The following is a 57,671-nucleotide window of genomic DNA, read 5'->3' on the forward strand; positions in this document are numbered from 1 at the left end:
GCATGAGTGACGGAAGCTTAATTATTGCAGGTCAGAAATCGAATACAATTGGTGCAGAAACGGTACAATTACTATCTTTCGATAAAAATGGCAAGCAGAAAGCAAGTAAGGTGGTATCCGGAAAGTTAACTACTGTGTCGAAGAACCAAATCGCCATAGAGCTGTTAACAAAGCAGGGTAATGCTCAAAAAGTTGAAGTATACAACTCTTCCTTACAGCGCTCATTCCAATACACATTCCCAAAAGGAGCAGGAGTCAGCTTTTATACTGCTTTTGCACTCGATGATGGTACTTTTGTGTTTTCAGTATATCAAGCAAATACACAAAAACTTATAGCTTTATCTTCACAAGGTTCCGCTATCTGGGGAAGAACAATCGATCAACTTGGATTTGCTTTCCAAGCTGGGGATCACTATGTGGTATTTAATCCCAAAACCAAAAAATTAAGTTTGTTCAACCAGAAGGGTTTAGTAAAGGTTAGGGTACTATCGAATTTTAATATGCCTGAGGGAGACGGCCTGCCAACAGCAAAGAAAACGGTAGAAGGAAACCTCTATGTCGATTTGCTTACCTCCCAGTATATTTTAGATGCAAAAACGTTGGCCTCTATTCACGAATTTAATGGAATACAAGGGTCTATATTGGACTTTCGTGAGAATAGTGTCTTAGTATACGACTGGAATGAGGATAGGATCTCAAAGCATATATTGAAATAAGGTTTTAATAAATTGGATATGATTTTAAAGCCGCTTTCAGAATATTAATCTGTTAGCGGCTTTTTTGGTGGATTGAATAGCATTGTATATTTAACAAAGGCTTATACAATATAGACACTTGAAGACAGGTAACATTAGGCATGGAGAGAGCTTTGACTATGCTTAAACTGCCACTTGAAGGTACTCAAACTATAAACATTCGATAACAACACTGTAGATTGATATTTGAATAAATTGTGAAATTCTGCATAGGGTGAAATAACAACAAATTTACGGAGGAGGAAAATATGAAAGCGCTATTATATTCGCTACGATGAAGTAAGCTGTTGAAGCCTTGGTGTATACGATATGGGTAAGCCGTGGGCGCACGGATCGAAAAAAAGGAGGATTTTCAATGATGTCAAAACGATTTGGCAGAGTGCTCGCGTTCCTCTGTTGCTTGCTAATGGTGGCGTCACTAATGCCTACCAGCTTTGCCGCCGCCACTGACAACAACGAGTATACAGAAGCACTTAATGGCGACAGCAGTTCTACAGCTCTTACAAGCTTGCAGACAAATGAAACGCCGACCGCCATTTTTGGAACTCCCGAACTCGGGTCAGACGACCCACTGTGGGCCCTGACAATGGAGCATCTCATCAACAAAAGCACTGTGCCCGGCGACCCCAGGCCCCATTCCACAGGCACAGCCAGGATCCTTTGGGACCAAGATTACCTATATGCTCGCGTAGTCGTGGAGGATAGCAATCTATATCAGGGACCCGGCAATGATTATCAGTACGACGGCCTGGAGTTTTATGCCGGCGCTGGAACCCAAGGTGCGAATCAATGGCGCATCAGCGCAACGGGCGTGTTTTCAGGGCAAAACGCTACGGGCAGAGCTGCGTGGACTGAGATCACGGACACAGGATATATCGTGGAGATGAGAATACCTAAAAGAACCTTGAACTTGCAGGCAGGCTCGTTTACCTTTGAAGTTTATATCAATAACTCGTCGGAAAAGGGCGGTGACCGCTATGAAGTCGTTTCCTGTTTCGGAATTCCGGACGCGGCTTACAACAATGCTGCTTCTTATACAAACAGCCTGAATCTCATTGCCGCCAATGAAGCGGACGACAGATTCTCAATCACCGCCACGGCGGAATCGGGCGGCCGAATAACGCCGAACGCAGCCGGCAATGTTCTGAGAATAGCCAGCGGCTCAGACAAAACGTTTACGGTTACCTCCGATTACGGCAAAATTGTAAATACCGTAAAGGTAGACGGAGAGGACGCAGTTCTATCCGATGATGGCACTTATACCTTCTCAAATGTTGTCGCTAACCGTACCCTTCAAGTGACATTCAAAAATGATTCGACCGCGGAGTTGCTCCCCTTTATTGTATGGAATGACAACTTCGCCCGTGGCGAGTACACGACGGCTGTCATCGTTGACTTAGGCGAAGGGAAGGCGGCGGAAGGCTCCAAGCTTAATCCGGACTTGTTTACCGTCTCGGCCAGAAACACGACCCTGAACGGCGACTCGGTAACCTTTGAAGGGACGCGCAAGATCACTAGGGTATACGCCAATGACGAACCGAAGGTACGCGGCTATCTGGGGACGGTAAGCCGTTCACCGGATTATCAGGAGGGACTGGAACGCGGCCGTTACATCGTAGTTGAGTTTGAGTTCTATTCAGAGAGCGGCGGCAATATAACACTGGATGGCAACATGAACTCAACAAAACAGGTTTACAGCGTCGTCCAAAACGGCGAGATCCCACTGACAGAAGGGGATCCGCTTAACTACGCGGTTTTTGAACAGGAAAAAGTTGTGAATCCGATCCTTGACCAATTTACAACACCTACGGGCAATTCGGTCAATCGCGCGCTCTACCTTCACAAGGATGGAAACGGTGAAGTAACGCGGGGCTTGCCGCTGTATGTCTATACCCACGGCAGGGGACGCGGCGGCACAAGCGCTGCGACTGACCCAAAAGCGGCGATGAAATCCGCGAACGGCTCGGTCGCTCTGATGAAAAAAATAGAAAAAGATCCCGATAAATACGCCAGCCATATACTGAATATTTCCTATAATGGCACGAGTACTCCCTCCACAGCCAATGTTAAGAAGGTTATAGACGACCTGGTTGCCAGCGGTGCAGTGGACCCTAACCGTATTTACGCGGCGGGCTTCTCATGGGGCGGTCAGTATACGAACAGCTTAGTTAACGCATATCCCGGCTTCTTCGCGTCCGCCGCACCTATGTCTCCGGTAAGCGGCTCACCGAACGCGAACGCCAACTACGTTCACACCAACCTGGCCTATTGGATGTTTATCAATGAGTATAACGTTGGAGTATACCAGACTAACCTCGCTAACTTCATAAACACCAATATGCCGAAAATGATCAACGCGAGAGCTTCGCGCTTTGAGAGCAATGAGGCTCTTATATGGCCTTACAATCAATTTGATCAGCCGAATCAGAAGCCGAATCCGAACCATTCACCTGCCCTGAGTGATTCGGTGGCGCACGAAGTTGAAACGGCTGTTCTTTACAACGACATAACGATGGGGACGTGGAGCATAGCGCCAACAGCGCAGTCCTCTAACTTGCCGGCTTGGAACAATGACTACACTGACGTCTTTGATTGGATGTTCGCGCAGACCGCAGCAAACAATCGGCCTGTTGCCGGATACGGTTCACCAGTATTGGGCACAAACGACAAACTGTGGGAACAAGCTGTGGAGTTTGACATCAACAACAGTAGCGCACCCGACCAGAAGATAGGCCCCAAGGCCACCGGCAAAGCCAAAGTATTTTGGGACGAAGACTTTCTGTATGCACGCGTTGTGGTTACAGACCCGAATGTCTGCGTCGGTCACACGCCTGGCACTGAGTACATGACCGACAGCGTGGAATTTTATGTCGGTGACGGAAGAAGTGGCTCAAACCAGTGGCGTATTGGCGCAAGCGGTATTTTCTCAGGTCAAGCCGCTGCGGGCCGCGACGGTTCGGTTAAACGAACTGACACCGGGTATATCGCAGAAGTGAAGATACCTAGAAGAACCATTGAATTCACGAGCAATTCCCCGATTACGTTTGATGTGTACATCAATAACTCAACTGGTGCAGGGAATGACCGTTATGAGGTTGTATCCGGTTTAGGCCAACCCGACGCGGGTTATGGCAGTTCTGACAGTTTCAAGAATAGCTTGCTGCTGCTTGGGAGCTCCACGGTAACCAGACACCCCGTTAACGCCACGGCAGGATTAAACGGCACCATCTCGCCATCCGGCTTGATTCGGGTAGCTGACGGCGGAAGCCAATCCTTTACATTCACTCCTATCAGCGGTTATGTCGTGGATACCGTAACTGTAAATGGTGCGTCTGTAGAGATTGCAAACAATACCTATACCTTGAATAACGTGAACACCGATGACAAGGTAATCCATGTTACATTCAAACCCGATCCGGCCGCAACGTTACTTAACTTTATCGTATACAACGATAACTTTGCCACCGGAGAATTTACCACAGCTGTTATCATTGATCTGGGTGCGGGAAATGAAGCTGTGGGTGCCGACCTTAGTTCAAATCTGTTTACAGTATCGGCGAGGAATACTCTGCTGAATGGTAACCTGGCATATCAAGGCACACGCACCGTCAATAGAGTATACGTCAATGACGAACCTAGACCCAGAGGGTATAAGGGTGTGAACCAGAACTCCCCTAATTATCAAGCTGGACTTACTAAAGGCCGCTACATCGTTGTAGAATTGGAATTTTGGACATTAACCGGCGGACAGTCCACTTTGGAAGCATCCAAATCCACCGTCCAGAATTACAACATTGTATCTAGTGGCGATATCAAGCTTGATGGCAAGGCTGCCATTGTTAAGTCGTCTTTCGCACAGTCAGGTACCGTTAATGAAATCATCGACAAATTTGAAGTTGGTCCCAAAATTGACAAAGCGGAAGCGATGCAGTATGGACTCTATATTCATAAGGACGGCAACGGCGTTCCGGTAGAAGGGCTTCCCCTTTACATCTACGCTCACGGTTCTACCCGCGGCGGTACACAGGACGGGGATACCTTTGCGCCCATCAGGTCCGCCAACGGAGCCACCGCGCTTATGAAAAAAATGGAGAAGAACGCTAAATACGCTAGTCATATAATCGCTCTGCGGGCTCAAAACAACGTTCAGGCAACACCCGCTACCTTAAAGGCTTATATCGATGATCTGGTAAGTAAGGGACTTGTTGACCCCAACCGTATTTACATGGCAGGCTTCTCTATGGGATCCGCTTATACGAATACTTTCTTGACGACATATCCCGATTTGCTCGCTGCCGCGGCGCCTATGTCTTATCCACCATCAATCAACGCGAAACAAGCCGAAACTCTTAAAAACTTTGCATACTGGTCATTCGTTAACACAACTGATTCTTCAACAATAAAAACAGGGGCGGAAACTTATATAGCGAATATAATGCCCCTATTGGAAAACGCTAGGCACACGTTCATCGACAGAAATGAAATATTCGTTTGGCCTTATGACCAATGGACAAAGGCGGAAGCACCTGTTAATGGAACCAATTGGATTCCTTCCGGCCATGAGATGGAAGCTTCCGTTCTGTGGAACAATATTTCAGGCTACACGGATACTTTGTCCAATGTAGGTTCCAACAAGGAGTGGAGCCTTAAACCTACGGCGCAGTCCTCTAAGTTGCCGACTTGGAACAATGACTACACTGATGTCTTTGATTGGATGTTCGCGCAGAGAAAAATGAGCGTACCCGGTGCTCCGGGCAGCTTCAAGGCGACGGCGGGCGTCGGACAGGTCACATTGAGTTGGACTGCTCCGGCTGACGATGGCGGCAGCACGATATTGGGTTACAAGGTCTGGTATGGCAACGTGACGCCGGTCACTCTAGACGCGAAGGCGACCCAATATACCTTCAAGAGCCTGAAAAATGGCCAAAGCTATACCTTCAAGATCGTTGCGGTGAGCGCGAAGGGCGACAGTGCGGAGATGAGTGCAACGGCGACGCCGACAGCTTCCAATGTGCCCAATCCTTCGGGTGGCAATACCAGCAATACGGGCAATACCAGCACCGGGATAGTCACTGGATCGTTGAAGCCGACCTACACAGTGATCACACCGAAGGATAAGCCCGCGGTCACGGACAAGAACGGCAATACCACCCTGCCCGGCGGCGGCGAGATTGCGACCAAGGGCGGGACGAAGATTAAGGTACCCGAAGGCACGACTATAGACTCAAAAGGTAAGGTGACCCTTCCGGCGGGCAAGAGCGCCGAAGTGACACTACACGGCGGTGCGAGTGCCGGCTTAGACAAAGGCATGTCGCTGAACATCCATGAGGGTACGGAATTTGTATTCGATGACGACACCCCGCTGGGCTTCCTCGTGGTGTCTGGCAATCCTTTCAGGGATGTCAACATGGACGACTGGTTCTACAGCTACGTAAACTCCGCCTACACATACGGTCTTTTCAACGGCACGACGTCCACGACGTTCTCACCGGGCACCTCAATGACGCGTGCGATGTACGTGCAGGTACTGGCCAATCTTGAGAACGTCAACCTCTCCGGCTACACGAATTCCCGTTTTAGCGACGTGACGGATGGGCAGTGGTACACGGCGGCAGTCGAGTGGGCGGCCGAAAGTGGCATCGTCAACGGTATAAACGCAGACCTGTTTGAACCCAATTCACCGATTACACGCGAGCAGATGCTGGTGATGCTGTACAATTACATGAAGTACAAGGGCTATGAGATACCTGAAAGTCAATCTAAGTCCTTCGCGGACGAGAGTCAGATCAGCTCATGGGCGTTGAAGGCCGTTCAGGCACAGCAGGGCATCGGAATTGTATCAGGTAAGCCGGGCAACTTCTTTGCCCCTCAAGCCACCGCCACCCGCGCTGAAGTAGCTACTATCTTTATAAAGTTCATCGAATATCTCGCTAAGTAAAAGCGTAAACAGAAACATGCAGACCCTTTCGGCTGAGCAAGATCCAGCCGGAAGGGTCTCTTTTCAGCAATCCTGATTTCTGGAATCTGCTCCGCAGCACCATGAAATCACTTTCACAGTTCATTGGGAGATTGTATTAATCATTTTTTAAGAATTGTTTAATAAGCTCACTGATCTCTTTAGCATGTGTTTCGAGAGCAAAATGCCCTGTATCAAGTAAATGGACTTCCGCAGATGGAATATCACGCTTATAAGCTTCAGCTCCTGCAGGGAGGAAGGCAGGATCATTTTTACCCCATACGGCTAAAAGTTTAGGTTGATACCTACGGAAATAGGCCTGAAAATCAGGATAACGATCCACATTTGTTCTATAATCAAGAATCAAGTCCAGTTGGATTTCCTCAGCCTCGGGGCGCAACATGTAAAAAATATCCAGGGAATAACCGTCTGGTGAAACAAGGCTAGCATCAGCTCCATGTAGATACTGGAAGTTGCGAATGCTCTCGGGGGTCAAGGAATCGCGACATGCTTCACGATTATCAGGTGTCGGAGAGTGCCAATAAGTCTCCCAGGATCCCCATGCATCACTAAATCCCTCAGTATAAGCGTTGCCATTCTGACTAATAATTGCTTGAATTCTTTCCGGGTGAGCCACTGCCAAACGATACCCAACAGGTGCACCGTAATCAAACACATAAAGTACATACTGTTTGAGAGCTAATGCTTCAGTAAAACCATCAATAACTTGGAACAGGCTATCGAATGTGAATTTAAATTGACTGCGCGGTGGGGTTGTAGTATGACCGAATCCAGGGAGATCAGGGGCAATGACACGGTATTGTTCTGCCAGTTTGGGAATTAGGTCGCGAAACATATGACTTGAAGATGGAAAACCGTGTAATAATAAAATAACTTGACCGTCCTTAGGACCAGCTTCACGATAAAAAACTTCAATATCTCCAACCTTTTGCTGATGGTAACTAATCTTCATTCTTACATCTCCTTAGTGTAATTGGCTTTGAACTAAGGTTATCGTATAATAAAACCATGTATTTGACTAACGAATAAATTGAATGTCTACTATTTCAATTTGGAATATAGAAGGGTGATCGATATGATAGATTTATTAGAAGGTCGTTTTTTTCTGGCCTTTATTGCTTTGCTTGAAGAAAAAAGTTTCAGTCGAGCTGCGGTTCGTTTAGGTTATGTTCAGTCCACAGTAACAACTCATATTCAACAGTTGGAAAAAATTAGCGGACAAAAATTGTTTCATCGATATCCACGAGGGATAGAACTTACAGAAGCGGGAAAGGTATTTTCAAAATATGCTTATCAGTATGTTCACTTAAGTCAATCCCTTAAAGAAAGTATGAACGAACTGGATCAGCCATGCGGAACAATACGTATTAGAACACAGGAATCTTTCTTTCTTACACGGATGCTTCCCTTTGTTCAGGAATACACAAGAAATTATCCAAACGTAAATTTGCGTATTGAACAAGGATCGTATCAAGATATCCTAAATGGTGTACTAGATTATGAGTTGGATTTTGGGATTGTTCCTCAAGATCCGAATCGCCAAGATATTCTTTTTTATCCAATTATGGAGGAGACGATTGTTTTTGCTGCATCTGAGGATATAGCTCGGAAAGTGAGAAATGCGGGATTTCAGATTCTAAATGACCAACTTTTTATCAGTAACGGCACATCTTGTTTGTATCATACGTCTGCTGTAGGTGTTTTAAAAAATGCTGGTATTATGGTTAAAGATGCGTTAGAGCTACCAAGTCTTGAGATGATAAAACAATATGTAAGCTGTGGAAAAGGTTTTGCCTTACTCCCTGAAATAGCTATCAACAACGAACTAAAGACGGGTACACTAAAGATCCTTCCGTTTAATTCCAAAATGAGTTTTTCGCATGGTCTAATTGTTCATAAAAATCGTGAGCTTAGTTTTACTGCAAAAAGTTTTCAATCTGAACTCCAGCGTTTTTTATGGGTATAGGGGTTAGTGAACATTCTGTCTAAAATTCGGTAGCTTTTTAAGCTATTATGAATATAAAGTGAGTAACTATTATGTTCAATTGTTAAACTAAAATCCGATGCGGATAAGGGCGTGGGGAAAAAAGAGAGCAATGGAGTTTACATCGGCAAGTACGGATACCTGAATCTGGAAGACAAGGCGAATGCCATTCAATCATTTGATAAAGCTACGGCTGGTCTACGCAAATATATGATGTTGGTGCCGACGGCCGCTAGCGTGCTTGAGGATAAATGGCCGCCTTATGCTTCCGGTGGTGATGAGATGGACCCCTGCAACCTTATATAATTTCAGCAAAGCGTACCGAGAAGAAGGGATACAGGGACTACAAATCGGACATCCTCCAGGTCGACATCGTCTGTTAACTGCAGAACAAGAGCTACAAGTCTATGAAGTTATAACGAATCAAACGCCCGAAGATCAGGGATTTCCAGCTCAGATGAACTGGACCTCTCCACTGGTTCGAAAATGGATCGAACACAAGTGGGACGTTCGGTATTCCGATCGGGTAACATGAGACCTGTTGTACCGTTTAAACCTTAGCTTTACGAAGCCAACTTACACACTGGCTAAAGCTGACCCGCAGAAACAAGATAGCAATAATTTTTTTTTAATGTAAGTCCCCTGAAAGAACGGCTTAATATCATTCAAAATAAAAATATTACTACAACTCAGCCTCCTAAGCTGTATAATATTGGAGGAAAGTAATTTGCTGCTTTTGCTGCCCGCAAACTATTCGTGATATGATCTGGCAAAGATGGTAAGTGCTTTACTATTAATTAAGCGGGGACAAGATTATTATGAAACGAAAGAGTTTGATTTATTCGTTATTACTAGCAATTATAGTATCAATTGTATCAGGGAGTGGTAGTATCCACGCGGCTGCGCGGAACATCAACGATATTGCGAAAGTGACCAAACCTACTGAGATTAAAGTTGGAGAGTGGAAGTCCTACGAAATAGCCATCACTGACTGGACCGATGCAGATGTTACAAACTATGACTTCACTCCAACCTCTTCCGATGAGAATATAATCAAGGTAGTCCGAAAAACACAATGGGTTACTGAACTTCATGCAATGAATAAAGGGGCGGCTACCTTAACAGTTAATATCGGAGAAAAGTTTGAACCTTATGTATTCACTGTTCAAGTAGTAGGTGAGTATACAGTCATTCCTGAACCAACTCCTGAACCAACAAAGTCGGTTGTTGTAAAGGAACTTACCCCAGCAGAAATTCAAGTAAAAATCATGGCACAGGACCTTTCAGATTTTACTGATCAGTTACATCTCATAAATAACTATGAAAAGAAAGCCATAACTACAATTAATCAATATAATAAAATCGTAAACAATTCAACAAGAAAATCTATCTTCCTGGCTTTAAACAATACTGTAGTGCCCAACTATACTAAATATGTATCCGGGTTAAAAAACATTAAACCCAATAAAAATAATGCAGAGTTGAAAGAAATATACAACTACCATCTGGCAGGGGCAAAACTCCAGCTGGAAGCGTTCATTTTAATGCGGGACAGCATGAAGACGACCAAAATAAATTTCACCAAATATAATGCGGGTGAAAAGAAGGGCGCAGAAGGCATAAAGCTATTAAATAAGGTGGAGGCGCTGCTTGATAAGTATACAAAAAAATACTTCGAATGAATTGAATATAAAAGAGCCCTTAAAGTAATTTGAGGGTTCTTTTTTAACTTCACGAGGACGCAGGGTATGTTCATCGGTTATGCGTCTCACGCAAACGGAAGGGAGAAGGAATTGGCCGTGAACTCATTCGCTACGCGGAGAGTTATGTTCGGGCCATTGGAAACAGCCGGCTTCGTCTCGACTGTATGGCCGACAACCCAAGACTGAATTCATACTACGTAAATCTAGGATACGTGTTGCAGGGTCGCTTTGACGCGGGCTCCTGGAGCGCGCACTTGTATGAGAGGGAGATCACCGCAAAAGCAGGAAGGTACAGGAATGAAGTGGAATAAATATACAACTATTTAATGGAATAAAAGGGTCTATATTGGACTACCGTTAGAATAGCGTCTTAGTGCACGCGGGAAACGTTAGTTCAACGACAACAGCGGCAGTCTAAGACTTTATTTATTAAGTCTTAGACTGCCACTGCTTTTATTATTGGATTAGTCTCGTGTTAAATCAATAACTTCATTTACTGCAAGAAAAAAGGGGGTTACTCAAAAAAGCGGACTAACACAGGAATAGCGTACAACAATGAACAATCAGTGATGCAAAAGGCTGTTAGTCTTCATACATACATATGTACAAAATACGGGTTTTGTGCAGATGTCTTAGAAAAACCGCGAAGCAACGCGGGTTTATCTATCCATATTGTTTACAGCATTACGCATCTCTTCATCTGTCAAGTGTGTATATATCATAGTTGTTTGTATAGATGAATGCCCTAATTGATTCTTTAACCTTGGTACATCGTTGTTTTCCAAATGGTATCGCGTTGCAAACGAGTGTCTAAGCGAATGTACTGTTAGGGAAGGCTTCCCAAAGGCAGTAGCGTATTTCTCAATCAGCTTTTCAATTGAACGTCCAGTCAAACGCCGGCTTTTTCCTTTACGGCCAACAGGTGCTGCAATGAATAAAAAACTATCGTTTTTTTCTGGTAAATATCTTGATTCCCTGATCTGCAGATAACTTTCTAAATCCATTAAGGCCTGTTTGCTAAAGTAAACGTATTGTTCTTTATCACCTTTGCGGATCACTCGAACTAATGCTTTATTCATATCCAGGTCATCCATATTAATGCCAGAAACCTCGGATAATCTAAGCCCAGAGCCTAATATCAACGAAACAATTGCAGTATCGCGTTCGCGGTTGAATTGATGAAATGTAAAAATCCGTTTATTATCCTTATGCATTTCGCCAAATTCATGGGCTACAAATTGTCTGAACGATTCAAAATCGTCTTCTCTAAGGATCTTTCCTTCAATGCGGTTTGCAATAGTTTCCTGGCTTTCTTTAACAGCATTCAGATCCATCTTGGCCATAACATTGCGTTGAATATAAGGCTTCAGGTCACTGGTCTCAGCTTTGTTCTGAAGGTAATCAAACAAAGATTTTAACGAGGATAGTTTTCGATTAATCGTAAGCTTCTTGTTTCCAAGCTGATAATCCAGGAATGACAAAAAGTTTTCAGTTTCACGGATGGTTAATCGCTCAAGTGTTTCTAATTGTATTTCTTTCCGGATTGTTGAAGTAATATTCTCAGCGATAAGCCAGTCGAAAAAAATAATGTAATCATGACAATAATTAAGAAGAGTCGTTGGAGATAACTTGCGTTTTTTGCTATCAATATATTCTGTAACATACCAAGGCAAAACAGAGAGTTTCTCATCAATTCGTTGCATGTAGTGCATTTTCATCTGTTTATCCATATATGTACGAACCTCCGTGAATCCAATATATCTCATTGTTATTTATTCGTCAAATTATTATTTTACGTAAATTAAATATAACTTAAGTGTTCGGTGAAAATAAAGTATTAGACTGGAGTCGTTGATTTAACGCGGTTTTTGAATTGAAGAATCGTCAGCTTTTGAAAAATAAGTTTTAGACTAATCCATTAAAAGAAGCAGCGACGGAACAAGACTTGAAAAATAAAGTCTTAGACTGCCGCTGTTGTCGTTGAACTAACGTTCTCCGTTAGTTCAACGATGATATGTCCATACAATGTGCCAGTCTTTTGGCTTCCAAGGGCAAACCGAGCGAAATAAGCTTGTCGCAGATCGCCTTGATAACTTCGTAATCATCCACACCTTGGAACTGACAATCACGGATAAAGCCAAATAGTCCCGCTTGCTCCGCGGTAGTAATATAGGACTTTAACCGTTCAACCTTCCTGTCGGGAATTTCTTTCATATGCCACGGGTGAGGAACTGGCCTGTTTAAGCAATCGACCGGAGTGCCCCGTACAGTGATCCCCAGACCATCGGAAGTAGTCACAATCAGTTCGTTCCGTCGTGCCCGCCGTACCTCTTGCATGTAGGCATATCCGTCAAGGATGGGCTGAAATCCGAATTGCTGCATAGCTTTGTCACGCACCTCGCTCTTCTGCCGTTGCCACTTCTTTTTGTCGAAATACTCATTCTCCTCCTCGTCGTCTCCTTCCTGCTCTTTCAAATAGTTCAGGTAGTTTACCTTGGATTCAAAATCGTTCAGCAGAAGCTCTTCATGAGCTGAAAAATGAAGTGTGAAAAAATCTCTGATATTTTTTGCGACTATCTTCGCACAATTTCCGAAATCCATGGGATCGACACGAATAATAGGCGCCAAACTTAAATCAGTTACGGAACCGAAATCCATCAAGAAGGAAAAATGAATGCCATCCATGCCTGTACCCGCGAACATGATCGTGTCAGCCGGAGAACTTCTGTAACCGCCGTTGTCCATTAGATCGAATTGCAAAAAATATCCTGTCGGCGTCTCCAAGTAAGGAACTTTCTGCGTGATCTCCTTCTCCCATGCCATGATTTCTTCCAGCAAGGGCGGTATTTTGTTGTAATGCACCATTATCCTCTATTCTCCTTTAAACAATCTTATTTGATTATTATAGTATAAGTAATGTAAAGATCGACCCATCAACGATACCCTACCGTCAAACGTATATCGCACTAAACTGCCCGTTAGCTGAGCAAAGGCAGCCCGATCCACTGACCGACTGCCTTTGTGTCATTATTGAGCTATCGTACCCCGTTAGCTTAACAGTTTATTACTCGTTAATCCGTCACCAGTGAGATTTAAATAAATGTCCATCTATACTTTTAGCAACGGGTCCTACACCGGCATCCTTCGTCTAATCATATAAAATTAGCCCGTCAAAAAAACAACTATAGTCGACGTACTCATCGCCTGTGGTGTACCAGACTTCCTTACCCGTGCTAGTTTGAAGCTTGATATGGCCGAGCTTGTCGTCACCCAGGAATTTCACGTTGTCTCCCGGTTCCAGCGAAAAGGCTTCGTCCACGCCATCTTTATGAAACCGCACGGCAATTTCCTTTTTGATCGTTAAAGGCGTCGGTGGTTCCATCGGATAAAAATCCTGTTGCTCTTCATGGAGAGAATGTTCGGCATCCAGACGGAATACCAAATTACGGAACCAGGTCTGAAAGTTACTGCTTTCTTTTGCGCTGACCACTCTCCCATGGCCGTCAAACATCGAGCTGTGTGCCGAGAAATCGGGAAGCTCACCTATTTGCTTGAGGGTTTCGCCGTCATAGGCATAGAAAGATGTTGATCGTAGAGAGACCATCTGCGAATCCATTTGAAGTGCAATCTCGAAATATGGATCATCAATATCCAGATCGACAATATCCACATAAGGAAGCAGCTCACTGTCCACCTCCATCGTGATGTTATTCACCTTCAGCTTAAAGACCCCTAATTCCGTTTCCGGCGGTATTAACTGGATCTCTTCTTCACGACCATCTCCGTTCAGATCCACTTTCATCTTCTTCTGTTTAAAGCCCGAATCGCCTATATAACCACGTAAATGGACGTCATCTGTATGAGAAGGTTCGAGCTTATAGCCAGCGTATTTGGCTTCGTAGTCACGAAGTAGCGCAACGTTCTGTTTCTCAATCGGGCTAAGATGCTCCTTGTAGGCAGAGTCTGCATGATACCAAGGCTTGGCGGCAAAGTAGTCCTTCAAATCCTTCTGTTTAAATACATACCCGTGCCTTGCAAATATCTCGTTGCGCGCAAGCTTTAGGATACGGTTGTCCAGACTGCCGATCTTTTCAGGGGATAGCAACGTATTCGAGCTGTCTTTCAAAATATACTCCCGTATTGCAACTGCAGCAGTAGAAGGAGTAGCAGTTGACTCATTTGCCACAACTAGATCACTAACCGCTCCTTCAGCGGCTTTCTCTTTTTCTGCATAAGTACAGCCTGAAACGATTAATGATAGGGCAATTACCCCATATGTAAGCCGAAACTTCCGAAAATCCATTTTGTTGACCCACTTCGTCATATGAATTTGATTTGATAATCGCATTTAGATATACCATAAAGTGGTGTTTATGGTATAGGAAAATGAGCCTTCCACTTCTGAGAAATCCGCGAATGTTTGTATCGTCTTTTGATTTGCATATTCTCTATCCTGCCCGTTAGCTTAATGCCCTCGACAGTCTAGTACTTTATTTTCTCAGTCTACAACTTTATTTTCTCGGTCTAACACTTTATTTTTCAGTCTAAAACATTATTTTTTTCTGACATTAAGCAATCCTATAGTTTGATGCGTCACTATAAATTAATATTTCTTATATTTGAAATGTTACTTTGCCATTGTTTCATATTATTGCTGTTCGAAAAATCCCCGAAATTTTATTCCGGGGACCTAGTAAAATGCTCTTGTTAGGTCTTAGTCCTCAAAAAGATTTTCAGATGCCTGAAGTTGTGACTCATATTCGTAGGAAGAGGCCAACTGACGAAGTACGTCTGCTAAGCGATGGTACCCGTGAAGTTCTACTTCTTCTGCTTGCTTCCTATATTTTTCAGCTAATTCTTTTTCCTCTTTACCTGCTGTCCAGGAGTGAACTCCTCTCGAGTTATACAATTCAGTTCTATAACCTTCCCGCATATCCTTAGCATCTTTTTCATTTAATACCTTGGCTGCAGAATGATGTATCCAAAGTCCATCTGGATCAGCAGGTGTATAAATGAGCACATGTCCAACCATAGTAAGTGCGACTTCCAAATGGCCTGATTCATGAGAAAGTTTTTTCACTTCTTCAAGCCAATTAATCAGAAAATCTCCATCGAATGTCCCTTCCCGACTACCTGGTGGTTTACTCCATTCTCTAAGTAAGTTATAAGCATTTGATGCTATATTTTTCTTATCCTCCGATGAATCATCTTCAATTTGTTGCTCTTCATTTTTGGAGCGAAACACTGTGCGTATGACCTGACAAAAAAAAGTTGGTTGTTCAGCTAGTTGTTGCTCTAAAATTTTTGGTTTTGCATCAGGATAATGTCGAAGCAAAGTCAAATAATTCCATTCTATTTGTGCAAGCTCATCTTGGTTTGTTTTCTCTTCATTCTGTAGAGCCTTAATAATCTCTACAATGTCATGAGCATCAATTGATTGAATACCCTTAGGGGAAGCAAGCACTGCTCGTAGCACACGCACAGCTTGTTGGCTATCAATAGTGCCTTTATCATGTAATAGTTTGTCCAGGCATTTGACAGCGGCATGCGGTCGATTATATTGAAGTAAACAATCAATTGCCCAATCCAATTGTTCTTCTGTTTCATATGGATTTGCATTTGTTAGGGACCAATATAGTATTTGGTCCTCTCCAAGAAGATTTTCTAACCTCCCCCACGTCTCTGAACTGAAAGGTAGATATACAAGCAGTTGCGCAATTTGGGGTTTACTCCAATTTGAAAAATCGAGATTATCAATCCATTGCCACCCATGTTTACGGAATGCCCCCAATATAAAGCCACCAACAAACCTCGACAATGAATCCATATTCGAAATAATTAATTCTGGAAGAATAGCTTTTTCAATAACGTCCTCCTCACCCAGTACGCCTGAAGCAAGTCCTACATACATTGGATGCTCAACAACCTTAGCAAAGTTTAGAAGCTCTTCAACACCCCCTGAAACCAAGATTTCCTTTACAGCGTTCTGTCTAAGCTCATCTAGCTTTCTCTGTTGTTCTTGATAATTCCCAAGTTCCTCAAATAAATGTGAATCATAGTCATTAAAGATTCGTTGGTTTCGATAAAATGGGTCTACGGGAGAAAGACTGTCGGCAACAGTTTGGACATTATCAACCATTTTCGAAGTTATTGACCACTTTGCATCTGAAAACTTTCTGTGTCTTAAAATAAGAACCGTAAGTTCATTCCATATTTTAAAGCGAGCTTCTTGAGGTAAACAAAGAACTTCTGGAGAACTCAAGTAACTTAACAGTTCATCACCCACTGGCTGGGGCAAGTCTGAGAAACGTGAAATTAATTCATTTAGTTTTGATAAATCATGCTTAGAAGCTTCTATTAGTAATCGTGCATATCCGGATATCTGCTCCCAATATTCTTGATTCGTAACACCTTTAGTCCAATCATCTGAAATTAGTTCTCTCCACGATGGCTTATGAGAACCTGATGAGACTTGATGTGAACTAGGAAGAAACTCTAATAGTAATTTCCACGCAACATCAGGAAACTCTAGGAAAAGGGTTGAGACAGCTACTTTTCTCTTTGAAACTGAGGCACTAGTCTGAGGCAACCACGGCAATAAGATAATCGAGAGAGAATTAGCAGGACGATTAGCCCAGTTTCCACCTGGATCTTTTTGAGCAAGTTCTCCAAGTATCATAACTACACGGGTTAAATATTCAGCATCCCAAGCTAAGGTTTCCAATGCCCAAAGTAATCCTGTCATGTAATTGTGCCCCATCAATCCTGTTCCCTCTTGCGAAAAAACGCTCTCAAATGGAGAGTGTTCATTTGCTAATGCTTCTTCAACTGAACCAAGAAATTCATTTGGAGCTGCCTCAGCAAATAATGGTAAAAGATCATTCAGGCTGGCCCAAAGGATCCAGTCTGCACCAAAAAAGAGTTCCCTAATTGTTGTGGAAGCCGTCATCACAGCTTTTGCTGAGGAACATGATATCAACGCTTGAGCTTGGCTTCCTAGCAATGCCAATGTTTCTGCTATCCCTTTCCTAATTAGCTTTGAATGATTTAAATTCTTACCGTATATACTAGCCGCATACCTCTGATCACCAGGTAAATCGAATTGAGGGTCGCGTTCTTTTAAAACTGTCAATGCAATTTCTTTAAATCGGTCGAGAAGTTCATCATATATTCGTGGTCCAAGAGCATACCATCCCTCGTATCGCAAAACAAACTTCCAGTTACCCTCTCTATTGATTAGGGGACTGTTCGAACGAAGCGAAATATCACGAATCTTTCCGATCCAATCCCCGTAAAGGTTTCCCGAAAGTTTCTCCACGATTGATTTATCTGCATCAGACCGTTCATTCCATGCACCAAGTAGTTCTGCAATAACAAGTTCAGCTGCATCCGTTCTTTGAGCCCATTCCGCCATCAATGAAAGATGTTGGATACATCTAAGTAAGGAGCTTAAATTACCGTCACTTTTCTGCGCTAGAGTACGTGCTCGTTCCTCGTTGTATCCGGCCTTAACCAAAGCTTCTTTCAATTGATAACTTTTAGGGTTTGGAATAGTAACTCTGTTCGGATGCGGTATCCCGCCTGGTCTTCCGCTAAAGATGACCAAGTGCCTGCCTCTACGTGCTCTTTCCAGAAGTTTTGTACTTGTTTCTGTCTCATCAAGGTCAAAATTTGCAACTAGAAAATGAGGTGTTTTCAGAGAAACCATTGCATTCCAAGCTTCCACATTCGAAATGATAAGACAGCGCCCGGCAATATCCACTTTCGATTCTTCATCTAAGGATGCAACATGAGCAGCAACAAAATCTGCTACCTGTTCAGGAAAGAGGGTGTCTACTTTAAGTTGAAACAATGTTCCAGAAAATAGTTCATTCAATTTATCACTAGCCCCATTGCGGTTAGTAAGAAAGACTTCCGGTGTAAGAGGCGGAGGGTCTCCTATAGTTTTTAAATCTCCCCAATGTTGCTCTGCAGTTTGTATGTACTGGATAGGTAAATTCATAATCTCTGCAAGCCATGTTTCTACAGCGGGAAAATGGTGCAACCAATCTATAAGTACGGATCCATCTATTACACGAACATAGGCCCACTCGTTGTTCTGTCGTCTACTATGTAACCATTCAGCTTGCGCGTTCTCTTTCCATGTATGCTGCCAATCCCTTCTACCAGAAAGCGGTGTAACGAAGACAAATGTTGATTCTTTCCTTACCTCTTCTGGAGTTGCGTCAGTCAATCCATGATAATCCGATGTTGCTTTGTCTCTAGCGTTATATCCAGTACCAATTTCCCAGAACGATCTCCCTTCAGGTACAAAAGGATCAAAACTATATTCAGTATTTAATAATCCGTCAGGACCTGGCTGTCCAATACTATCTCCTAGTGGAAACCTGCGCTCTTTCGGATTCGGAGAAGACACAGCAACCAATCGCCAAACAAGTTCAACTATTTTCCCTTGAGCTTCTCGTGTATTTCCACGTACCCACTCATCGAGTTGATTCTCATTTATTAGACTCATACTTGAACGCACCCCTTCTATTTTATAGAAATTGCTTAATCACAAGTTCGACAAAGATATCTGGTATACCTTCATAAAATGTTAACAGAGGACTACGGACTAAGTATTTTCATATAATGGTGATAGTCTCTAACAAATATAAAGAAGCCACACCAAATTGGAACAGCCCCTTTTTCTTTTCAACAGTATGTTTCCTGTTAAATGCATTTAACAGTTATTCCATATAGGAAATTATTAAGTGCCACTTTTTAATCGGTATCATCAAATTTTACGAGTAATAAACCGATTACCCCATAAGAAACATGCCGTAATTATGATTGGAAAAATTCTACTTGTGATAAATCGAAATCATGTGATAAGTAAAAGTTAGGAGGATCTTCATTCTTGATGCAATCCTCTAGCCGTAAAATATGAAGAAGTATCATTTTAAAATAGGTCAATGTCGATTAGAAATACTAAAAACCTGCTTTATTTAAAACACAGAGTATTCATATTCGAAGCTCCCTATAGTCTTCTCTACCGTCAGTAGCTTCGTCAATAATATACTCAGTAACCCGGATTCTTTCAAAACAAGTACTTAACAAGTAATAATGGATACCGAAATGATAACGATAAGGAACAGGGTTATAATGTTCAAGATTGTTATCTGTCGGGTATCTAAAACGTGAAGAAGTTTCATCCACTCCATTTACCAATTTTACATAAAAATCAATTTGATTTGAGTGTGGAATCGGAAAAAAATTCATTGGTCCTTCAGCATGCTTATCTTTAGAACCATTCCATAGTCCAAGCAGATTGTGTTTCTTTGTGCTTATTAACTCAATAGCCTCATCGTATTCTGCACATCTTGCACAAAGCTTTTTTAAAGATAATTCGATCGCATTGCGTAATAAATAGCAAACAGGATGATAACAGCTTATGTTACTTCTATGGTTCTCCGTAAAATCGCTTATTCGTTTTTTATATAGGTACTCGGCGCAATCGCTATACACATCCGCATAGCGATTGAAATCTGTTGGTCTGTAATCTTCACCTATAACACATCTCAAATAATAATGTCCACCCTCTTCTAAAAATTCGGAACTACAATCAGGGTTATCAATGAAATCGCCTAACTTGTCAACTGCATAAGGGATTTCATTACATTCTTGAGGCAACTCTATTATTAAACGTTGGAGCAAAGCAAAAGCATAACTAAACTTTGTTGAAAGCTTAATTAAATCTATATCTTTTCGTTCTTCGAACACCTTCTTAACTTTTAAATGTCGATCAAACACATCGTTAGTCATATGAAACTTGTAAGGGTATCGAAAAGAATCCGACACTTTATCAAACAAGCTTATATTGTCAAAAAAGTCTGCTAACCATGTATATCCTGCCTTATCTTGATCCGGATTAATAGGTAAGGCCGTCACCTCTTGATATAATGTGCTCAAATCATGTCGGGTTCTTCCAATGAATAACTTTCTCTCAGATTGATCCTGTACCTCTTGAAAATAAATCGCTTTGAGCAGAAGTTCTATACTTTGTCTGTACAGGTACACCGTGGGGAAAAAAAGTGTGTCTAGGCGAGCTATGCTTGACTCGCTGGCCATATAATAAACAACTTCAGCAGCGGAAATCTGAAAGTTAATAGCCATCACCAAGAAGTCTTTCGATAAATCATTGAAATGTTGAATTTCACCTAATGCTTGCTCCAATCGTTCACGTGAAGGATATTCTTCTTTTAAATAATCGTATAGCCCTTGTTCATACGCTTCTAACTCATCACGTTTTACTTTTTCACCATAGTAAATACTTATAATTCTATTCAGTTTATTCTTGCTTAAATTACTGCAAATAAGTTCTTTGTTAACGGATATAAATGTCAAATCAAAACCTCCTTTATTTATGCTTTCTTAGGCTTATTCCCAGTTACCATTACGTCATTATATAGTGTTTTTTAGTCTACGATATCTCATATATCGATATCGTATAGATCTCAGTTGCTCAAACTTCTCACAATATTCGATGTTAAAGCTTGACGAGGCACTTTAGAGATTTTTACATAAATTTCTTTTGGTGCCGATAAGGAAGTTCCTACTCACTTGCTCGTTAGTGAGATAAGATCACCCTGACCACTACGATAATTGCTGTGAACTATCACTTTCGTCTTATTTAGATGGCCAAGAGAGTCATATATGAAGCTCCCTACTGTAAAACTCTCCCAGCTGCTTCATAATTATTGGATATCAGGATATACACCTTATACGTCTACTACTTATATGATTCCTTCACGTACGGTACTACCATTATCGGACAGTGTGACTCTCACATTTCAGCATTTATATTACATATGAGTGTCTCACGACGATCGTTTTTCTTTTTACGAGGCATTTTAATACCATAAACTTAGAATAGCAATGCTTATACTTTCTAAACAGTGACCCGACAATCTTAAGTAGCGAAAAAGGAATACAGAAAAAATTGGAGCAACACATCGAGGGCTGGTCTTTCTCTTTTTGGGACCTGTTTTATCAATGCTTTGTACTCAGCAGGGGGAAATCATTTAGTTGTATTCTGTAAAAAGTTCAAGACTATTGCTTATTTTGCAGAAATATTTGTTCCTAATAAGGAAACTTGACGTTAATCCAGCAATCCATATTTAATTAATTTTATTCCCAAGTGAGTTAAGTGAAATTGAGAATACTCGTATACCTCACCTTCAAGTCCAAAGTAGTTCATAGAAACTTGGCCCGGATTTAAGCCGAAGCCTGTATTTTCGATCACCATACCAGTTGCAACTAAGTGCTCATACTCAGTTCCCAAAAACCAGATTTGCTGATTATCTTCAATTGTTGAACCAGTCTGTCTTAAGAACTCATTTGTTAGAATATTCAGATCTTCAATAACAACCTTATCCAGGATGGAACACAATCTAGCAAATGTGGCAGAGTCAATTTTTTCGTACAAAAAAGCCGAAAAGACTTTGGCCAGAATTTTCGCCTTTTCCTTTGCTTCTTGTCTATCCAAGTAGACTAAGATTTGCTGGCTCAGTTTTTTTGGGTTCTTGGTATGTTTTTCGATAAAGCGGCGTCTGTCTTCTAAAGGAATGTTATAAAGCTCCTCAAAAAATAAACCTAGCTTTATAAACAAATGTCTATTGCGAATACTGTCGATTAACTCTAATGTATCAGCAATTGTTCTCAGAACTGGAATGCTCTTTATTAACCCGTTATCGTATGCCTGATCTAACCCCACTTCTCCAACTGATATAACTATCTTTTTCATAGGCTCATTTTTCATTAATTCGAATATATCAAAACTTCTTTTCACAATAGTTTCCTCCTCTTATCTCACCTATTTGTTTACCAGAAACTCCAGAATTGCCGTCCTCCCGTATCAATACGAATTCATTGCAACTCAGTTCAAAGTATTGTAGATAATGCCACTTAAATGCTTGGTTGAGAAAGCACTTTTATCTATATAATTTGAACTTAAGAAATGATGGTGTATTGACTAAACGGAACCCTTATGGAACAAGGGTTTCGTCAATATAGCAAGTTGGAATCTTATGTTCACTCTATATAGTATCGAATTTGCCTTGCCTAAAAATGATAAATGTGGGTCTGCTTAAGATTTTAGAGTAAGAGTCCTTGTTACTCAGCTATCACGAATCCCCACTTAAAAGTGCATTTATTGCAAAACCAGTCACTGTCAGTCAATGCGTCATATATACCAACTTGCTAACTATTGAGATTGATTGTTACTGTACTTAAAACTGGTTCCATTGCAATCAATGACAAAATTAATAATTAAAAAAGAGAGTCCGTTTAGATGCTCTCTTTGAAATAGTTAACTGATAATAAAAAGCCGGCTTCATAGACCGGCTTATGCAAAGTTAAAGCAATCAAAATCTTACAATTCCCGCACCTGGTAACCAAAATTGGTTTCATAATATACCACATGTTGATGAAGTATAATTAGTACCAATCTAATTTAATATTTATTTATTTCGTTAGGAACAAGAACAGCCGCTAATCTATGTATACCTGATCTAGAATGATTTCTATAATTTTTATTGGTATATTCTATTAAAGCGTTCATTTTTTCACTCATCTGAGTAGCATTTTCCACACCAAAAAGTTCTTGTACATCATTAAAGTGACTCTTCTTCCGTAATTTCCTGAAAAAAGGCACTGTATTCTCTCTAATATATGGGCCCATATAAAGATCCCACTGAAAATACTCATCACTGAGATTGTAGAAATACAATAATACATAAATTAATAAATCTGCTTGTATTATTTGTGCATTAGAATACTTTGGTATAGTAGTTCGCTTTGTTAATAATTCCCCTATTGGAGAAATCCATTCATTTTGTCTCCGCATATAATTAGAAAGAGTATCAGGATGAAATTGAAAAATGCACACGGGTCCATGAATTTCTCTCGAAGATCTGTCTATAACAAAATAATGATTCTTAAGGAGAGTTTCTAATTCCTTATATCGCTCATATTCTATTAAAACTGCTACAGTATATAGTATTATTTCCATAACAAAGAGCTTCATATGATCAAACTGTGATTCAAAAAAAGAACTTTGTGTCTCATCTCTTGTATAAATTAAAGGATATATATCTTCTAATAAATTTATTATGTATTTTACTTTAATCTCATCAGCATAATTAAAATAGGTCTCTATACCCTCAACATATATATCTCTCAACTCAATCATTGATTCGAAACACTCAAATGCTATTCTATCTAATTCTGTATTTGATTCAAATCTTGTAGAATATGATTTATAATCGTTAAGAAATGCTGAGAGAAATTGATTGAATGCATTGTCTAATTTATTTGGTCTTGAATCAGCAATCTTTTTTAGTATATTTAAATGGGTACTACTGTTACTTAGGTTTTTTTTTTCATCATGCATAAGCCATTTAGGAGCCGTCCCCCTTTCTGGTCTAGGATTTTCTGGCTTATGATATAAATTTCTTATAAGTTTTCTATATCCTTCTTCAAAATTTTGTGGAGAGGACATATCTATGTATTTTTTTCCTTTCAAATAAGTAGGTAAATATGCATTTCCATTATCATCAACTTCTGCGATAAGAGCGATGAATTTACTCTGGTCTGAATCTTTGTATACTTCTATAGAAGCAATTGTTGTTTCTGTACCAACCCCACCATATCTGCCGTCTGCTTTCTCAGCATAAATTTTATCACTAATTACCAACACCCTTTTTATGTCAGAATCATTTACCATCTTCTCCATAAATTTATTGAGATCTTGCCCTTCCGTTGTATCCCAATCATCCAAAATAACTTCTATCCCATCTCTTTCTAAGTTTGTTGCTAGTTCAATCACCCAAGCTTTGTGTTCTGGTGAACTCCAGGAGTATGAAATAAATACTTTGTCTGGTACTGTCGACATGGCTTTGCCTCCTTATAGAAACAATATTATTTACATTATATTACACGATGCAATCTATTTATATATAAACAAGAGTAAATTCATCAAATATATTTTTTACATATAAGAGTATTTAATTCTATAAAGTAAAGGTTAGAATTTGAATTTAATAATAAGTGACACAATATATATAATTACTTTAAAATATGATGAAATATTGATTAATTATATATTAAAAGAAATACGGGTTTTGTGAAGAAGTTATAAGATAACTTTATAGTTGACTACAAAAATAACTACCGCTGCATCATCAGCGGTAGTTTCATTAATGGCTATTAATATTAACTTTTAACGATAAAAATGCTCTCCATTTAGCTACTTTGAATTTGTTACCTTGTCTAATTTAAACTGAAATAATTGGTAACTATTTCTTAATAAATAAAGATATCCATCTCCGGCATAATAATACGTCATTTGTTTCTCATCATACGGAATATGATACATAATATTAAGTGTAATTGGATCAAGAATGTCCATCCAATTTTCAGAGTGAATTCTAATCTTATTATCTGTAGTTTTTAAGACCACATTCATAGGATCACCTAATTGAATTGGCTTTTTTACAATGAGTCCTTTTGCTCCAAAAACACTTAACTCATTATTCTCATATACTGCATAATTCTCGCCTATGGATTGAACCGAAGCGTCTCCAGCTATATTTTTTCCCCACAACGTCTTGCCTTTTGAATCTATTGCGATTAACCGGTTTCCTGTTTTTGGTAAGTTCATTCGCAGAAGAATATCACTTTTATTTATGCGCCAGGACATTTCGTCAACGTATAACACTGCTCCTGCAGGAGGCGTATAAGTAAACAATCGATTTAACGTTGGGCCAAACACTTCAAGTTTGGATTTTCCAAATGGCCCGGTTTGCGTGACAAGATATTGTCCGTCTATAACCGAGTACATTTGTGTTAGTGATTTCTCCCCCATCTTTTTTCCGTTTTGACTATATGCATAAGCCCATGGTGTGCGGTTACCTTTTGAATCTACATTATCGGAGTTTATTAACAACACTGTACCATTGTTCATTGCGTATAGGTCCTGGGCATCCGGAACGTTTATCACCCAATTCTGCTTCCCGGAGGAGTTAACAGAATATAATCTTGACCCACCCCCGTCTTTCACCAAGGCATAGATAGAACCGCTTTGACTATAAGCGAAGTCAGAAGTAGTCCATGGATAAGGCATCCCTTTTTTATAAAACTCAAATGACCATTTTTTCTTACCTGTAGTCTTATCTACCGCTGAAACTACACTAACCATCCAGCTTTTTGTCTCAGAATTCACAAAGGTATTGGTATGAATATAAACTGTATTGGTATTAGGCACATGGTACGGTGCTTGTAGGAACATATCCAGTTCAGATTCATTTGAGATGTTCCATAATGGTTTGAAGTCACTACTTGGTGAGATGCTGTTAGCAGCCGATACTCCACTAAATAAATAGAATACTGCAAAAATAGTGATTAAAAAGGTGCTGGTTACTCTCCGTTTACGCAATTGCTTTTCCCCCAATTAATTTGATAAAGTTAACTTTCTCATTATTATCCATCTTTTCTCTTGTTTCAATCTTTTATTTAAAATGTACTATCCAGCTTAACCAATCTCTCCACGAACACCTCATTTGCTCTGCTGGGAATATGACCGGTGAGCCGCACAATCGAGAAGTCTCTTTCCAGGCTCAGGCCCGGCACCGAAATCTCCATGAGCTGACCGGTCTCAATCTCCCTGCGGACCACCCACTTCGAAAGAATTGCAATGCCCAGTCCGGCAGCCACAGCCTCCTTCACCCCCTGACTGCTGTTGATCTCATAAGAGCGCTTAATCCTTAACTCTGCATGTTCAAAAAAGCGGTTGCTGAACGAACGTGTTCCTGAACCCCCTTCCCGCAGCACCCATATCTGATCCTGGAGTAAGGCAATCTCCGTGCCCCCCGATCTCACGAGCGGGTGACTCTCTGCAGCGACAATGATTAACTCATCTCTCATAAAAGGGACAACCTGAAGATCCGGCCCCTCGATACTCCCTTCGATCAGCCCCACTTCAATCTTATTCTCCCGTAAGGCCGCAACAATCTCCGTGGAATTGGCAATCGTCATACCCATGTCCACGTCAGGATATTGCTTGGCGAAGGATGAGAACAGCCGGGGCAACACATATTCGCCAATCGTAAAGCTTGCCCCGATATGTAAGCTTCCGCTGACGGTATCATGCAGCCGGGCCAGATCCAGCTTCACGGACTCATAGAGATTCAGCATTTCCTTCGCCCGTCTATAGAAGAGTTCTCCCGCTTCCGTCAACTTCACCCATTTGGGCGAACGGTTCATGAGCTTTACGCCGAGTTCCTTCTCCAGATTACGGATCTGCAGACTGACTCCAGGCTGTGACAGATGCAGAAGCTCTGCCGCCCTGGAAAAGTTCCGCTGCTCCACAACCGTTACATAGACTACCAAGGATTCAAGCATGATCGACCGCGCACCACCTTTAAGATAACAATTTATTATGATATAGATTTAAAATCCGTATTTCCCTAATCAATCATAACTGAATATAGTGTTTAAAGGAACTAAATCCAACCTATTGGACGTGACTTCGATGAATCCACAACTCGCGGTACACATGGAGGAAAAGAAAAAACTGGGGTTTGCGCTCGGTATCGCTTTGCCTCTAATGCTGGCCCTGTTCGCCAAATACGTATCTATCTTCCCCTTCTTGAGCATTATGGGGCAATTAGTAATAGCCATCCTGCTCGGAATGATCTGGAGAGCAACGCTAGGCGTTCCAAGTTATTTAACACCCGGCATCTCCTTTACCTCCAAAAAGCTCCTGCGGTATGGCATCATTTTGCTGGGCATGCGGCTTAGCCTGAAGGATATCCTTCAGGCTGGCCCCAAGGTGCTGCTGATCGCCTTGGTTTGTATTGGGTTCACAATCTGTACGGTGCTTGTGCTTGCGAGACTGTTCAAGGTAGAAAACAGACTGGGACTGCTGACGGCCTGCGGCACGGCGATCTGCGGAGCGGCAGCGGTAGTAGCCATCGCTCCGCAGCTCAAAGCAAGTGACGAGGAGACGGCGATCAGCGCGGCAACCGTTGCGATTTTAGGCACCCTTTTTACACTGGCGTATACCCTGCTCTACCCTTTCCTTAACTTGACTCCACTGGGCTACGGCATCTTCTCAGGGGCCACCCTCCATGAAATTGCTCATGTCATTGCAGCAACCGGGCCAGCCGGCAAGCAGGCGGTTGATCTGGCAGTCATCGTCAAATTAACGCGTGTCACCATGCTGGTGCCGATTGCTATACTCATCGGAATCTGGGCCAACCGCAAGGAGCGGCAGGCGAACCCGGAGACCGGACCATCCAATTGGAGATCTGTACCGGTTCCTTGGTTCATCCTGGGGTTCCTGCTAATGAGCACCGTCAATACTCTGCAGATCATCCCTGAAGAATTCACGGATAAGCTTGTACTCGTTGCGTACTTCCTCATGGCAATGGCTATGGCGGGACTCGGCCTGAACGTAGATTTGGCTGCTTTTAGACGCATGGGCCTCAAGGCCTTCGGAGCCGGCTTGATCGGATCAATACTTCTGTCCGGGTTAGGCTTCCTGCTGGTGAAGGTTTTGAACTTGGGTTGATGTACTCAATCCCATTCAAACGCTCCTGTATACAGCTGATAGTAAATGCCTTTCCGTAAGATCAACTCTCCGTGATCCCCGCGCTCCATGATCTGGCCCTTGTCCATCACCATGATGGCATCGGAATTCCTTACGGTGGACAGGCGGTGGGCGATGACGAACACGGTTCTGTGATCCATTAGATTATCCATCCCCTTCTGTACCAGCGCTTCCGTCCGGGTATCGATGGATGAGGTTGCTTCATCGAGAATCATCACCGGCGGATTGGCAATGGCTGACCTGGCAATCGCCAGCAGCTGGCTTTGGCCCTGTGACAGCCCATTCCCGTTCCCATCCAGCTGAGTCTGGTATCCGTCCGGCAAGCGTTCGATGAAGCTCGAGGCATAGGACAGCTTGGCGGCCTGCATAACCTCCTCGTCAGTGGCTTCCAGCCGTCCATAGCGGATATTATCGGCCACCGTGCCGGAGAACAGATGCGTGTCTTGCAGAACGATACCAAGCGACCGGCGCAGGTCCGCTTTGCGGATACGCTGTATATTGATGCCGTCATAGATGATCTCGCCTTGCGTGATATCGTAGAAGCGGTTCAGCAGGTTGGCCACGGTCGTTTTTCCGGCCCCTGTAGCGCCTACAAAAGCAAGCTTTTGCCCAGGCTTCGCATATAAAGTAATCTCCTGCAGCACCTGCTTCTTCCCGTCATACGTGAAGCACACATCCTTCAACTCCACCTTCCCGGCAAGCCTTACGGCAGAGCCGTCCTCCAGCCTCCATGCCCATCCTGAGCCCTGCTTATCTTGCTCCAGGGTCACACGTCCCTCGTCCTCTTCCGGCTGTTCATCCATCAGGTTGAAGATCCGCTGTGCGCCCGCAAGCGCCACCACGAACATATTGATCTGGGAGGAGATTTCAGCAATCGGCATCGTGAAGTTACGGGACAGGCTCAGGAACGCCGCAATACTTCCCAGCGTCAAGCCTTCATTCCAGCCGGATATCGACATGGCCCCACCCGCTATTGCCACCAGCACATAGATTAAGGTAGCCAGATTGGCATTCACCGGCATCAGAATGTTGGAATACTTGTTGGCTGTCGTGGAATTCTCAAATAGTTCATGATTCAGCTGTGCGAACTGCTCGATGGATCGCTCTTCACGGCCGAATACCTGCACTACCTTTTGCCCGTGAATCATTTCTTCGATATATCCGTCTAGTGCGCCGATAGATTCCTGCTGCTCGAAAAAGTGGTGTGTCGCTTTTCCCCCTACTTTCTTGGTAATCCATAGCATCACCAATGCGCCTAATACCACTACAATCGTCAGCGGGACATCCAGATACAGCATCGTGCCCAGCACCACTATGACCGTCACAACCGTAGACAGCAATTGCGGCAATCCGTCTGTAAGCATCATATTCAGTGTATCTACGTCATTCGTGTAGTGACTCATAATGTCACCGTGCTCCTTGCGGTCGAAGTACTTAATCGGCAGCTTCTGCATATGAGCAAACAGATGGTCACGGATTCTTTTCATAATGAGCTGTGAGATTGTAATCATCAGCCGCTTGGAGATAAATGTGCTGAGGACACCGGCGGCATAAATGACAGCTAGAATGGCTAGTGCCTGGAACAAGGCGTCGAATACCGGATGCTGATCGCCAAGCAGCGGCGTGATGAAGTCATCGATGAGCAGTCTCAGGAACGTAGCGGAAGCTACAGATACCGCAGAACTTACCAGCACCAGCAGGAGGGCTAGCGCGGTTCTGAACTTGAAGAGCTTGAAGTAGGCCAGAAGCCGCTTAATCGTTCTGCCATAATTAATGTTGTTCATGCTGCGCTTCCTCTCCCTTCGTCTGTGTGTTGTAAGCTTCCTGATAGATCGTACTCCGGCTCAAAAGCTCCTGATGCGTCCCGATATCCGCCAGCTCCCCGTCATCCAGCACAATAATCTGATCTGCATCTTCCACAGACGCGATCCGCTGGGCAATAATGATCTTGGTCGTATCCGGAATACTCTCCTTGAACACGGTCCGGATTAGTGCATCTGTGCGTGTATCCACTGCGCTGGTCGAATCATCCAGAATCAGGATTTTGGGCTTCTTCAGCAAAGCTCTGGCAATACATAACCGCTGCTTCTGCCCGCCGGATACATTCGTCCCCCCTTGATCCAGCCGGGTATCATATCTGTCAGGGAAGGCCGTGATGAACTCATGGGCCTGTGCAGCCTTGCAGGCGTCGATCAGCTCTTCGTCGGTAGCCGCTTCATTCCCCCAGCGCAGATTGTCCTTGATGGAGCCGCCGAACAGTACATTTTTCTGCAGCACCATAGCGACCTGACTCCGCAGCATATGCAGATCATAGTCCTTCACATTCGTTCCGCTAACGAGCACCTCGCCTTCGGTGACATCATAGAGACGCGGAATGAGCTGCACCAATGTGGACTTGGCACTGCCCGACCCGCCGATAATGCCAATCGTCTGTCCCGAGCGAATATGCAGGTTGATCCCGGATAATGCATCCTTCTTGGCCTTACTGGAGTAACGGAAGGACACGTTACGGAACTCCACCTCGCCTGTATGCAGTTCAGTTACCGGGGAACCCGGACTTGTGATGTCCGGCTGTTCATCCAGCAGGTCATGGATACGTCCGGCAGAAGCGCGGGCAATCGCCACCATCACGATCACGATCCCCAGCGTCATCAGGCTCATCAGAATTTGCATGGAGTAAGCGAATACGCCTGTCAGCTCTCCGGTCGTCATGTTGCCGCCCACCACGAGCTTGGCTCCGATCCAGGAGATGATCAGCATCACGCTATACAGAACCACCTGCATAAGAGGCAGCTCATAGGCCAAGATACGTTCTGCTTTTGCCATCTGCGCAAAAATCCTCTGCGATACTTCCTGAAACTTGGATACCTCATGCTCCTCCCGCACATAGGATTTGACCACCCGAATTCCTCGGACATTCTCCTGAACAACCTTGTTCAGAGCGTCGTAGCTGTCGAAGGCACGTTCAAAGACCGGGAAGGCAAACTTCAAAATAAGCATCATCCCTGCCGCAAGCAAAGGAATAACGATTACAAACCACCCCGCGATGGTAGGACTGATCCTGTAGGTCATAATCGTTGCAAAAATAATCATCACCGGGCTGCGGAACGCAATGCGAATAATCATAAGAAATGCATTCTGCACATGCGTTATATCCGTGGTCAGCCGGGTGACAATTCCTGAGGTCGAGAATTTATCCATATTGGAAAAAGACAGCCGCTGCACATGACGGAACAGGTCTTCCCGCAGATTTCGTCCGAAGCCAGACATCGCGGTGGCCGAGTGTTTACCGGCAAGTGCGCCGAATACCATGGAGACCAGAGCGAACAGGATCAGGATCAGTCCATACTTCACGATCTGGTTCATCTGTCCCCCGGTAATACCCTGATCAATTAATTCAGCCATGAGCAAGGGAATCAGCACCTCCATGGCAACCTCTCCAAGCAAAAATATAGGGGTCAGCCATGTATCCTTCTTATACTCCCGCACACTTTGCAATAACTTCCTGATCATAAGCATTCTCCTTCTTTGTTGTGAACAAGTTGATTAACCGTAAGAACAGAGGTTATTATAAACTGTATAGTAACTATACAGTCAACCCGTTATTTCGAAGGAGATTAAGATGGCTATGCTTAAGAATGATTTGATGTCCATTAGCGCCTTTTCCAAGCTGTCCCGTGTTCCGCGCAAAACGCTCATTTTCTATGATCAGATTGATCTATTCAAGCCCGCCTTCGTAGCTGACAACGGCTACCGGTATTACATCCGCAGCCAGCTCGATACGATTGGCGTGATCTATATTTTCAAGGAGCTGGGTATGTCGCTGGAGGATATCCGGGCGTATCTGGAGCACCGTTCTCCTCTTAGTACCCTGGAGCTTCTGCGAAAGCAGGAGGAGGTAGTTCAGCAGCAGATCGCGAAGCTCAACCTGGCCAAGGAAATGATGCTCCAGCGCGCGGAGAATATCGAGCATTCTCTGAATGTGGATACCAGCCGGATGGTTGTCGTCCACCAAGAACGGAAGCCGATCCTGCGCAGCTGCCGTGTTCACGAATCCAGGCGGGAATTAAACGAGGAGCTGTGGGATGATTTCCAGGAACGTCTGCATAAGGAGAATGCACCTGCCGGATATCCGGGCGGGGCCATTATATGTAAGGAGGACCTGCTGAGGCGGGACGGGGATATGATCTCCTATATGTTCAGCTTCATCACTACACAGCATCACGAACAAGAATATATGCCGGAAGGCTACTATCTTGTGTCTTACACCCGGGCTGATTATGAGGATACCGAGAAGATTTATCCGCAGATTTTTGATTACATTGACAAGAATCATTATGTTATTAAAGGAGATGCTTACGAGGAATTCCTGTTGGATGAGATCGTTATGAAGCGTCCTGAGGACTATCTGGTGCGGGTGATGGTGCATATCGAGGAGCCAGCCAAGTCATAAACCTCTACCAAAAACGGCGACCCGCCCCGGTAGATCCAGGGCAGCGTCGCCGTTTGTTTATAATATAAGGATTAGTGATCGAATTAATTGCCAGTTATCTTCTGATACGTGCTCTCAGAAATGGTTCTTCTGGCGGTAACATAACGTTCTTTATAGTAACCTGATGACAAGCTGGTGATCGTAACGCCCTTATTGCTTGAGGAATGTGCAAATTTGTTGTCGCCCACATAGATGCCTGCATGCGAGATGCCGTTGCCCCCGGTTTCGAAAAAGACAAGATCTCCAGGACGTAAATCGGACTTGGCTACATATTCGCCTGCACTTGCCTGCGACTTGGATGTTCTCGGAAGATCTAAGTTGAACTTGCCAAATATGTATATTATAAATCCGGAACAGTCAAACCCTTCAGATGCCTTGGTGCCCCCCCATTTATATGGAGTTCCCATAACCTCATTAACCTCTTGGTCAAGCCTGGAGCTGTCATCCGCAGATGCTCTTTCAGATCCAAACGATAGCAATAGTACAATACTCAGTAGCCACACGATTCCTTTTTTCAAAAAGAACTCAGTCTCCTTTCTTGCCGGCTAATGCTGCCTGACAAATATTAATTTTTTGTAACTATTATGAATGATAGTGTAATAATCTCCGTTCGTCAACCCCTTCGGTGCTTTTTGAAAGAGTTTACATCCCCAGGCGCAGGTTAATCTCCCTAATCCGTGCAAGCGGCACCTTCGGATCGCGCTGTGCAGTCATTAAGCCGTTGACCTCATCCTGAACGTCCGTAACCTGTGTATAACAGTACCCGGAGATGAACGGAATGGCCTGAATCGCACGGGTCAAACTGCCGAACCGCTCCAGAAAAGCTTCCTCGCTATCCACCTGATGCCCATAACCCCAGCCGTGCTCACTCTGGAAGGCAATCCCCCCATACTCGCTGATGATGACCGGCTGCCCCTTATAGCTGTAACCTTCTGCAAAAGCAAACTTCCATTCGTTATACGTGCCGCCGCTGCCTGTAATAGAGTCTTTATCCTTGTATGTTGCATATAGCGCCTCTCCCCGCTCTACATAATCATGCAGCGTCAGAATGTCGGACACCGTATGCTCCCAGCCGTCATTCGTAATCACCGGACGATAGGGATCGATAGATTTGGTCAAGTGATAGATCCCCTCCGTGAATGTCTGCTGCCGGACTTCGTGAAGAATATTCTGCACCCCCCAGGATTCGTTAAAAGGCACCCAGGTGATGATACACGGATGATTATACTGCTGCTGCACGACCTCCAGCCATTCCTTGGTGAACCGCTCCAGAGCCTCGTCGTTATATTCATAGGCGGCTGCCATCTCTGACCAGACCAATAGGCCTTTGACATCGCACCAGTACAGGAACCGGGCGTCCTCCACCTTCATATGCTTGCGCAGACCGTTGTAGCCCATCTCCATAATCGCTTCAATATCTTGAATCAGCGCTTCTTCCGACGGCGGGGTCAGATGGCTATCGGTCCAGTAGCCCTGGTCCAGGATCAGTCTTTGGTACAGGGGGATATTATTCAGCAGGATCTGGCCGTCCTTGATCGAGATGCTGCGCATTCCGACATACGAGCCGACCCGGTCAATCTCCTGTTCCCCCGCATACAGCACGAACTCTACGTCAAAAAGGTTCGGATTCCCCGGTGACCACAGGTTCTGCAGCCAAGGCCCGTTAATGCCGCCCATCATGCTGACTTCCACGGTCATCCATGCTCTGTCCACCGACAGGCTAAGCTTATTTATTCGTTGGCCTTGAAACGTAATTTCGGTCTCCAGCCTAAGCTCCTGAGCTTCTGTCAGGCCATGCATGCGGTAATCCAGCCGGATCATTTGGCGATCGATGTCGGGCGTCATTTTCACCGTCCCCAGCCGGGTAGCGTGGACATGCTCCAGCCAGACACTTTTCCAGATGCCTGTCGTCTGCATATAGAAAGAATCGTGGTTCCGGCCCGCCCAGCGCTGCTTGCCCCGGGGCTGTAGACAGCTATCGCTGTCGGTCACCAGCAGCACAATTTCGTTCACGCCATCCTGCCCGAGCAGATCGGTAATATCGAAGGAGAACCGGGCATACGCCCCCTCATGCTCCCCTGCGAAGCCGCCGTTCACCCAGCAGACCGCTTTATAATCTACGCCTTCGAAATGCAGCACAGTCCGTTTCCCTTCCGCTTCCCGTGACAGGACGAGTTGTTTGCGGTACCAGATCCGTGGGTGGAAGGTCTCCTCACCAATGCCGCTGGCCGCTGTCTCGTAGGTGAATGGAACATTAATGGTGTGTGTCGCCGGAAAATGGTCCATCCAGCGCGCCGCAACGCCAACATGATCATCGTCGAAGCTGAAGTCCCACTCTCCGTTCAGATCCAGCCACTGGCTGCGGACAAATTGGGGTCTCGGGTAGTTAGGGGTATAGAATTTCGTACCTGCTTTCGTCGCTGTTCCAGTCATACTAGAATTAACCCTCTTTCTCGTTACTGAAGTATTCTCCATATTCACTATCACAGAGTACTCCCTTGTCCCGCGAAAGAAAATGATTTATCCTATCTATTGACTGATCTATTATCTAAAAAGGTGGAAATGTATATGTTCACCCTGAAGCGGTGCGGTTCGAATGTAATTCATCCAGAGGGCATAACGATTGACCGCCCGGAGGGCTCCGGCGATTACGTCTTTGTATTCTTTCGGAGCAGGATGGAGCTGAGGCTTCAGACGCGGAGCGTGTATGCTGAACCGAATACTTACATCATCTATAACAGAGACAGCCACTATTACTACAAGGATGCCGAGCTGCCGCTGGTGCATGACTGGTTCCATTTTGAGCTGGAGGGGGCAGATGCTTGGTTTGACCGCTTGAAGCTGCCGCTGGATACCTTAATGAAGGCCCATGACCCGCTCTATATCACCAGAAAAGTAAATGAGCTGCACTGGGAGAATCTGCAGAACGGCAGCTTCCGCCATGAGATTATCGACTCCATTGTTCGTTGCCTGTTCATGAAGCTTAGCGATATGCGGCATCACGTAGAGGCCAGCCAGCCGGTCAGCAAATACTATGACGCGTTCCTGAATCTGAGAAATGAAGTGCTCAGCTCCCCCTCCACCTGGTATTCTGTCGAACAACTGGCGGAGCGGATGAACATGAGCCCGTCCTATTTTCAGCAGATCTATAAGCAGATCTTCGGCATTCCGGCCGTCAGCGACATCATCCTTAATCGTGTGGGCCATGCCTCCTATTTACTGAAGAACACCACCTATACCGTCTGCCAGATCTCTGCGAGTTGCGGTTATGAGAACGATGTCCATTTCATGCGGCAGTTCAAGAAGTTCACCGGCCAAACGCCGAGTGAATATCGAGGGAAGGGCTGATGGCGAAGGAAGAGCGGATCGGGGTTATTGGCTTGGAGTTGTTATATAAGACGCACTAAAGAAATTAACAAAAAAAGCAAAAGAAGTGGAGGAGAATTTTGGAACTGTAGGAGCGGTAGCGTCCGCCTTTGTATTTGGATTTCTACCGCGAAAAGCGGTTCTAATCAGGAAATCCAAATACAACAGCGGCCGGAGGGCCAAATGTTCACCGCAACGACGACCATGCTTAAAGTTATAATCTTAAGTGCATCTTTTTTTATAATCAAAAAATCCACATGATCACACCAACAATCAAAGCAATAACACCTACCGCAATTACCATATCAGAGATCTGCCGCCATAATCCCAAAGGCCCTTCACGATGAAGCTTCTGTTCATTAACGTCATGGTTGGCTTTGTGCCCGCCGGGGTCATTCGAATAAATAGGGGGTCCAGGGGGTCCACCGCCATTAGAGAATTCAGTCATTACACTCGCCTCCCTTTCCCCAATTATACACCATTTAATCTCATTTATGGTAAACGGAAAGACTTTGGCATAGCTTACATTTGAATTTTGGCTTTAAATATCCTATTTTAAAAAGATAGAGTTTCAGCAGTTAACGGAAGAGGCGAACACAGTATGGGCGATATACATGAGAGGATGTCAGCGGGAACCCGGGCTTTAATCGAGGATAACTTCCTCCAGCTCATGGAGCAGGAAGGATTTCACAAGGTGAGCGTACGCCAGCTGGCGCTTAGAACACATATTAACAGGGGAACGTTCTATCTGCATTTTACGGATAAATACGATCTGCTGGAGCAGCTGCAGCGGGAAATACTGACAGGTCTGGAGCAGGTGATGGTTGTCAAAATCGTACGTGAAGAGATGTCCGGGCATTATCTGAAGGGTTTGCCCTATCCGCCCCTGGTGCAGATCCTTGAGTATCTGCACCAGCACGGCGAGCGAATCCGCTTATTTCTCGGGGCTAAAGGGGAGGCGGGATTTCCGGGGCAATTCAAGGAGGTCATCAAGCGCAGCTTCTACCGGAAGCTGGAGATGAATGGCGTATTTGCCGACCACCCGGCGGTTCCTCCAGAGTATCTCGCTGCGCATTCCGCGTCTATTTTTCTCGGAATTACGGAAGAATGGCTGCACAGCGGGATGCCTTATACTCCGGAGGAGCTGGCGGTGATCTATAATGAGGTCTTATTCATGCAGTCGACTCTGATCGCTAAGGCTTAAATCGTAATCAATACCTTACCACGGAGCTTGCCGGCTTCGCTCATAGCATGGGAGGCAGCCAGCTCGGTAAGCGGCAGACGGTCAGTAATCCAGAGCTTCAGCTTGCCCGCATCCACCAGCTCCGCAACCCGCGTCAGCAGCGTACGATCCTCTTGTGCAAACAGCTGATGTACCTTAACGCCAAGCTGCGCCGCCAGCGCTTCGTCCGCAGGATTCACCGCCGAGATCAGCGCTCCTCCCTCTTTTAGCAGAGGCAGCCATGTGTTGAGCACCTCGGTACTCTCAGGGGACAGATTGAGGATCAGATCCACCTTGTCCTTAAGCTTGTCCGTGACGCTCTCCTTGGTGTAATCAATAATCTCGTCAATCCCCAGCTCACGAAGCTTTGGCATACTGGCCGCAGAGGAAGTCCCTATGACATACGCTCCATGCTGCTTGGCGAATTGCACCGCATAGCTGCCTACCCCGCCAGCGGCTCCGGCAATCAGCACACGCCCACCCTGCGGCAGGTTACCATGATCGAATAACCCCTGCCATGCGGTTAAGACTCCTAATGGCAGCGCAGCTGCATCGGATAGCTCCAGGGAGACTGGCGCCAGCGCAGCATACTGCGTTTTGGTGACTACATACTCTGCGGCAGCGCCGTCACGGGACATATCGAGCGCAGCATAGACTCTGTCCCCCGGCTGAAAGTCCGTAACCTCTGCTCCTGCTGCCTCCACCGTACCCGACACCTCAATGTTAGGAATGTAAGGAAATTCATGCGGGAAAAAGGCTTGCAGGTAGCCCTTGCGGATTTTGACATCTGCTGCATTGAACGCAGTCCCTGCCACCTTAATCAGAATCTCGTCCGCTGCGGGAGAGGGGATCGGCGCATCCTCATACCTTAGCTCTTCTAGCCCTCCAAATTGATGTATCCGAATCGCCTTCATATGTGTAGCTTCGTCCATTGCGATCACTCCTATAGATGAATTGGGAATCCGAGTACCGTTGAAGCAATAGGTGTACTGTTCCTGTAACTCATTGTAGGCTCCCGCTTAAGGGGATACAATCAACAATCAGGTCTGAAGTGTTCATTCTTTCTTCTTACGGGTAGTAGATAATTAAGGAAGGAGTAATGCCTATGGAACATATGGATACGATTGATCTTATCGCCATTCTGGCTCTGGTGCTGGCGCTATTGCTTATGCTGAGTGTGTTCAGTCTGAAAAGGCGTGTGAACGAGCTAGAGTCCCGGTTAGCGCAAAGAGACGCTTATGGCGGAATGTACTCTCCCCCAGCTAGCGGCAGAGCTGCTGACATCCCGGCTCCCCTGTTCGTACAGAACCCGGAGCTGGCACCGGATCTCGAGCGGAGAATCCGCCTGCTGATGGCCGAAGGCAAGAAGATCCAGGCGATCAAGGTCATGCGCGAAGCGCGGAATCTGGGCCTGAAGGAAGCCAAGGACTTCGTCGATAACCTGGAACAAGGCGGAAACTTCCGCTAAGTGAACCATAAGTGTATGATCAAGAATGACCTCAGACTGCCACTGGAGTGTGGAAGCTGAGGTCATTCTTGTGATGAAGCTTATACCGGCAATAAAGCTAGATATCTTTGTGCATATAAATCCGGGACGAAATCAGATAAGAGCTATAGATAATAACGAGGTATGCCAGCACGCCGATGGCAATAAGCAAGACATTATCCAATCTGCCAGTGCTAATCCATTCGGCAAGTGCCGGAAACCGTTTAGACAAGCTGGTAATTGCCGTGAAATTCAGCATGATCACCATTATAAAGATGAAGTTGACGATCTGCATCCCTTTTTGTCCCAGCCAGTAATACAGCGGCAGATAAATTGAGGCCAATAAAGGGAACGCGGCAGTAGCTATTCCCAGCTCTCTCCAGCGCAGCGGTTCATCCAGCTTGCCCATCGTAAAAGCAACCAGATACAGCAGAATCGTACAGGTCAGGCTGAACAAGGAGAATGGAATCAGCGTCATATATTTAGCCTGAATCAGCCGCTGTCTCGGGACCGGGAGCGTAACCAGAAACTTCTGATTGTTATGCTGCATATCGATGGTACAGGAGTTAATGAGCAGCAGCATAGCCGGAAACAGAGAGAACACCGTATAGGCTTCAGCGTTCATATAACCCATAATCAGATAATAGGGAATCAGCAGGAGGATGAACTTCCGGGTAAGCATGAAGTCTTTACGGATCAGAGCTATGGAGTTATACATGTGCTTCACTTCCTTTTACCGTATAGTACATAATCTCTTCCAGCGTAGGCATCTCGCAGACTGCGGTGTCCCTGAAATAACGTTCCCCCTCAGCACGGTTGCTGATCAGCCCTTCGAAGCCCAGCCCGTTCTCCCGCAGCCCCACGAACCACCGCCGGACATCCCGGTCCAGCAGTTCCTTCCCGCCTTTGACCAGCAGATAGCGTTCGCCCAGACTCTCCTTCATCTCATTGAAAATAATCCGTCCTTCGTTAATGAATGCAATATAGTCGGCAATCCGGTCCAGATCGGTAGTGTTATGAGTCGAGAACAGAATCGACTTCTTCTCATCCTGGATATGTTCACTAAGCAGTTCCAGCATCTCCCGGCGAAAAATCGGATCAAGTCCTGAGGTCGGCTCATCCATAATCAGCAGATCGGCACCATGGGACAGGGCGATAGCGAGGGAGAATTTGATCTTCATCCCCTTGGACAGATCCTTGATCTTCTTACCCGGTGGAAGCTTGAACAGCTCCTGAAACTTCACATATGTATCATTATTCCACCCGGGATAGAACGGGGCGATAATACTCTTCATCTGCTTAACGGTCATATTCTCATAATAGAAGCTCTCATCCGAGACGTAACCGATACGCGCCTTAACAACCGCCTGGTCCTGCTGGTTGTTCTGGCCGAACATCAGAATGTTGCCTTGGTCCGGGTAGATTAACCCCATCATCAACTTGATCAGCGAGGTCTTGCCTGCGCCATTCGGGCCGATCAGCCCTGTAATGTAGCCCTCCTTGATCGGTAGCGAAATATCCCGCAGCTCAAAACGGTCGTAGCGCTTGGTCACATGGTCTAGCTCAATTACATTACTCATTCCTGTTCCTCCTCATAGAGCAGCTTCAGCATCTCCGCGAGTTCAGCGTATTCCATGCCGAGCTGCCTGCTCTCGTCAATAATCTCCTTCAGCTTGCCCTCCACCATCCGCAGCCGCTGTTCCCGGATATATTCCTGATCGGCCCCGGAGACAAAAGAGCCCTTGCCCACAATCGAATTGATCAGCCCCTCCCGCTCCAGCTCCTCATAAGCCCGCTTCGTGGTAATGACGCTAATCTGCAGCTCCTTCGCTAGTAAGCGGATCGACGGCAGCGGCGTACCCGAGACCAGCTCGCCTTGGAGAATCATCTGGCGGACCTGTCCCACAATCTGGGCGTAGATCGGTTCGCCAGATGTACTTGATATCAAGATATTCATGCAGCAGCATCAGCTTCCTTTGTGTATTATGTATTTAGTGTATATATGTAATATATACACTATGCGCAGTTGTGTCAATCCCGAATTTCCCTGCTTACGCAGCAAGGTATTGAGCTGCTCCCTTATGGGAAATGGTATTACTATATTAGGGATGGTTACAGATCGTGGATACAGAAGGAGAATGAATATGCTTAAAAAAATTGCCGCACATCCGCTCGCCTGCATCCTGCTGGTAGCCGCTGCTATTGTGCTCATGCGGCCTATGTATTCCTATAACGACCCGGACACATTCTGGCATTTGGAGGTCGGGCGCTATATGCTGGAGCACGGGAAGATCCTCTATTATGCCATTCATACCTTTTATGGAGATCGGCTGCCGTATATCCCGCATGAAGCCGGGTTTCAGCTTCTGATTGCACCACTCTATCAAGGGTTCGGCTGGCCAGGGATTTATCTGCTGACTGCCCTATGCCTGTTCGCCTTAGTGATGGGGCTACTGCGCCTTGGACAAGTATCGCGCAGAGAGCTGGGGCTGGATCAGAACCATATTCTGCTGCTGCCCTTCGTCCTGCTCATCTCCTGCTGGATCTTCTATAACTACTTCAAAGGAAGACCACAAATGGTCTCCTCCCCGTTAATCGTCTGGTTCTTTGTCTGCCTGCGGGAATATCAAATGAAGCCCCGCGTCAAAGTTGCGGCTGCAATGATAATCTTCTCCTGCGTCATTGCCAATGTCCATACCGGAGTATGGCTCGTGATAGCCGTATTCACCGGAATGGCTGTGCTCGAGTCATTGATCGCCCGCAATCTCAGCCGCAAGCGTGCTGCCGTCTTCGGGCTTGTCCTACTGGCAGGACTGCCGAATCCGGGCGGGTTCAAAGGTCTGCTGTTTATTCTCACAGTCACTAGAAATCACTTCAATCTGCTGATTAATGAATGGCAGCCTCTGTCCTTCAGCCGGTTCGATCAATTGCCCATTCTGTTGCTGCTGCTCTTCTTCGCAATCACGTTACCGTTCTCCTTGCAGCAGAAGCCCTTCCGCTTCTTCCTGATGACCGGCATCCTCTACCTGGGAGTCTCGAATTTCAAGCAAAATCTGTTCATGTGGCTGTTCATTCCCTATTTTGCGGCTGTTTTCTTCGAGGTCTTGCCGCTTCCCGGTACCTTCAAAGGGCGTGAAAACACAAGATCCATCGCTATTGGACTCGCTGCCGGACTACTAATCAACACAGTCTCCATCTTCGTAGCTCCGCCAAGTGTTGCAAGTGCAGATTATCCGGTGAATGAGATGAATTATGTACTGGAGCATACACCGGCAGGTACACGGCCCAGGGTGCTGTCCAGCTATGGAACGTCGGGTTATGTGATGTTTCGCGGCGGGGATATCCTCTGTGACGGGCGCCAGGACCCTTTTATCACCAAAGCTTCGGCGGGAGCCCTCGGGTGGACGGCCTTTGAACGCTCCATGTATGGCTTCTCGGAGTATTTGCCCGATATTGTGAAGTATGATAAGCCGGATTATGTGATTGTCCCTAAGGGCAGCTCGGGGAGGCTCTATGCGGACTGGGTAAAAGCGTTCGGCACACCGGTCTACAAAGGCAGCTGCGGAAGTGTATTCGATCTCCGCAAGCCTTCCTCAGCGGGCAGCAGCTAATGGGATTAGCCAATCATCCCCTGCGACCGCAGAAAGTGGTAGACGATCTCGCTCTGCAGCCTTACTCTTAAGGCATAATCCAGGCTCCAGCAGGTCTCTACGGTCACCGCCCGGGCACCGAGCAGGCGCTGGAAGGCCATCCGTGAAGTTCCCGCGCGCTCCCTATGCCGTATGTTGAAGCGGTAAGCTCTATTCGTGATGGTCTGATTCATCCGCATCACAATTTGCTTCGCCAGTCCATGCGCACGGCTGACCGGGCTGATGATCAGAGTCTGGCCGACCCGCTTCGGATTCAGCTCGGACAGCCCGTTCGCCTCATGCAGATCCAGCACCCAGGAGGGGCGGTAGCGCAAGGCAAGCTGCCATACGGCTGCCGATAACGGATGTCGGGCCGGGGCGCCTTGTCCGCGCGGGAAGGTACGGTTCAGGTCGGGCTTCCCGCGAATCCCCTTGCGCCGTGCGATTTGGTTCACCAGCGGAACGATAATCAGCTTCCCTGAGCGCAGCATCAGATCTCCCCGGCTGAGCCGGCTGGCAATGCCCTGCGCTGCGCGGCTGCTCGCCGGCTCATTGCCGTGAACACCGGAGATGATCATGAATACAGGTCCGGGGACGCCGCTGCTAATGACATAATATGGTGTGGCATAAGGCGTTCCCGCTGCCAGCATGTGCTTCTCGACAGACACTGTGGTTCACCTCGCTCTGGATGATGTGGATGATGGTATACAAGATTCTGGACAGCACCAACGGTTACTCTGTAATGTATGCGGATTACCTGCGGAGGATTGGACGAATAGGACAGCAAAATAATCCCACAAAGTGGTGCTTTAGCTTCGATGATGACTCAGGTACTTTGCGGGGGCCCCAAAACATATAAATTCTTTCTAAAAAAGCCGGACAAGTCCAATATGGACTCATCCGGCTTCTTCTCTGGATACACGCGGGTGCTAATAGAATAATAGCAGCGGCTCCTGTGTATAATGGAATAATTATGTATAATATGGATAGATCAAGCATAACCTTTGATGGCCTAATCCATTCCTATACTCCGAGGTGACCGTAATGCGGCGAACTAAACGTTCCGGCAGAGACCTTGTGTCTTTTCTGCTCAGCGCCTTCTCCATACTGATCATTGCGTTCTTCGTGATCCGCTATGTGCTTCAGACCGTTTCATTCGCACCTTAACATCTGCGCAACGCAAAAAGGAGCATTTGGGGGAAATGCTCCTCTTCGGCTTGCATATACCATGTATTAGGTTGCACTTCCGGAAGAATTGTAATCCGAAAGTCTTACCAATAATTTACCTTAAAAATCACGATAATACAAGTATTTCCTTCTATTCCAGTGAAAATGTGACTAATTTATGACTGGGCTTCGCCGCTTGGCTGCACATCCGGGGATTTGAGGCGGAACCGGCTTTGCCGCCTGATCTGTACGCCCGTTATAATGAACCTACTCTGCGCAGAGAATAACGAAAAAGAAGGAGCATTCACATGGATGCTAATCCCCTGTTACAGCGCAAGACCGTACAATTTTCACATCTCGTTACCGAAGGCACTCATTATGAGGTCGGACGCGCCTTGGGCGCTTATTACAAGCATAACTCCCCTATGCTCTCCTTCCTGTCCTCACCCTTCATGGGAGCCTCCCCGCTGACACCGTATGCTGCGGACAAAGCCATGGAGAGCTTCGAGCGCTACTGCCCCGGCTTGAACGAAGAAATTCAGGGCTTCGCCGATGAGACCGGTATTGAAGCAACCCATGTCGTATTCTATTACTCCTACTTTCAGGCACCGGGCCACTGCACACAGGCAGCCTATCGAACCGGAGCAAGTGCAGATCAGAGCGGACATATCTGTCATATGCGGAATTATGATTTTGGGTGGGAGGATGAGCCGTATAATCAGCTGCTGCTCAGCACAACCCGGGTGAAGGGCAAACCGGCACATACCGGCTTTGCGCTGCAGCTGTTCGGGCGTTATGACGGGATGAATGAGGCAGGTCTTACCGTAACCACCACCTCGGGGAGAATCCGGCCGGAGATGACCGGGGAGGGCTTTGTTTTTCCAGGCGTAGTCCGGGCCTTGCTGGATCAATGTACTACTGCGGAAGAAGCAGCTCAGCTCATGCGCAGCATGCCGGTGGCCGACTACAGAAACTTCCTGATCTCTGACGCCCAAGGGAACATCGCCCTCGTGGAGACGGCTGGTACCGAGAAAGCAATTCAGTACCATCCGGCTGCTGCCAGCTTAAGTGCAAGCCAGCTTGTGCTCTCGGCGAACCATTACACCCTGCCCACCATGCAGCTACATAATCAGCAAGTTATGGAGAACTCATGGACAAGATATGACGCGTTGCGGGCAGCACTTATGGACGACAGCACCGCTATCCATCCTGTAGCAGCCATGAAAGCTGCCGCAGGACGCGAATATCCCGAAGGGATCTGCTGTCACCATTACAGCGAAGGCTTAGGCACCTTATGGTCCGTGGTCTGTGACAATACAGCCCGCGAGCTGCATATCTGCTTCGGTTCCCCGCAGCTGAACGGCTGGAGAACATTCGGGTTCCATGACCCGGCTGGAATGCGTGTATACGAGGCAGTGCTGCCGGATAAGCCGTCCGCTGAGGGATTCTGGACCAGTCCCAGGTAAGCAAACCACTATTTTTTCTACTGTGACACCTTCTGCAAAATAGACTGTACAAATGCTGTCTTCCCGTCACAATACGCATCACTGTCATAACGGTATTTCTCAGCCAGCCGCTGCTTGACCGCCTGATATTCCTCCTGGGCAGCGGGATGGCTGCGCAGATAATCACGGAAGAGGATATGTTCTACATAACCCTGGCCGTCCTTAGGACATACATAGAGATGGTATTTCATGAATCCATCATCCTGGTTGCTCTTGAAGGCTTCCCGGCCCTCAATGCCCATATTGCCCTGATGCTCATAACCGAACGCCTGCAGTCTGCGGATGATCTCCGGCAGCTGGTCATAGCTCTCCATCACCAGATCGATATCAATTACAGGCTTAGCCCACAGCCCTTCAATCGAAGTGCTGCCCACATGCTCAGACCGGATAATCAGATCTCCCGCGATCTCCAGCATCCGCGCCTCAATTCTGCTGTATTCCGCCTTCCAGGCCGGATCATACGGAACCACTTCTACAACCTTGGTCTTCTCAGCCATAATCCCTCTCCTCCTTCGGCTATAACCTGTACCCGCCAATGGCATAAAATACAAACCGTAATCTCATACTAACCCACAGAGACGGAGGTGAACAGTATGCCCAAGAATAGTGCAGATCCGAAGCATGACCGTACAGATAACCGCCGACAGTAAGAACAATCAGCAGAATCACGCCAGTATCAGCGAAATTCCCCAGATGGTGACTCCTAATAAAGCGGCAGATGTGGTGCCGAGTCTTAACGGTGTGACCAAGAACGAGAGCTGATTTCCGCTTTGTTATGCTTATAGACCAGGCTTCCCTCTCCGGCAAAAAAAGCGGAAGTCTGGTCTTTTGTCCATGCTCTATAGTTATACAATAAGTCTAATGATAGAATAGTAGCATCCTTTTAATAATGACGGAAAGAGTGGAAGTATGCGAATTGGATTTTTTGACTCTGGAATTGGCGGATTAACCGTGCTTCATCAGGCGCTTAAGCTCTTGCCGCAAGAGGACTACCTCTTCTATGCAGATACCGACCATGTGCCCTATGGGGAGAAGACGAAGGACGAAGTCAGGGAATACATACTGCAAGCGGTGGATTTCATGGCCCGGCAGCATATAAAAGCGTTGGTTGTCGCTTGTAACACAGCCACCAGCATCGTGATTGAAGAGCTGCGGCAGCGGTATGACTTTCCGGTGCTCGGGATCGAGCCGGCTGTGAAGCCTGCGGTTGAACAATCGGAGGGTAAGCAGAAGAAGGTGCTGGTACTCGCCACCCGCTTAACACTGCAGGAGAAGAAGTATCATGATTTGGTGCACCGTATCGATCACGGGGAAATTGTAGACAGTCTGCCGCTGCCCGGGCTGGTTGAGTTTGCGGAGCGCTTTGATTTTGACGAAGAGAGAATCATTCCCTATCTGAAAAGTGCGCTGGCACATTTGGACCTTAAGCGGTACAGCACGGTGGTCCTTGGTTGTACCCATTTCCCCTACTTCGAGGGAAGCCTGCGGAAGATATTCCCGGATACGGTTGACTTCATCTCGGGCAGTCTCGGAACCGCCAGACACCTGAAGCAGATTCTTCAAGCGGGGGGACGGATTAATGAGGGGACGGGTGATATCCTTTTTTACAGATCCAGTGTCCAGGTAGAAGATCCCGCAATGTTATCCAAGTATGAGCGTCTGTTCAAACGTCTGGATGAAATGGAACAATCTATTAATCGGAGCAAAGGGAGTGATCTTACTTGAGTCACTATGCAACCATAATGGAAAGATTACGCCGGAATCCGCTGAAGAATGTAACGCTGCTCAAAATGATGACGGCTTATCATACTCAGATTGATTGCGTGCTGATTGAACAAAAGGAAGAGTGGGGCGTGCTGCTGCTTATGCCTGCCACCACCTTCGGCTATGATCACCGGACCTACCCGGAGGCTGACACCATTGTGCTGATGGACTACAGCAGCCCCGAGGTCTTCCCTGCCCTGCTCAAGCGGTTGCCGAAGGACGCCAACCTGGTCTTCAAGCTTCAGGAGGATGCTTACCGCCAAGCGCTGGAACCGTATTTCACGCTGCGGCGGGTACGCAGTCTCTACTCTTATTCTTCGGCCGAAGGCCAGAGGTTCAGCGCAGATGAAGCCTGCACGGTCAGTGAATCGATCGACGAACGGCTGCTGCCGCTGTGGATGGCGAATGATTATTCGTTAGAGGAGATCACGCAGTATTTTGAAGACGGGGCGTTCGCTGTGACGTTATTTGATGGGGATACACCACTCAGTACATGTATGGTGTACCGCAATGAGGAGCGAATCTGGGAGATCGGCGGCGTACGTACCATAGAAGCTGCCAGACAGCGTGGATTGGCACAGCGCGTAGTGCGCACAGCAGTCTTCCACACCCAGAAGCGGGGCTATATTCCCAGGTATCAGGTGCTGGAGAACAATCTCGCGTCCATCCGCCTCGCCGAATCCATTGGCCTTACCCGCGCTGTCACGCTGGAGCACTGGCTTAATTATTGATGGATTGAATAGGAGCATTCGCTCACTACTTATGAAGGAGTTAGATGATGAATAATCCCCCTCCACCCTATGGAGAACAGAATTATTACCAGCAGTACCCGAAGCCTCCGCAGGAGCGGACGAACAGCAAAGCGGTTGCAGCACTGGTGCTGGGTATTCTCTCCATTGTAATACCTTACGTCGGCATCTTATTCGGGATTACCGCAATCGTTCTGGCTACACTTGCCTTTAAGGAGATCCGTCACACCTATGAGCAAGGCCGGGGACTCGCGATCGCCGGGCTGGTCTGCGGAATAGCCTCCACCTTTATTTACACCATTCTCATCATCATGTTTGTTTTAGCTATTCTGTTATTCAATAGTGCACACACTATGACGGGTTATGGGTTATTGAATGCATACAGGTTCTTAGTGTAATCACTCATATGTACAGGAGGCAGACTATGCAAGCCAGCGAAAGATACGTTTACCACATTGTAACCCGAAAGAAGATGGCCCTGAATCAAATCATTAACTTTGACAACCAGCAAAAAAACACCTTATACCGTTTCTTTTTTGAGCAAGAACAGCTGAATTCCAAAGGTGAAGACGTTATTCAAATCCTGCACCGTAATTATACTGATGACGGATTGAAATTGGATAAAGAGGATACGGAGGTTACGGTTAAGTATGCGGAGCAGACCGTCCGAGCGGTTCGAGAGGTTATCGTTGAAATGGTTAGGCTACAGGAACATCCTGAATATCCTTCACGTTTGTCTTGCTTATACGCAGCGAAGAGCTATGAAGACGCCCAGATGTGGAAAAGCATATTCGATTCGCACCAACGGAAAGTGCTGCAGATTGTGAGACTTAAGGTTACTGGAGCTATTTTTGAAGGTGACGGCAGTCTGTTGCCCAAGGAAGACGCGACTCCATTCTCCCGTAAAATCGAACAAGCCAGAGAATACTGGAAAGGTAATCTCTCTAACGCGCTTCCAGAGCTGTTGATTAACGGGAGAATCGAAGTAGCAGACATCATCACAGAGTACCCTTGCTCCTAAGAATGCTAATGCTCTCCGCTTGGCGGTATTCTGTGGGGGTGAGCTGGTATTTCTTGCGGAACATCTGGGTAAAATGGCGCATGTCCTGGTATCCTACCCGTTCCGCGATATCGGCCAGCTTCAGCCCCGGATTCAGCAGTAATAGCTTCGCCTGTTCCAGCCGCAGCGAGGTGACATATTCCTTGTACCCCTGCCCTGTCTTCTGCTTGAACAGCTGGCTGAAATATGCCGGATTCAGGAACACCACCGAAGCGATTCTCTCCAGTGACAGCTCCTCATAGAAATGCTCCTTAATATATTGCAGCGCCACTTCAATCGCCTTCTCTCCACTCCCCTTGAGCGGCTCAAGCGGCGGCCCCTGGAAGGCCGAAGCCTCCTGCATCCGCTTCACGATCTGAGGCACCGTATGGAAGTCACAGCTCAGCCCGGAGTGGATAATCTGAAAAGGGATTTTCAAATAATGCGTCAGATGCGTCTTCACCTCCTCCTGGAACTGCTCTACCCGCACACTCTCGCCCGGTGTGATCAGGCCCAGCAGGTGCTGGCGGTCATAGCTCACCACGAAGCCCCGCCCATACCGCTCGATCAGCTCGGAGAGAACATTCTCGACAATGAAATGCTCCAGACGGGCGCTCTGATCCCCCGGCTCCAGCTGAATCATGACCAGATAGAAGGAGTGATAATCTTCAATGAACGCGTCGATGTCCAGATTCCCGATATCCAGCCCGGAGGCCAGCCGCTGAAAAACCCCCTCGCGTAGGAACCGCAGACTGGCCTTCAGCCGCTCGCCTTGCCGCGAGATCTGGTTATCCTGCTGGATTTCAGTCGTCAGGCTGTCGATCAGCTCGGTCAGCTTATGCTTGCCGATCGGCTTCAGCAGATAGTCGCGCGCACCCAGCCGGACCGCTTCCTGGGCGTAGGAGAATTCGCTGTGGGCAGAGATGACAATCCATTTCACATACGGATACCGGCGCTTCGAGATTTTCATGAATTCCAGCCCGTTCATGCCCGGCATCAGAATATCGGTCAGCACGATATGGATATGCTGCTCCTCCAGGATCTTCACCGCTTCCTCCGCCCGCCCGGCCACGAATACCTGATGCTCTGCACTGATCTGCTTGATCGTGCGTTTGATGCCTTCACGGATGGCCCGTTCATCATCGGCTATAAGAATATTCATCTCGGCAGCTCTCCTTCCACTGGAATAGGCAGCACGATCGCCACCTGCGTCCCCTCACCGGGGAAGCTCTGAATCTGTAGACCATACCCCTCCCCGAACATGAACCGCAGACGGCGGTGCAGGTTCTGGAGTCCGATCCCGTTTTTGCCGCCTTCTCTGCCACTAGCGCCAGAATGATCGGGACCCTCCACATTCAACGATTCTTGTAGCCTTGCCAGCTGCTCCCCGTTCATTCCGTCCCCGTTATCCTCCACAATTAGCTCAAGATGATCGCCCTCTTGCCGGGTATAGACCTTGAGAATCCCCTGACGCGCGAGCGGCTCCAGTCCATGCTTAACCGCATTCTCAATGACCGGCTGCACCGCCATCTTCGGGACCCTTATGTTCAGCCAGCGTTCATCGATATCTGTCACGATCACGAGGCGGCCCTCCAGCCGGATCGAGATGATCTTCAGGTAATGCCCGATCTGCTCCAGCTCCTCGCTCAGACTCACATCGGCCCCGTCTTCCCACTGGCTGCTGTAGCGGAACATCGAAGACAGAGAGAGCACCAGCTCGCCAAGCTGTTCATTGCCCTCCTCATCCAGCATCCAGTAGATCATATCCAGCGTATTGTAGAGAAAATGCGGGTTCACCTGGGATTGCAGGGCATGCAGCTCCGCATTCTTTTCGCTGACCGAGGACAGCTTGACCCGCTCAATCAGCTCCTCGATCCGCCGGACCATCCGGTTGAAGGAAGCGACCAGAATGTTAATCTCCTGATACGAAGAGACCTTGACCATGCCGCCGAAATTCCCCACCTCCACCTGACGCATCTCGCGGATCAGCTTCTTCAGCGGCGAAGAGATGGTCTGCGATACGATCGACGCAATCAGCGTGGAGACCAGGATCAGCGCCGAGATCACAATCAAGAGATAACGCTTCATCTCCACCAGCTCCACATTCAGATCCTTGTCCGGAGTAATACTCATCACCCACCAGCCTGAGAAAGACAGCTTAGACGCCACAACCAGTTGGCCGCGCTCCTGCTGCACCATCACATGCTCCGAGGCCGGGAGCTTAGGCAGACGGGCAGCGTCCGGCTGCGGATCTGTGGCCGAGGTGACAAACCGTCCATCCGGGGACATCAGGTAGACCTGACTGTGTGTGCCCAGCTTCAGATTCTCCAGCGCCTCCAGCACCGGCTGCGGGTCCGTCTCATACAGCACGATGCCGATCGGCTTATGCTCATTGAGGTCATAGAGCTGCCGCCCGAAGGCGAAGACAGGGCTGTCCTCCACCTGGTCGATCAGGGAGTGCGGGTACACCCCGAGCCAGACCATTTTCCCCGAGGATGCCTGCAATTGCCGGTACCAGTCCTCCTGCCTATAATTCGGATCGACCACATTCATATAGTTGCCATAGTTGTAGATCTTGCCGCGGTCAGTGATCACATGGATACCCACCAGATCGTCCCGCGAATAAAAAATCGAGCCGATGATATTCGTCACCGTCTGCTCATTGATATAGGCCACCGCCGGCCCGTCCGTCTTCTCATTAATCAAGCGGATCATCTCGAAGTTATTGCTGAGCGACTTGGACAATGCGTCATACCCCTTATAGAGAAGCGTGAATAAGCCTGCGCTCTGGGCGACGTTTTTTTGCGACAAATCACCGATCTTCTCATGCAATTGGTCTGTAGTCCGGTTATAGTACAGCAGGCTGACAATAAGCAGAATACTGGACATGCAAAAAAGAAACAGCAAGAACAACCGATGATGAATGGAATGAAAGCCGAGCTTCATAAGCCTCTCCCCTTTACGCACCCAGTTCTGCCGTTTCCTATTATAAAACTATTCCATTTTTATGCAATGAGGGAATTCAGCACGCCTTACCCTACCCCTTAACCGCTCCGGCCACCATCCCTTTGGTAATCTGATTCGACAGGAAGAAGTAGATCAGAATCACCGGCAGCGCGCCCATCACCAGGAAGGCCCCGATATTCCCGTAGTTGACCGAATACTGGCTCACGAAGGTGTAGACCCCGAATGGAAGGGTTTTGAGCTTCTCTGAGGAGATGAACGTGGCGGCCAGGATGTATTCGTTCCAGATGTTGATGAAGGTTAAGATACATACGGTCATGACAGGCGGAATGGACACCGGCAGAATAATCCTGCGGAAGATCCGGTACACGCTCGCCCCGTCGATGAACGCCGATTCTTCGATCTCATGTGGAATAGCTCTCATGAAGCCGCTCAATATGAACACGGCGATGGGAGTCGAGAACGCGATGTACGGCAGAATCAGCGACCAGTGGGTGTTGAGAATATGCATGTTTTTGAAAATAATCATCAGCGGCAGCAGCGTGGCCTGCATCGGAATCATCATCCCCATCAGGAAAATGGTCATCACGACATTGCCGTATTTCCACCGGAACCGGGAGATCGCATAGGCCGCCATCGAAGCCAGCAGAATGACACAAATCATCGTAAGACCGGTAACGAACACACTGTTCGACAGGTACTTCAGATAGCTGCCCGAGGTGTAAGCCTCGTAGTAGTTATGCCACTGGAATTTTCGCGGAAAAGAAAAGAAGCTCCCGTCCAGAATCTCCTCATTCGTCTTCAGGGAGTATAACAGCAGCCACAGCAGCGGGTAGAGCTGGGTAATCACAGGAATGGCAAAAAGAAGATACACGATTCCTTTTTTAAACATACGCATGGTCCGCGCACTCCTTTCCTATTCGAATTTTCGCTCAAGCCGGTTGAAGATCGTGTTGATGATGCCGGTGAAAATGAGACAGACCACCACGAGGAACGTCGCAATCGCGCTGCCGTAGCCATACTTGAAGGACAAGAAGGAGCTGTTGTACATATGGGTGGAGATTACATCCGTTGCATGCGCCGGACCGCCGCCTGTCATGACCATGACCAGGTCGAAGGCTTGCAGGGACCCGATAAACGCCAGGATAATCGAGATTTTGAAAATCGGGATGATCAGCGGAAGTGTAATGTAACGATCCGCTTTGAAGCCGTCAGCCCCGTCAATTCTGGCCGCTTCGTACAGCTCGTCGGGAATGTTCTGCACCCCCGTATACTGGATTAGCAGATGGTAGCCGAAATACTGCCACAGGGACACCAGATACAGAGAAAACATGGCGATATTAGGCTCAGTCAGCCAGTTATGCGTCCAGCTCTCCAGCCCCAGGGACACCAGCACACCGTTCAGCATGCCCCCCATCGAAGTAGGGTTATAGATGGTCTTCCAGAGTTGTCCAATAATAACGACTGATAAGATGACCGGCGTGAAGTAGATCGACACCAGCGTGTTGGCTCTGCGCAGATAGCGGTTAAGCAGGATCGCCATTCCCAGACAGAGCGGGATTTCCAGCATGGAAGCCACGGCGTACAGCAGCGTTCTCCGAACAGAGGGCCAGAACACCGGGTCATGCCAGAACATATTCTTGAAGTTGCCGAAGCCGACGAACTGAGAGGTTGTCAGACCATCCCACTTCAATAAGCCCGTGTATAATGAGACCAGTATGGGAACGAATACCAGGCACACATAGAGCAGCAGACATGGCAGTATGAAGACGGCGATTGTGCGTGCCGGCACCTTAAGGACTTTCATCTTTCCCGCCTCCTATCAAGCAGATTCTTCTTTGTCTAATGATTTATACAGTTAATAATTAATGCAATTAACTTTAAAAAGTGCATGATAAACCCGATGCGAAGCGTCCTGAATCAGCTGGCTTCGCATCGAGTAGGACAGTTGTACGGTTACTAGGTGACTTGCTGGTTATTTGTTGGCTTCAAAAGCAGCCTGATGTTCTTTGGCTACCGCCTTGGAATCCATCTTCTGGACGAACAGGTTCTGAATGCTGCTGAGGTGGACCTGTGCGGTTGCAGGGTTCATGGTGTTATCGAACGCCAGGTCGCCGCCCTTCACTTGGTTGAACAGTCCGGCAATGTTCACTGCCAGATCGGAATACCCGGCAGCCTTGAGGTCGCCATCTACCTTTTGGCCGATCCCCACAGCGTTCTTCAGCTCAAATTGCTTCTTGGGATACTGGGTGCCGAAGTAGTTCAGGAAGTCCTTGGTTTCCTTCAGATGCTCGCTGTTGGCCGATACGGCGAAGGCGCTGCCGGGGGCCAGCATGAATTCGTTGGGATCTCCTTTGCCGTTCACTGTCGGGAACTGGAAGGCTCCCACTTTACCGGCTACCGGGGAAGCGTCAATCGCGCCAGTCTCCCAGGAACCGATGGACCACATGGCAGCTTTACCTGTCTTGAAAATATTACCGCCAGCATTGGCATCAATGGAGGTGGCACCGTCAGGGAAGGCACCCGCTTGAACCAGGGCCTGGAAGGCGTCAACCGCTTCGATGAACGCAGGATCTTCAAAGGTCTTTTTACCGTCCAGCACATCTTGCAGGAAGCCGGGGCCGCCGTTAGTGCGCAGCAGAATGTTCATGAACAGGAACGAGCCGGTCCAGGAATCTTTTTCGCCGATGGCCAGCGGGGTGATGCCCTTATCCTTCAGAATCTTCACATCCTTCAGCATTTCCTCGAAGGTAGTTGGAGGGGCAGCGATGCCGGCTTGGGCGAACAGGTCTTTATTGTAGTAGACGACTTCAATGTTGTTACCGTCGGGGATGGCATACACATTATTGTCGAAGCTGTAGTAGTCGAGGAGGCCCTTCTGGTACGTGTCCTTCAGGCCATTCTGATCGAGCATGTCGTTCAGCGGAGCAAACAATCCTGCATCGACGAACGGTTTCATTTGGGCCGCCGGGTTCACGATGGTGATGTCCGGCACTTCTTTGGAGGCAGCCTGTGTCTTCAGCTTCACCTTCTGCTGGTCCGTGTTCAGCGTGTCGAGTTCAATTTTCACATTGGGATGCTCTTTCATGTACGCGTCGGTCAGCTCACGGATCATTTTGTAATTGGGCGTTGCGGGATCGGGGTAGATGTTCTGGAAGGTAAGCGTTACCTTTTTATCGCTCGGTGCATCTGTAGCTGCGGCATTGCCGCTGCCTGTGGCGGCGTTCGGTGCGGCGGTGTCCTTATCCTTGGAATTGGCGTTGTTGTTCGAGTTCCCGCATGCGGCAAGGCTTACTGCCATTAGCGCGGCGAACGCGACGGTGGCGGTTTGCTTCATTTTTCTATTGACCATTAATTAAAGCCCCCTCTGTCGTGATAAGCTAATTATCATCACAGAGAGCGCTTACAACAAGGTGGGAACTGCAGAAATGAGGTTTGTTTTTTCTAGGTAAGCTGTTTCACTAACAGCTGTTCATCGTCTTTCACATAGCTGCACTGTTCATAGGTTCTAATGGCCGCAATGTTGCTACTGCCTGTCAGTACCTTTATACTATTCACTCCGCGTTGTCTAAAATTTTCTTCCAGGCAAGCAATAAGGGCCATGGCCATTCCTTGTCTTCGGGCGGCTTCTTCTACGTAGAGTTCGGTAATTTCTCCATAGGGCTCATCATAACAAAAGGAAGAGTAGCATTGACCACAGCCGAAACCAACGATTCTACCGTTCATCTCTGCTACGGCAATCAGTTCATTACGGTTTATATTCAAATGTTCCCTGATCTTAGCTGCGGGTCTTGGTACCCCGCCGTTAAATTCCTGATTGAGTCTGGAAAGTTCTTCAGCATCGGCTGAGGATGCAAGCCTTACTTTTGCCGTAGAATCCATCTTGGGTCACCTCGTATATTGTATGTATATAAGCTATAAGACACACTTAAGTTTCGAACTTGAAGCTTCGTCGGCACTGCGGTGAACATTTGGACTTCCGGCCGGTTGCTACTGCTCCTACAGTTCCAAATTTCCCCTCCGCTGCTTCATAATAACGCTAATTCTTGAAGAACTTCCTTAACATCACAGCTTGAATTCAAGATATGGATCATCTCTTCCGTAATGGGGACATCATCGTAGATTTTTGCAACAACCTCTAAGGATAGGGGTAAATCAAAATAATCTGATGCAAATTCCTCAAAATCCTCTGGTGTATGGAATATACAGCCGAGTAAAAAATCAGAACCATCGCTTGTACCTGCTGGAATCTCAACGTTTCCCTTGTGCCAGTTCGTGTCACTGTTTTTACGCCAAATACAAAAAGTCACATCGTCTTTTTCAATGGCATCATCATCAAGTAAAGATAATAATTCCATTGGGACATCATCATAAATCCCTTGCCATACTTTATGTTCATCTTGCGCATATGGGCTTAATCCGGATTCATGATCGAAGCCTTTTATGATGGAGCCTTCAGGGGAGAACAAAATAAACAGATGATCCCCTGACCCATTATCTATTTTCGCCATAGTAACACCCTCATTCCAATCTTGAACATAGCTATGGTAACGAAGCCATTCCTCCGGACAAAGAATAATATTCAGTGATGCTTGGATTTTCATTAGCTTTTGTAACATTGCTGGATCTGGTAGGCGCTCTAACACATTTGCTTCCATGAATTCTCACCCTTTCTTCTTTCATTGCACAACTAGAGTAACCATTCGTCTGAGCTTACTTTTTCGAATAATTCTCTATAAAGAGTTCAAGAGCGAAGCTCCGCTGGTTTATTAACGCAAGCCGGAGATTCCGCTTTAGAAAATGCCTGCAACGATCCAGAATTTTGGAAGCTTATTCAAGCCTTCTCAAATCCATAATCCCGTTCAACCTTGCATACCCTAGTTTTATAAGCGAGATACCAATCAGATATCCCTTTGCTCTGGGCTACTAAATGTCGTTCGTTTTGTTTCCATTGGTGTATAGCTTCGAGAGAATCCCAATAAGACACAGTAATACCTACACCTTCTCTGGCACTTTCTACTCCGAGAAATCCAGGTTGGACGGATGCAAGTTTCTCCATTTCATCTGCCATTTCCGCATATTGGCTATCCCCATCTGTTCGTTCCGATGTAAAAATCACTGCGTAATAAGGTGTTTGTGGTGTTGTAGCAATCTCGCTCATGATTTCACCTCCGTTATTTGGGTATCGCTATATCTATTATGCCGTAGGCAACTTCCACTGTTTGATCACGCTGACCAGTCCAGGTACATCAAGGCCGTCGAGCGAAAAGGCTTTGCGCAGCAGGTCATGCGGGATGAACTCGTCGTATTTGCCGAGGTAAGGGGCTTCATCCGGCTTCAGGAGCGTGAGTGCATCCGTAGCGGCAGCGGTCTCGGCGATAATCTCATCCTCCAGCTTCTCTGCATCCACTTTACCGGCGACCACCATATAATACGGTTCCATCGGCACGACCGAGCGCAAGCCCAGCGGCTCCTTCAGATTGTTCTTCAGCAGGCGCTCCAGGGTACGGAACTGGCGGCTACCAGCCCACGGAAGGATGAACATGGAGTCTCCTCCCGCAGGCAGAACTGAACGCGTCAGCAATCCGCTCTCTTTGGCGAGCCTGCGGGCCCGTTCCAGTCTGGCGGCCGCGCTTGGCGCAAGGTAAGGGTACAGGGCGGTAGATCCTAATACTTCGCGGATCTTCGTCATAATCCGGGTATGGACATCTCCGCCAGCGCCGAGCCATAACGTGTCTACTTTGCCGCGTGAGCCTTTGACATAGACGGCCTTATGGCGGTTGTCCACCTCTTCGACCTTCCATAGCTTGCCTGCCAATGTGAAGCAGTAGCCTGGAGGCGGCACAGTGGTAATGGACCCGATCTCCTCCGTCCCGTTATAGACGACATGCTCTTCATCGTCTTTAAATACCGCATAGAAGCGGAAGTTGTTAACGATCTTCTCACCCGCCATCCCGATCAGCAGGCTGCCCTCATCCATCTTCTCGATATGGCCCATGCCCAGCATGTACTCCATGAAGTCATCATAATCAGCGGGATCAATACTGCGGAAGGACGGCAGGCTCAGCACAGCCTCCTTCAGCTCCTCCGGCTCTGCTTCACCCATGCTCTTCAGGATGCTCATCGTCTGATGATACAGGAGACCGACTGGCAGCTGGCGCACGACCAGCGGCTCTACCCATTTCTCGCGTACGTACAGCTCGATTACGGCAATGGCCC

48 protein-coding genes (2 of these 48 only partly in view) are annotated in these 57,671 nt (G+C 46.6%); 18 read left to right on the forward strand and 30 right to left on the reverse strand.

What is annotated here, in order from left to right; genetic code table 11:
• Together NST43_RS15370 and NST43_RS15375 are read left to right on the forward strand one after the other, a co-directional pair.
• A protein-coding gene (locus NST43_RS15370) for a hypothetical protein (protein ID WP_339225188.1) crosses the window boundary here: on the forward strand, positions 1–716 show its 3' portion. The gene continues 463 nt to the left of window position 1, outside the view; the window shows 716 of its 1,179 coding nt (coding positions 464–1,179); its start codon lies off the left edge, out of view; it ends in the stop codon at positions 714–716.
• Positions 717–1,110: 394 nt separating this feature from the next.
• Positions 1,111–6,693 (forward strand): sugar-binding protein, encoded by a 5,583-nt coding sequence (locus tag NST43_RS15375; RefSeq protein WP_339225189.1) that lies wholly within the window; start codon positions 1,111–1,113, stop codon positions 6,691–6,693.
• Positions 6,694–6,829: 136 nt separating this feature from the next.
• On the opposite strand, the gene NST43_RS15380 is transcribed toward NST43_RS15375, so the two are convergent.
• Positions 6,830–7,684, reverse strand: coding sequence for an alpha/beta hydrolase (locus tag NST43_RS15380; protein WP_339225190.1), 855 nt, complete (start codon positions 7,682–7,684; stop codon positions 6,830–6,832).
• 123 nt (positions 7,685–7,807) lie between these two features.
• Between NST43_RS15380 and NST43_RS15385 the strand changes: the two genes are divergently transcribed.
• From NST43_RS15385 to NST43_RS15395, 3 genes are all read left to right on the forward strand, one after another.
• Positions 7,808–8,698: a LysR family transcriptional regulator gene (locus NST43_RS15385; RefSeq protein WP_339225191.1), complete on the forward strand. Its 891-nt coding sequence runs from the start codon at positions 7,808–7,810 to the stop codon at positions 8,696–8,698.
• 111 nt (positions 8,699–8,809) lie between these two features.
• Positions 8,810–9,022, forward strand: coding sequence for a hypothetical protein (locus tag NST43_RS15390; RefSeq protein WP_339225192.1), 213 nt, complete (start codon positions 8,810–8,812; stop codon positions 9,020–9,022).
• A gap of 512 nt (positions 9,023–9,534) precedes the next feature.
• The gene (locus NST43_RS15395) at positions 9,535–10,398 is read left to right on the forward strand and encodes a hypothetical protein (protein ID WP_339225193.1); all 864 of its coding nucleotides are present in this window, start codon (positions 9,535–9,537) and stop codon (positions 10,396–10,398) included.
• Positions 10,399–11,078: 680 nt separating this feature from the next.
• Here the strand turns inward: NST43_RS15395 and xerS are convergent.
• The 9 genes from xerS to NST43_RS15440 all read right to left on the reverse strand — a co-directional run bounded on the left by xerS (position 11,079) and on the right by NST43_RS15440 (position 26,862).
• Positions 11,079–12,149 (reverse strand): tyrosine recombinase XerS, encoded by a 1,071-nt coding sequence (xerS, locus tag NST43_RS15400; RefSeq protein WP_339225194.1) that lies wholly within the window; start codon positions 12,147–12,149, stop codon positions 11,079–11,081.
• Positions 12,150–12,417: 268 nt separating this feature from the next.
• Positions 12,418–13,284 carry a hypothetical protein gene (locus NST43_RS15405; protein ID WP_339225195.1) on the reverse strand — a complete coding sequence of 289 codons (867 nt, stop codon included), beginning with the start codon at positions 13,282–13,284 and terminating at the stop codon, positions 12,418–12,420.
• A gap of 283 nt (positions 13,285–13,567) precedes the next feature.
• Positions 13,568–14,722: a YARHG domain-containing protein gene (locus NST43_RS15410; RefSeq protein ID WP_339225196.1), complete on the reverse strand. Its 1,155-nt coding sequence runs from the start codon at positions 14,720–14,722 to the stop codon at positions 13,568–13,570.
• 411 nt (positions 14,723–15,133) lie between these two features.
• On the reverse strand, positions 15,134–18,934 hold the full coding sequence (locus tag NST43_RS15415) for a hypothetical protein (RefSeq protein ID WP_339225197.1): 3,801 nt from the start codon (positions 18,932–18,934) through the stop codon (positions 15,134–15,136).
• A gap of 488 nt (positions 18,935–19,422) precedes the next feature.
• Positions 19,423–20,805, reverse strand: coding sequence for a hypothetical protein (locus tag NST43_RS15420; protein WP_339225198.1), 1,383 nt, complete (start codon positions 20,803–20,805; stop codon positions 19,423–19,425).
• Positions 20,806–21,559: 754 nt separating this feature from the next.
• A complete protein-coding gene (locus NST43_RS15425) occupies positions 21,560–22,249 on the reverse strand; it encodes a hypothetical protein (RefSeq protein ID WP_339225199.1) in 690 nt (229 codons plus the stop codon).
• 663 nt (positions 22,250–22,912) lie between these two features.
• Complete coding sequence (locus NST43_RS15430) at positions 22,913–24,352, reverse strand: toll/interleukin-1 receptor domain-containing protein (protein WP_339225200.1); 1,440 nt, start codon at positions 24,350–24,352, stop codon at positions 22,913–22,915.
• Between the two features lie 354 nt (positions 24,353–24,706).
• Positions 24,707–25,909: a hypothetical protein gene (locus tag NST43_RS15435; RefSeq protein ID WP_339225201.1), complete on the reverse strand. Its 1,203-nt coding sequence runs from the start codon at positions 25,907–25,909 to the stop codon at positions 24,707–24,709.
• A gap of 62 nt (positions 25,910–25,971) precedes the next feature.
• A complete protein-coding gene (locus NST43_RS15440) occupies positions 25,972–26,862 on the reverse strand; it encodes a LysR substrate-binding domain-containing protein (protein WP_339225430.1) in 891 nt (296 codons plus the stop codon).
• Between the two features lie 151 nt (positions 26,863–27,013).
• Between NST43_RS15440 and NST43_RS15445 the strand changes: the two genes are divergently transcribed.
• A complete protein-coding gene (locus tag NST43_RS15445) occupies positions 27,014–28,030 on the forward strand; it encodes a YeiH family protein (RefSeq protein ID WP_339225202.1) in 1,017 nt (338 codons plus the stop codon).
• Positions 28,031–28,035: 5 nt separating this feature from the next.
• On the opposite strand, the gene NST43_RS15450 is transcribed toward NST43_RS15445, so the two are convergent.
• Together NST43_RS15450 and NST43_RS15455 are read right to left on the reverse strand one after the other, a co-directional pair.
• The gene (locus NST43_RS15450) at positions 28,036–29,853 is read right to left on the reverse strand and encodes an ABC transporter ATP-binding protein (protein ID WP_339225203.1); all 1,818 of its coding nucleotides are present in this window, start codon (positions 29,851–29,853) and stop codon (positions 28,036–28,038) included.
• Positions 29,840–31,582, reverse strand: a complete 1,743-nt coding sequence (locus NST43_RS15455; protein ID WP_339225204.1) for an ABC transporter ATP-binding protein — start codon at positions 31,580–31,582, stop codon at positions 29,840–29,842. Before NST43_RS15455 ends, NST43_RS15450 begins: the two co-directional genes overlap by 14 nt.
• 109 nt (positions 31,583–31,691) lie before the next feature.
• Here NST43_RS15455 and NST43_RS15460 point away from each other — a divergent pair, with 109 nt between their 5' ends.
• On the forward strand, positions 31,692–32,522 hold the full coding sequence (locus NST43_RS15460) for a MerR family transcriptional regulator (RefSeq protein WP_339225205.1): 831 nt from the start codon (positions 31,692–31,694) through the stop codon (positions 32,520–32,522).
• An 83-nt stretch (positions 32,523–32,605) separates the two neighbouring features.
• Here NST43_RS15460 and NST43_RS15465 read toward each other — a convergent pair whose 3' ends face one another.
• Together NST43_RS15465 and NST43_RS15470 are read right to left on the reverse strand one after the other, a co-directional pair.
• The gene (locus NST43_RS15465; protein ID WP_339225206.1) at positions 32,606–33,079 is read right to left on the reverse strand and encodes a C40 family peptidase; all 474 of its coding nucleotides are present in this window, start codon (positions 33,077–33,079) and stop codon (positions 32,606–32,608) included.
• Between the two features lie 124 nt (positions 33,080–33,203).
• Positions 33,204–34,994, reverse strand: coding sequence for a sugar-binding domain-containing protein (locus NST43_RS15470; RefSeq protein ID WP_339225207.1), 1,791 nt, complete (start codon positions 34,992–34,994; stop codon positions 33,204–33,206).
• A 135-nt stretch (positions 34,995–35,129) separates the two neighbouring features.
• On the opposite strand from NST43_RS15470, the gene NST43_RS15475 reads away from it, so the two are divergent.
• On the forward strand, positions 35,130–35,909 hold the full coding sequence (locus NST43_RS15475; protein ID WP_339225208.1) for an AraC family transcriptional regulator: 780 nt from the start codon (positions 35,130–35,132) through the stop codon (positions 35,907–35,909).
• Between the two features lie 262 nt (positions 35,910–36,171).
• Here NST43_RS15475 and NST43_RS15480 read toward each other — a convergent pair whose 3' ends face one another.
• Positions 36,172–36,375 (reverse strand): hypothetical protein, encoded by a 204-nt coding sequence (locus tag NST43_RS15480; RefSeq protein WP_339225209.1) that lies wholly within the window; start codon positions 36,373–36,375, stop codon positions 36,172–36,174.
• A gap of 153 nt (positions 36,376–36,528) precedes the next feature.
• On the opposite strand from NST43_RS15480, the gene NST43_RS15485 reads away from it, so the two are divergent.
• Complete coding sequence (locus tag NST43_RS15485; RefSeq protein ID WP_339225210.1) at positions 36,529–37,131, forward strand: TetR/AcrR family transcriptional regulator C-terminal domain-containing protein; 603 nt, start codon at positions 36,529–36,531, stop codon at positions 37,129–37,131.
• Here NST43_RS15485 and NST43_RS15490 read toward each other — a convergent pair.
• Complete coding sequence (locus tag NST43_RS15490; RefSeq protein WP_339225211.1) at positions 37,128–38,081, reverse strand: NADP-dependent oxidoreductase; 954 nt, start codon at positions 38,079–38,081, stop codon at positions 37,128–37,130. The genes NST43_RS15485 and NST43_RS15490 overlap by 4 nt on opposite strands.
• Positions 38,082–38,254: 173 nt before the next feature.
• Here NST43_RS15490 and NST43_RS15495 point away from each other — a divergent pair, with 173 nt between their 5' ends.
• Positions 38,255–38,617: a ribosomal protein L7/L12 gene (locus NST43_RS15495; protein WP_339225212.1), complete on the forward strand. Its 363-nt coding sequence runs from the start codon at positions 38,255–38,257 to the stop codon at positions 38,615–38,617.
• 97 nt (positions 38,618–38,714) lie between these two features.
• On the opposite strand, the gene NST43_RS15500 is transcribed toward NST43_RS15495, so the two are convergent.
• Genes NST43_RS15500 through NST43_RS15510 form a run of 3 tightly spaced genes read right to left on the reverse strand, consistent with a single transcriptional unit; the run spans position 38,715 to position 40,592 of the window.
• The gene (locus tag NST43_RS15500) at positions 38,715–39,353 is read right to left on the reverse strand and encodes an ABC-2 transporter permease (RefSeq protein WP_209990111.1); all 639 of its coding nucleotides are present in this window, start codon (positions 39,351–39,353) and stop codon (positions 38,715–38,717) included.
• Entirely contained in the window at positions 39,346–40,215 is an 870-nt protein-coding gene (locus NST43_RS15505) for an ABC transporter ATP-binding protein (protein WP_209990108.1), read from the reverse strand. Before NST43_RS15505 ends, NST43_RS15500 begins: the two co-directional genes overlap by 8 nt.
• Positions 40,212–40,592, reverse strand: coding sequence for a GntR family transcriptional regulator (locus NST43_RS15510; protein WP_209990105.1), 381 nt, complete (start codon positions 40,590–40,592; stop codon positions 40,212–40,214). Before NST43_RS15510 ends, NST43_RS15505 begins: the two co-directional genes overlap by 4 nt.
• Positions 40,593–40,779: 187 nt before the next feature.
• On the opposite strand from NST43_RS15510, the gene NST43_RS15515 reads away from it, so the two are divergent.
• Positions 40,780–42,246, forward strand: a complete 1,467-nt coding sequence (locus tag NST43_RS15515) for a hypothetical protein (RefSeq protein ID WP_339225213.1) — start codon at positions 40,780–40,782, stop codon at positions 42,244–42,246.
• A 5-nt stretch (positions 42,247–42,251) separates the two neighbouring features.
• Here NST43_RS15515 and NST43_RS15520 read toward each other — a convergent pair whose 3' ends face one another.
• The gene (locus NST43_RS15520; RefSeq protein ID WP_339225214.1) at positions 42,252–42,932 is read right to left on the reverse strand and encodes a succinylglutamate desuccinylase/aspartoacylase family protein; all 681 of its coding nucleotides are present in this window, start codon (positions 42,930–42,932) and stop codon (positions 42,252–42,254) included.
• A 376-nt stretch (positions 42,933–43,308) separates the two neighbouring features.
• Here NST43_RS15520 and NST43_RS15525 point away from each other — a divergent pair, with 376 nt between their 5' ends.
• The gene (locus NST43_RS15525; protein ID WP_339225215.1) at positions 43,309–43,431 is read left to right on the forward strand and encodes a hypothetical protein; all 123 of its coding nucleotides are present in this window, start codon (positions 43,309–43,311) and stop codon (positions 43,429–43,431) included.
• Positions 43,432–43,739: 308 nt separating this feature from the next.
• Positions 43,740–44,897: a C45 family peptidase gene (locus NST43_RS15530; RefSeq protein ID WP_339225216.1), complete on the forward strand. Its 1,158-nt coding sequence runs from the start codon at positions 43,740–43,742 to the stop codon at positions 44,895–44,897.
• Between the two features lie 17 nt (positions 44,898–44,914).
• On the opposite strand, the gene NST43_RS15535 is transcribed toward NST43_RS15530, so the two are convergent.
• A complete protein-coding gene (locus tag NST43_RS15535) occupies positions 44,915–45,433 on the reverse strand; it encodes a GrpB family protein (RefSeq protein ID WP_339225217.1) in 519 nt (172 codons plus the stop codon).
• A 124-nt stretch (positions 45,434–45,557) separates the two neighbouring features.
• On the opposite strand from NST43_RS15535, the gene NST43_RS15540 reads away from it, so the two are divergent.
• From NST43_RS15540 to NST43_RS15560, 5 genes are all read left to right on the forward strand, one after another.
• On the forward strand, positions 45,558–45,698 hold the full coding sequence (locus tag NST43_RS15540) for a hypothetical protein (RefSeq protein WP_339225218.1): 141 nt from the start codon (positions 45,558–45,560) through the stop codon (positions 45,696–45,698).
• A 147-nt stretch (positions 45,699–45,845) separates the two neighbouring features.
• Positions 45,846–46,661: a glutamate racemase gene (gene murI / locus NST43_RS15545; RefSeq protein ID WP_339225219.1), complete on the forward strand. Its 816-nt coding sequence runs from the start codon at positions 45,846–45,848 to the stop codon at positions 46,659–46,661.
• 17 nt (positions 46,662–46,678) lie between these two features.
• Positions 46,679–47,431 carry a GNAT family N-acetyltransferase gene (locus NST43_RS15550; protein WP_339225220.1) on the forward strand — a complete coding sequence of 251 codons (753 nt, stop codon included), beginning with the start codon at positions 46,679–46,681 and terminating at the stop codon, positions 47,429–47,431.
• 44 nt (positions 47,432–47,475) lie between these two features.
• Complete coding sequence (locus NST43_RS15555) at positions 47,476–47,847, forward strand: DUF4190 domain-containing protein (RefSeq protein WP_339225221.1); 372 nt, start codon at positions 47,476–47,478, stop codon at positions 47,845–47,847.
• A gap of 26 nt (positions 47,848–47,873) precedes the next feature.
• On the forward strand, positions 47,874–48,470 hold the full coding sequence (locus NST43_RS15560) for a DUF2441 domain-containing protein (protein ID WP_339225222.1): 597 nt from the start codon (positions 47,874–47,876) through the stop codon (positions 48,468–48,470).
• Here NST43_RS15560 and NST43_RS15565 read toward each other — a convergent pair.
• The 9 genes from NST43_RS15565 to NST43_RS15605 all read right to left on the reverse strand — a co-directional run.
• Complete coding sequence (locus NST43_RS15565) at positions 48,448–49,650, reverse strand: response regulator (protein ID WP_339225223.1); 1,203 nt, start codon at positions 49,648–49,650, stop codon at positions 48,448–48,450. The two genes, NST43_RS15560 and NST43_RS15565, sit on opposite strands and share 23 nt — an antisense overlap.
• On the reverse strand, positions 49,647–51,434 hold the full coding sequence (locus NST43_RS15570) for a sensor histidine kinase (RefSeq protein WP_339225224.1): 1,788 nt from the start codon (positions 51,432–51,434) through the stop codon (positions 49,647–49,649). The genes NST43_RS15565 and NST43_RS15570 overlap by 4 nt, the downstream gene beginning before the upstream one ends.
• 91 nt (positions 51,435–51,525) lie before the next feature.
• Positions 51,526–52,350: a carbohydrate ABC transporter permease gene (locus NST43_RS15575; RefSeq protein ID WP_339225225.1), complete on the reverse strand. Its 825-nt coding sequence runs from the start codon at positions 52,348–52,350 to the stop codon at positions 51,526–51,528.
• 18 nt (positions 52,351–52,368) lie between these two features.
• Positions 52,369–53,259, reverse strand: coding sequence for a sugar ABC transporter permease (locus tag NST43_RS15580; protein WP_339225226.1), 891 nt, complete (start codon positions 53,257–53,259; stop codon positions 52,369–52,371).
• A 168-nt stretch (positions 53,260–53,427) separates the two neighbouring features.
• Positions 53,428–54,804 (reverse strand): extracellular solute-binding protein, encoded by a 1,377-nt coding sequence (locus NST43_RS15585; RefSeq protein WP_339225227.1) that lies wholly within the window; start codon positions 54,802–54,804, stop codon positions 53,428–53,430.
• Positions 54,805–54,896: 92 nt separating this feature from the next.
• Positions 54,897–55,334 carry a GNAT family N-acetyltransferase gene (locus tag NST43_RS15590; RefSeq protein WP_339225228.1) on the reverse strand — a complete coding sequence of 146 codons (438 nt, stop codon included), beginning with the start codon at positions 55,332–55,334 and terminating at the stop codon, positions 54,897–54,899.
• A gap of 146 nt (positions 55,335–55,480) precedes the next feature.
• Positions 55,481–56,110, reverse strand: a complete 630-nt coding sequence (locus tag NST43_RS15595) for a hypothetical protein (RefSeq protein ID WP_339225229.1) — start codon at positions 56,108–56,110, stop codon at positions 55,481–55,483.
• Positions 56,111–56,286: 176 nt separating this feature from the next.
• The gene (locus tag NST43_RS15600) at positions 56,287–56,613 is read right to left on the reverse strand and encodes an antibiotic biosynthesis monooxygenase (RefSeq protein ID WP_339225230.1); all 327 of its coding nucleotides are present in this window, start codon (positions 56,611–56,613) and stop codon (positions 56,287–56,289) included.
• A 36-nt stretch (positions 56,614–56,649) separates the two neighbouring features.
• Positions 56,650–57,671 carry the end of a DEAD/DEAH box helicase gene (locus NST43_RS15605; RefSeq protein WP_339225231.1) on the reverse strand. The gene runs 1,180 nt beyond the window's last position, so the window shows 1,022 of its 2,202 coding nt (coding positions 1,181–2,202); its start codon lies beyond the right edge, outside the window; it ends in the stop codon at positions 56,650–56,652.

The sequence above is a fragment of the Paenibacillus sp. FSL H8-0332 genome (assembly GCF_037963835.1).
In the GTDB taxonomy this organism is placed as follows: domain Bacteria; phylum Bacillota; class Bacilli; order Paenibacillales; family Paenibacillaceae; genus Paenibacillus_AQ; species Paenibacillus_AQ rhizoplanae.

What these genes read in the sequence shown, in the direction of transcription:
- NST43_RS15510 (WP_209990105.1), bottom strand. Translation starts at nt 40,592, where the DNA reads ATGAATATCTTGATATCAAGTACATCTGGCGAACCGATCTACGCCCAG.
- NST43_RS15430 (WP_339225200.1), bottom strand. Translation starts at nt 24,352, where the DNA reads ATGTCGACAGTACCAGACAAAGTATTTATTTCATACTCCTGGAGTTCA.
- NST43_RS15415 (WP_339225197.1), bottom strand. Translation starts at nt 18,934, where the DNA reads ATGAGTCTAATAAATGAGAATCAACTCGATGAGTGGGTACGTGGAAAT.
- NST43_RS15525 (WP_339225215.1), top strand. Translation starts at nt 43,309, where the DNA reads ATGCGGCGAACTAAACGTTCCGGCAGAGACCTTGTGTCTTTTCTGCTC.
- NST43_RS15590 (WP_339225228.1), bottom strand. Translation starts at nt 55,334, where the DNA reads ATGGATTCTACGGCAAAAGTAAGGCTTGCATCCTCAGCCGATGCTGAA.
- NST43_RS15560 (WP_339225222.1), top strand. Translation starts at nt 47,874, where the DNA reads ATGCAAGCCAGCGAAAGATACGTTTACCACATTGTAACCCGAAAGAAG.
- NST43_RS15540 (WP_339225218.1), top strand. Translation starts at nt 45,558, where the DNA reads ATGACCGTACAGATAACCGCCGACAGTAAGAACAATCAGCAGAATCAC.
- NST43_RS15600 (WP_339225230.1), bottom strand. Translation starts at nt 56,613, where the DNA reads ATGAGCGAGATTGCTACAACACCACAAACACCTTATTACGCAGTGATT.
- NST43_RS15405 (WP_339225195.1), bottom strand. Translation starts at nt 13,284, where the DNA reads ATGGTGCATTACAACAAAATACCGCCCTTGCTGGAAGAAATCATGGCA.
- NST43_RS15410 (WP_339225196.1), bottom strand. Translation starts at nt 14,722, where the DNA reads ATGGATTTTCGGAAGTTTCGGCTTACATATGGGGTAATTGCCCTATCA.
- NST43_RS15490 (WP_339225211.1), bottom strand. Translation starts at nt 38,081, where the DNA reads ATGGACGAAGCTACACATATGAAGGCGATTCGGATACATCAATTTGGA.
- NST43_RS15395 (WP_339225193.1), top strand. Translation starts at nt 9,535, where the DNA reads ATGAAACGAAAGAGTTTGATTTATTCGTTATTACTAGCAATTATAGTA.
- NST43_RS15375 (WP_339225189.1), top strand. Translation starts at nt 1,111, where the DNA reads ATGATGTCAAAACGATTTGGCAGAGTGCTCGCGTTCCTCTGTTGCTTG.
- NST43_RS15570 (WP_339225224.1), bottom strand. Translation starts at nt 51,434, where the DNA reads ATGAAGCTCGGCTTTCATTCCATTCATCATCGGTTGTTCTTGCTGTTT.
- NST43_RS15475 (WP_339225208.1), top strand. Translation starts at nt 35,130, where the DNA reads ATGTTCACCCTGAAGCGGTGCGGTTCGAATGTAATTCATCCAGAGGGC.
- NST43_RS15470 (WP_339225207.1), bottom strand. Translation starts at nt 34,994, where the DNA reads ATGACTGGAACAGCGACGAAAGCAGGTACGAAATTCTATACCCCTAAC.
- NST43_RS15595 (WP_339225229.1), bottom strand. Translation starts at nt 56,110, where the DNA reads ATGGAAGCAAATGTGTTAGAGCGCCTACCAGATCCAGCAATGTTACAA.
- xerS (WP_339225194.1), bottom strand. Translation starts at nt 12,149, where the DNA reads ATGGATAAACAGATGAAAATGCACTACATGCAACGAATTGATGAGAAA.
- NST43_RS15495 (WP_339225212.1), top strand. Translation starts at nt 38,255, where the DNA reads ATGGAACATATGGATACGATTGATCTTATCGCCATTCTGGCTCTGGTG.
- NST43_RS15535 (WP_339225217.1), bottom strand. Translation starts at nt 45,433, where the DNA reads ATGGCTGAGAAGACCAAGGTTGTAGAAGTGGTTCCGTATGATCCGGCC.
- NST43_RS15445 (WP_339225202.1), top strand. Translation starts at nt 27,014, where the DNA reads ATGGAGGAAAAGAAAAAACTGGGGTTTGCGCTCGGTATCGCTTTGCCT.
- NST43_RS15380 (WP_339225190.1), bottom strand. Translation starts at nt 7,684, where the DNA reads ATGAAGATTAGTTACCATCAGCAAAAGGTTGGAGATATTGAAGTTTTT.
- NST43_RS15585 (WP_339225227.1), bottom strand. Translation starts at nt 54,804, where the DNA reads ATGGTCAATAGAAAAATGAAGCAAACCGCCACCGTCGCGTTCGCCGCG.
- NST43_RS15480 (WP_339225209.1), bottom strand. Translation starts at nt 36,375, where the DNA reads ATGACTGAATTCTCTAATGGCGGTGGACCCCCTGGACCCCCTATTTAT.
- NST43_RS15575 (WP_339225225.1), bottom strand. Translation starts at nt 52,350, where the DNA reads ATGCGTATGTTTAAAAAAGGAATCGTGTATCTTCTTTTTGCCATTCCT.
- NST43_RS15500 (WP_209990111.1), bottom strand. Translation starts at nt 39,353, where the DNA reads ATGTATAACTCCATAGCTCTGATCCGTAAAGACTTCATGCTTACCCGG.
- NST43_RS15455 (WP_339225204.1), bottom strand. Translation starts at nt 31,582, where the DNA reads ATGATCAGGAAGTTATTGCAAAGTGTGCGGGAGTATAAGAAGGATACA.
- NST43_RS15515 (WP_339225213.1), top strand. Translation starts at nt 40,780, where the DNA reads ATGCTTAAAAAAATTGCCGCACATCCGCTCGCCTGCATCCTGCTGGTA.
- NST43_RS15460 (WP_339225205.1), top strand. Translation starts at nt 31,692, where the DNA reads ATGGCTATGCTTAAGAATGATTTGATGTCCATTAGCGCCTTTTCCAAG.
- NST43_RS15485 (WP_339225210.1), top strand. Translation starts at nt 36,529, where the DNA reads ATGGGCGATATACATGAGAGGATGTCAGCGGGAACCCGGGCTTTAATC.
- NST43_RS15385 (WP_339225191.1), top strand. Translation starts at nt 7,808, where the DNA reads ATGATAGATTTATTAGAAGGTCGTTTTTTTCTGGCCTTTATTGCTTTG.
- NST43_RS15555 (WP_339225221.1), top strand. Translation starts at nt 47,476, where the DNA reads ATGATGAATAATCCCCCTCCACCCTATGGAGAACAGAATTATTACCAG.
- NST43_RS15505 (WP_209990108.1), bottom strand. Translation starts at nt 40,215, where the DNA reads ATGAGTAATGTAATTGAGCTAGACCATGTGACCAAGCGCTACGACCGT.
- NST43_RS15450 (WP_339225203.1), bottom strand. Translation starts at nt 29,853, where the DNA reads ATGAACAACATTAATTATGGCAGAACGATTAAGCGGCTTCTGGCCTAC.
- NST43_RS15580 (WP_339225226.1), bottom strand. Translation starts at nt 53,259, where the DNA reads ATGAAAGTCCTTAAGGTGCCGGCACGCACAATCGCCGTCTTCATACTG.
- NST43_RS15565 (WP_339225223.1), bottom strand. Translation starts at nt 49,650, where the DNA reads ATGAATATTCTTATAGCCGATGATGAACGGGCCATCCGTGAAGGCATC.
- NST43_RS15530 (WP_339225216.1), top strand. Translation starts at nt 43,740, where the DNA reads ATGGATGCTAATCCCCTGTTACAGCGCAAGACCGTACAATTTTCACAT.
- NST43_RS15550 (WP_339225220.1), top strand. Translation starts at nt 46,679, where the DNA reads ATGGAAAGATTACGCCGGAATCCGCTGAAGAATGTAACGCTGCTCAAA.
- murI (WP_339225219.1), top strand. Translation starts at nt 45,846, where the DNA reads ATGCGAATTGGATTTTTTGACTCTGGAATTGGCGGATTAACCGTGCTT.